At 67.5% G+C, this 57,671-nt stretch carries 48 protein-coding genes and 2 tRNA genes (2 of these 50 cut by a window edge); 9 read left to right on the top strand and 41 right to left on the bottom strand.

Features of this window, described 5'->3' with window-relative positions; all coding sequences use genetic code 11:
- Positions 1-1,123, top strand: the 3' portion of a protein-coding gene (locus QRN63_RS06040; RefSeq protein ID WP_285029951.1) for a DUF2306 domain-containing protein. Its footprint begins 41 nt before the window's first position; the window shows 1,123 of its 1,164 coding nt (coding positions 42-1,164); the start codon falls outside the window, past its left edge; its stop codon occupies positions 1,121-1,123.
- Positions 1,124-1,221: 98 nt separating this feature from the next.
- Complete coding sequence (locus QRN63_RS06035) at positions 1,222-2,811, top strand: HNH endonuclease signature motif containing protein (RefSeq protein ID WP_285029950.1); 1,590 nt, start codon at positions 1,222-1,224, stop codon at positions 2,809-2,811.
- A 15-nt stretch (positions 2,812-2,826) separates the two neighbouring features.
- Here the strand turns inward: QRN63_RS06035 and QRN63_RS06030 are convergent, their stop codons facing one another.
- Both QRN63_RS06030 and QRN63_RS06025 read right to left on the bottom strand, forming a co-directional pair.
- Positions 2,827-5,328 (bottom strand): CocE/NonD family hydrolase, encoded by a 2,502-nt coding sequence (locus QRN63_RS06030; protein ID WP_285029949.1) that lies wholly within the window; start codon positions 5,326-5,328, stop codon positions 2,827-2,829.
- Positions 5,329-5,454: 126 nt separating this feature from the next.
- A complete protein-coding gene (locus QRN63_RS06025; protein ID WP_285029948.1) occupies positions 5,455-7,497 on the bottom strand; it encodes an NAD(+) synthase in 2,043 nt (680 codons plus the stop codon).
- A 58-nt stretch (positions 7,498-7,555) separates the two neighbouring features.
- Between QRN63_RS06025 and QRN63_RS06020 the strand changes: the two genes are divergently transcribed.
- Complete coding sequence (locus tag QRN63_RS06020) at positions 7,556-8,395, top strand: NAD-dependent protein deacetylase (protein WP_285029946.1); 840 nt, start codon at positions 7,556-7,558, stop codon at positions 8,393-8,395.
- Here QRN63_RS06020 and QRN63_RS06015 read toward each other — a convergent pair.
- The 24 genes from QRN63_RS06015 to QRN63_RS05900 all read right to left on the bottom strand — a co-directional run bounded on the left by QRN63_RS06015 (position 8,371) and on the right by QRN63_RS05900 (position 36,663).
- On the bottom strand, positions 8,371-9,678 hold the full coding sequence (locus tag QRN63_RS06015; protein ID WP_285029944.1) for a protoporphyrinogen/coproporphyrinogen oxidase: 1,308 nt from the start codon (positions 9,676-9,678) through the stop codon (positions 8,371-8,373). The two genes, QRN63_RS06020 and QRN63_RS06015, sit on opposite strands and share 25 nt — an antisense overlap.
- A gap of 4 nt (positions 9,679-9,682) precedes the next feature.
- Positions 9,683-10,306, bottom strand: coding sequence for a PIG-L deacetylase family protein (locus QRN63_RS06010; protein ID WP_043394250.1), 624 nt, complete (start codon positions 10,304-10,306; stop codon positions 9,683-9,685).
- 131 nt (positions 10,307-10,437) lie between these two features.
- Positions 10,438-11,559: a glutamate 5-kinase gene (proB, locus tag QRN63_RS06005; RefSeq protein WP_267319279.1), complete on the bottom strand. Its 1,122-nt coding sequence runs from the start codon at positions 11,557-11,559 to the stop codon at positions 10,438-10,440.
- Entirely contained in the window at positions 11,556-13,016 is a 1,461-nt protein-coding gene (gene obgE / locus QRN63_RS06000) for a GTPase ObgE (protein ID WP_267319280.1), read from the bottom strand. Before obgE ends, proB begins: the two co-directional genes overlap by 4 nt.
- Before the next feature lie 136 nt (positions 13,017-13,152).
- Positions 13,153-13,410, bottom strand: a complete 258-nt coding sequence (gene rpmA / locus QRN63_RS05995) for a 50S ribosomal protein L27 (protein WP_020102180.1) — start codon at positions 13,408-13,410, stop codon at positions 13,153-13,155.
- Between the two features lie 18 nt (positions 13,411-13,428).
- On the bottom strand, positions 13,429-13,752 hold the full coding sequence (rplU, locus tag QRN63_RS05990; RefSeq protein ID WP_267319281.1) for a 50S ribosomal protein L21: 324 nt from the start codon (positions 13,750-13,752) through the stop codon (positions 13,429-13,431).
- 184 nt (positions 13,753-13,936) lie between these two features.
- Positions 13,937-16,993: a ribonuclease E gene (gene rne / locus QRN63_RS05985; protein WP_285029941.1), complete on the bottom strand. Its 3,057-nt coding sequence runs from the start codon at positions 16,991-16,993 to the stop codon at positions 13,937-13,939.
- A gap of 314 nt (positions 16,994-17,307) precedes the next feature.
- Positions 17,308-17,718 (bottom strand): nucleoside-diphosphate kinase, encoded by a 411-nt coding sequence (ndk, locus tag QRN63_RS05980; protein WP_285029940.1) that lies wholly within the window; start codon positions 17,716-17,718, stop codon positions 17,308-17,310.
- Between the two features lie 49 nt (positions 17,719-17,767).
- Positions 17,768-18,094: a DUF4233 domain-containing protein gene (locus QRN63_RS05975; RefSeq protein ID WP_285030022.1), complete on the bottom strand. Its 327-nt coding sequence runs from the start codon at positions 18,092-18,094 to the stop codon at positions 17,768-17,770.
- A 44-nt stretch (positions 18,095-18,138) separates the two neighbouring features.
- Positions 18,139-19,587 (bottom strand): bifunctional tetrahydrofolate synthase/dihydrofolate synthase, encoded by a 1,449-nt coding sequence (gene folC, locus QRN63_RS05970; RefSeq protein ID WP_267319283.1) that lies wholly within the window; start codon positions 19,585-19,587, stop codon positions 18,139-18,141.
- Positions 19,584-22,265 (bottom strand): valine--tRNA ligase, encoded by a 2,682-nt coding sequence (locus QRN63_RS05965; RefSeq protein WP_502888091.1) that lies wholly within the window; start codon positions 22,263-22,265, stop codon positions 19,584-19,586. The genes folC and QRN63_RS05965 overlap by 4 nt, the downstream gene beginning before the upstream one ends.
- 100 nt (positions 22,266-22,365) lie before the next feature.
- Entirely contained in the window at positions 22,366-22,995 is a 630-nt protein-coding gene (locus QRN63_RS05960; protein WP_285029938.1) for a DUF937 domain-containing protein, read from the bottom strand.
- A 99-nt stretch (positions 22,996-23,094) separates the two neighbouring features.
- Positions 23,095-24,354: a saccharopine dehydrogenase family protein gene (locus tag QRN63_RS05955; protein WP_285029937.1), complete on the bottom strand. Its 1,260-nt coding sequence runs from the start codon at positions 24,352-24,354 to the stop codon at positions 23,095-23,097.
- Between the two features lie 9 nt (positions 24,355-24,363).
- Positions 24,364-26,343 (bottom strand): S9 family peptidase, encoded by a 1,980-nt coding sequence (locus QRN63_RS05950; protein ID WP_285029936.1) that lies wholly within the window; start codon positions 26,341-26,343, stop codon positions 24,364-24,366.
- A gap of 40 nt (positions 26,344-26,383) precedes the next feature.
- Positions 26,384-27,196, bottom strand: coding sequence for an alpha/beta fold hydrolase (locus QRN63_RS05945; protein WP_285029935.1), 813 nt, complete (start codon positions 27,194-27,196; stop codon positions 26,384-26,386).
- Positions 27,197-27,399: 203 nt separating this feature from the next.
- Entirely contained in the window at positions 27,400-27,726 is a 327-nt protein-coding gene (locus tag QRN63_RS05940; RefSeq protein ID WP_267319288.1) for a transglycosylase family protein, read from the bottom strand.
- An 862-nt stretch (positions 27,727-28,588) separates the two neighbouring features.
- Positions 28,589-29,167 carry a molybdenum cofactor guanylyltransferase gene (mobA, locus tag QRN63_RS05935; RefSeq protein WP_285029934.1) on the bottom strand — a complete coding sequence of 193 codons (579 nt, stop codon included), beginning with the start codon at positions 29,165-29,167 and terminating at the stop codon, positions 28,589-28,591.
- 19 nt (positions 29,168-29,186) lie between these two features.
- Positions 29,187-30,266, bottom strand: coding sequence for a 2-oxoacid:ferredoxin oxidoreductase subunit beta (locus QRN63_RS05930; protein WP_267319290.1), 1,080 nt, complete (start codon positions 30,264-30,266; stop codon positions 29,187-29,189).
- Entirely contained in the window at positions 30,263-32,218 is a 1,956-nt protein-coding gene (locus QRN63_RS05925; RefSeq protein ID WP_285029931.1) for a 2-oxoacid:acceptor oxidoreductase subunit alpha, read from the bottom strand. The genes QRN63_RS05930 and QRN63_RS05925 overlap by 4 nt, the downstream gene beginning before the upstream one ends.
- A gap of 349 nt (positions 32,219-32,567) precedes the next feature.
- A complete protein-coding gene (locus QRN63_RS05920; RefSeq protein WP_020102196.1) occupies positions 32,568-32,720 on the bottom strand; it encodes a hypothetical protein in 153 nt (50 codons plus the stop codon).
- A 95-nt stretch (positions 32,721-32,815) separates the two neighbouring features.
- Positions 32,816-33,595: a sulfite exporter TauE/SafE family protein gene (locus QRN63_RS05915; protein WP_285029929.1), complete on the bottom strand. Its 780-nt coding sequence runs from the start codon at positions 33,593-33,595 to the stop codon at positions 32,816-32,818.
- 68 nt (positions 33,596-33,663) lie between these two features.
- Positions 33,664-34,026: a thioredoxin gene (gene trxA / locus QRN63_RS05910; RefSeq protein ID WP_285029927.1), complete on the bottom strand. Its 363-nt coding sequence runs from the start codon at positions 34,024-34,026 to the stop codon at positions 33,664-33,666.
- A 34-nt stretch (positions 34,027-34,060) separates the two neighbouring features.
- Complete coding sequence (locus tag QRN63_RS05905; protein ID WP_285029925.1) at positions 34,061-35,263, bottom strand: NAD(P)/FAD-dependent oxidoreductase; 1,203 nt, start codon at positions 35,261-35,263, stop codon at positions 34,061-34,063.
- Between the two features lie 20 nt (positions 35,264-35,283).
- Complete coding sequence (locus QRN63_RS05900; RefSeq protein ID WP_285029923.1) at positions 35,284-36,663, bottom strand: MBL fold metallo-hydrolase; 1,380 nt, start codon at positions 36,661-36,663, stop codon at positions 35,284-35,286.
- A 310-nt stretch (positions 36,664-36,973) separates the two neighbouring features.
- Here QRN63_RS05900 and QRN63_RS05895 point away from each other — a divergent pair, with 310 nt between their 5' ends.
- Complete coding sequence (locus QRN63_RS05895) at positions 36,974-39,316, top strand: FdhF/YdeP family oxidoreductase (protein WP_285029922.1); 2,343 nt, start codon at positions 36,974-36,976, stop codon at positions 39,314-39,316.
- Entirely contained in the window at positions 39,304-40,128 is an 825-nt protein-coding gene (fdhD, locus tag QRN63_RS05890; protein WP_285029921.1) for a formate dehydrogenase accessory sulfurtransferase FdhD, read from the top strand. The genes QRN63_RS05895 and fdhD overlap by 13 nt, the downstream gene beginning before the upstream one ends.
- A 52-nt stretch (positions 40,129-40,180) precedes the next feature.
- On the opposite strand, the gene clpX is transcribed toward fdhD, so the two are convergent.
- The 5 genes from clpX to QRN63_RS05865 all read right to left on the bottom strand — a co-directional run bounded on the left by clpX (position 40,181) and on the right by QRN63_RS05865 (position 45,361).
- Entirely contained in the window at positions 40,181-41,461 is a 1,281-nt protein-coding gene (gene clpX / locus QRN63_RS05885) for an ATP-dependent Clp protease ATP-binding subunit ClpX (protein ID WP_061002829.1), read from the bottom strand.
- A 354-nt stretch (positions 41,462-41,815) separates the two neighbouring features.
- The gene (locus QRN63_RS05880; RefSeq protein ID WP_285029920.1) at positions 41,816-42,469 is read right to left on the bottom strand and encodes an RsiV family protein; all 654 of its coding nucleotides are present in this window, start codon (positions 42,467-42,469) and stop codon (positions 41,816-41,818) included.
- A 45-nt stretch (positions 42,470-42,514) separates the two neighbouring features.
- Positions 42,515-43,636, bottom strand: coding sequence for a BTAD domain-containing putative transcriptional regulator (locus tag QRN63_RS05875; RefSeq protein ID WP_285029919.1), 1,122 nt, complete (start codon positions 43,634-43,636; stop codon positions 42,515-42,517).
- A gap of 19 nt (positions 43,637-43,655) precedes the next feature.
- Positions 43,656-44,150 carry a hypothetical protein gene (locus QRN63_RS05870; RefSeq protein ID WP_285029917.1) on the bottom strand — a complete coding sequence of 165 codons (495 nt, stop codon included), beginning with the start codon at positions 44,148-44,150 and terminating at the stop codon, positions 43,656-43,658.
- The gene (locus tag QRN63_RS05865; protein WP_285029915.1) at positions 44,147-45,361 is read right to left on the bottom strand and encodes a hypothetical protein; all 1,215 of its coding nucleotides are present in this window, start codon (positions 45,359-45,361) and stop codon (positions 44,147-44,149) included. The genes QRN63_RS05870 and QRN63_RS05865 overlap by 4 nt, the downstream gene beginning before the upstream one ends.
- Before the next feature lie 197 nt (positions 45,362-45,558).
- Between QRN63_RS05865 and QRN63_RS05860 the strand changes: the two genes are divergently transcribed.
- Positions 45,559-46,920, top strand: coding sequence for a hypothetical protein (locus QRN63_RS05860; protein ID WP_285029914.1), 1,362 nt, complete (start codon positions 45,559-45,561; stop codon positions 46,918-46,920).
- Positions 46,921-46,976: 56 nt separating this feature from the next.
- Here QRN63_RS05860 and QRN63_RS05855 read toward each other — a convergent pair whose 3' ends face one another.
- From QRN63_RS05855 to QRN63_RS05840, 4 genes are all read right to left on the bottom strand, one after another.
- Positions 46,977-47,612, bottom strand: coding sequence for an ATP-dependent Clp protease proteolytic subunit (locus QRN63_RS05855; protein WP_267319475.1), 636 nt, complete (start codon positions 47,610-47,612; stop codon positions 46,977-46,979).
- Positions 47,613-47,623: 11 nt separating this feature from the next.
- Entirely contained in the window at positions 47,624-48,217 is a 594-nt protein-coding gene (locus tag QRN63_RS05850) for an ATP-dependent Clp protease proteolytic subunit (RefSeq protein ID WP_020102210.1), read from the bottom strand.
- Positions 48,218-48,402: 185 nt separating this feature from the next.
- The gene (gene tig, locus QRN63_RS05845) at positions 48,403-49,908 is read right to left on the bottom strand and encodes a trigger factor (RefSeq protein ID WP_267319300.1); all 1,506 of its coding nucleotides are present in this window, start codon (positions 49,906-49,908) and stop codon (positions 48,403-48,405) included.
- Positions 49,909-49,947: 39 nt separating this feature from the next.
- Positions 49,948-50,024: transfer RNA gene (locus tag QRN63_RS05840), tRNA-Pro, on the bottom strand.
- A 122-nt stretch (positions 50,025-50,146) separates the two neighbouring features.
- Between QRN63_RS05840 and QRN63_RS05835 the strand changes: the two genes are divergently transcribed.
- Both QRN63_RS05835 and QRN63_RS05830 read left to right on the top strand, forming a co-directional pair.
- Positions 50,147-50,220, top strand: a tRNA-Gly gene (locus QRN63_RS05835).
- 371 nt (positions 50,221-50,591) lie between these two features.
- Complete coding sequence (locus QRN63_RS05830; protein ID WP_285029912.1) at positions 50,592-51,803, top strand: alkane 1-monooxygenase; 1,212 nt, start codon at positions 50,592-50,594, stop codon at positions 51,801-51,803.
- Here QRN63_RS05830 and QRN63_RS05825 read toward each other — a convergent pair.
- The 5 genes from QRN63_RS05825 to QRN63_RS05805 form a co-directional block, all read right to left on the bottom strand.
- The gene (locus QRN63_RS05825; RefSeq protein WP_285029911.1) at positions 51,800-52,207 is read right to left on the bottom strand and encodes a DUF2628 domain-containing protein; all 408 of its coding nucleotides are present in this window, start codon (positions 52,205-52,207) and stop codon (positions 51,800-51,802) included. The two genes, QRN63_RS05830 and QRN63_RS05825, sit on opposite strands and share 4 nt — an antisense overlap.
- A 57-nt stretch (positions 52,208-52,264) precedes the next feature.
- On the bottom strand, positions 52,265-52,822 hold the full coding sequence (locus QRN63_RS05820) for a hypothetical protein (RefSeq protein WP_267319303.1): 558 nt from the start codon (positions 52,820-52,822) through the stop codon (positions 52,265-52,267).
- A gap of 177 nt (positions 52,823-52,999) precedes the next feature.
- Complete coding sequence (locus QRN63_RS05815; RefSeq protein ID WP_267319304.1) at positions 53,000-53,635, bottom strand: NUDIX hydrolase; 636 nt, start codon at positions 53,633-53,635, stop codon at positions 53,000-53,002.
- On the bottom strand, positions 53,628-55,166 hold the full coding sequence (locus QRN63_RS05810) for a nicotinate phosphoribosyltransferase (RefSeq protein ID WP_285029909.1): 1,539 nt from the start codon (positions 55,164-55,166) through the stop codon (positions 53,628-53,630). Before QRN63_RS05810 ends, QRN63_RS05815 begins: the two co-directional genes overlap by 8 nt.
- Before the next feature lie 12 nt (positions 55,167-55,178).
- Complete coding sequence (locus tag QRN63_RS05805; RefSeq protein ID WP_285029908.1) at positions 55,179-56,030, bottom strand: phosphoribosyltransferase family protein; 852 nt, start codon at positions 56,028-56,030, stop codon at positions 55,179-55,181.
- Positions 56,031-56,104: 74 nt separating this feature from the next.
- Here QRN63_RS05805 and QRN63_RS05800 point away from each other — a divergent pair, with 74 nt between their 5' ends.
- Positions 56,105-56,959 (top strand): DUF1542 domain-containing protein, encoded by an 855-nt coding sequence (locus tag QRN63_RS05800; RefSeq protein WP_267319307.1) that lies wholly within the window; start codon positions 56,105-56,107, stop codon positions 56,957-56,959.
- A gap of 12 nt (positions 56,960-56,971) precedes the next feature.
- Here QRN63_RS05800 and QRN63_RS05795 read toward each other — a convergent pair whose 3' ends face one another.
- Positions 56,972-57,671, bottom strand: the 3' portion of a protein-coding gene (locus QRN63_RS05795) for an Fpg/Nei family DNA glycosylase (RefSeq protein WP_285029906.1). 95 nt of this gene lie beyond the right edge of the window; 700 of the gene's 795 nt are visible here — the last part of the coding sequence; its start codon lies beyond the right edge, outside the window — the gene reads right to left on this strand; the stop codon is at positions 56,972-56,974.

The raw sequence follows: 57,671 nt of genomic DNA, 5'->3' as shown, positions 1-57,671 counted from the left end.
CGTGCTCACGGTCGCCATCGCCGCCTTCTACGTGCCGCTCGCGCTCAACTACACCTGGCCACTTTTCGCGCCCGGCTTGTCGCGCTGGCAGGACGCCGTCAACACCGCAATCAACGGCGACGGCTACGCCCTCGGTGACGGGTCGGTCGAATCGGTGCGCCACGGCGCCTACGCCGAGCATCGAATGGTTCTCATTGTGCACACCACCCTGGCCGGAATTGCTTTGGCGCTCGGGCTGTTTCAGTTTTCGGCACGGGTGCGCGCGCGATGGCCGGCCGCCCACCGGTGGATCGGCCGCAGCTATCTCGCGCTGATGTCTGTCAGCATGCTGACCGCGTTGGTATTCCTGTACCTCACGCCGCCTGCCCAGCATTTCATCGGGCCGGCGTTCGAAACGCAGTTGCGCGCCTTGGCAATCGGCACGCTCGGCAGCGGTTGGTATGCGGTCTACGCGATCCGCCGCCGCGACGTGGTCACGCACCAGGCCTGGATGATCTACGGCATCGCCCTCATGATGACAGCGCCGTTGCTTCGGGTGATCTGGATCGGGATACAGCCGCTGATCCCCCAGCACGATCTGCTGACCAACATCGGCGTGGGTTCCGTCATCCTCGGCGTCGCCGCGCCCGGCAGTGCGGTGTTCGCGTTCATGCTGACCCAGCAGCCGACGCCGGCTGCCGGCGTTCGTTGCGCCCCGAGGTGGACGTACGGCGCTGCACTGCTTTTGGCGATCGCCGGCTCACTGACCTACACCGCCCTGGTGCTCGGGCTACCCGCGCCGATCCCCCACAGCCTCGCACTTTTTCACCTGGTACCCGCCTGGCTCACCCTCGCGGTCGCCGTGCGTGGCATGGTCCGTGCGCGCGCTGCCGGCGACACCGCACGCGAACGGCAGTGGCGCTGGCTCATGTGGGGTTTCGCCGCCGCGCCGACCGCCGCGAGCCTGTACGCGCAGATCGTGCCGCCCGCCTTCACCACGGCCGACGCCGTCCTCGCCGGCGGCATGGACGGCCCGGTCATCCCGATCACCGTCGCCTTCGCGTTGGTGGTGCATGCGGCCGCGCGGTCGCAGCGCCACACCGACGACGATCTCGACGAACCGAACGTGCTGGCCGTCGCCTGAGCGACTCTGCGCCGGCAAGTTATCCACAGAACGCAATTCATCCACAATCTGTGTCTGCCAGAAAGCTTGAAGCAGTAGAGATCGCTAAAATCGAACATATGTACGAATCGCTGATCATCGAAACCAAGGGAGCCGACGACGGCGCCCTGGTCGACATGATGACCAGCGCTACCCGCACCGAAGCCCAGCACGCGGCCCGCCGCCTGGCCGCCATCGCCGAACTGACTCACCGCCGCTGCACCGACCACGAGGACCGCGACCTGTGGGCGTGCGACGGCTGGGATGCCGCTGCCGCCGAGATCGGCGCCGCGCTGACCATCAACCGCTGGCAAGCCGCCAGCCAGATGCAGCTCGCTTTGGCCCTGCGCGACCGCCTCCCCGAAGTCGGCGCCCTCCTGGCCGCCGGAGATTTGCCCCTACAGCTGGTAACCCAGATCTGCTGGCACACCGAACACGTCCAGGACCCGGCCACGCTCACCCTCATCGACATCGCCATGGCCGGAAGCGCGCGCGAATGGGGTCCATTGTCGAAAGCTGACACGATCCGGCAGATCGACAGCTGGATCGAGAAGTTCGACCCGGCCGCGGTGCGTCGTACCCGTAACGCCGTCCGCGGTCGCGATGTCGAGTTCGGCAAGCCGGGTGACCCCGCAGGCGTCACGTCTGTCTGGGGTCTGTTACTGGCCACCGACGCCGAACTGCTCAAGCGCACCCTCACCGCCATGGCCTACGAGGTCTGCGACGACGATCCCCGCAGCCTCGCCCAGCGCCGCGCCGACGCGTTGGGCATCCTGGCCGTCCGAGGCGATCGACTGCCCTGCCACTGCGGCAATCCCGACTGCCCCGCGGCCGGTACCGATCCGCGCGCCGCAGCAGTCGTCATTCATGCCCTGACTGGCGCTGCGCCACAACCGGTCAGCGATCCACTGCTCGACGCGCCGGAGTCCAAACCGCCGGTGACGGCAGACACCCCGGTCGCCGAGGCACTCGCGCCTCTGCCTGAGCCCGAGCCTGTCTCCGACCAGACGGCGGTCGGATTCCTGCTCGGTGGACCCGTAATCCGCGCCGTCCTCCTATCCGACCTCGCGGCCCGCGGCGCCACCGTGAAAACAGTGACCACACCCCAGGTTCCGGCCGCCGGGCAACCGCAGTACCGGCCGTCGATCGCGCTCGACCACTACGTACGGATGCGCGACATCACCTGCATGCACCCCGGATGCGACCAGCCCGCCGTCGACGCCGACCTCGACCACACCGTTGCATGGCCGGCCGGCGCGACCCACCCGGGCAACCTCACTCCGAAATGCCGCAAACACCACCTGATCAAGACGTTCTACAGCGGCGCGACCGGATGGCACACCCGCCAACACCCCGACGGCACCATCGTCTGGACCGCACCCACCGGACACACCTACACCACCGTGCCCGGTAGCCGAATCCTGTTCCCCGACAAACACTTCCCTTCAGTACCGCCACCGCCACCGGCCACGGCGACCCCCAGCGACCAACCCGGCCGCGACCTCATGATGCCCACCCGCCGCCGCACCCGAGCAGCAGACCGCACCCGACGCATCCGGCACGAACGCACACTCAACTGGGCCGAGCTGATGGAGTCCGCACCGACCGCCGAAGCCAAACTCCAACTCGCCCAACGCCTCATCGACGGTGACAGCTCGCCACCGTTCTGAGGCCGGGAAATGCGACTACGCGGCCACCGGCGGCGCGCTGTTGACTGCCACCACGCTGGTGCCGACCGTCGGCAGCGACACCGCAACCGAGGACACGTTGATGACGCCGGCCGACGTGAAGCTCTGGTACGGCGTGGTCGAGGCGACGAGCTGCAGGGTCAGCGAGTCCCCCGGTCCTGCGGTGTAGGCGATGTCCTCCAGGTCGACGGTCACGTGGCGCGACTGCCCATCCAGCGTCACCGGTATGAGTGTCACCACATTGCCGACGACACGGCCGGTGCTGTTGTCGACGATCTGGGCGTAGACGAACCGACTGGTTCCGAGCCCGGAGTAGTTGACCGTCACTGTCGGTGCCCCGACCAGCTGCGTGGTCCCCGTGGGGAGGGTGAGCGGGATGTTGATGGCGTTCTGTGCCTTGGTCGGGATCGGCAGTGAATTCTCCAGTCCCAGTGGGTTTCCGAGCGGGCCCGACCCGCCGGCGATCGGCAGGATCGGCATGAAGCCGCCGGCACTGGTCGAGTTGATCGGGGTGCCGTGGAAACTGGGATCGGTCGGCATCACGTCGGACGCGTAGAACTGCCCATCCTGGTCGACCCACTGGAACGTCGGCCCGGTGTCGGTCGCGGTGTTGCCCTTGACATAGCGGTCCAGCCAATTGAGCGTCTCACTCGTCAGCAGCTGGTTCTGGATGGGGCTCACCGGATCGAGGCAGACGCCGTGCCCGCCGCAGAACCAGATCATCTTCACCGGCACGGGGTTACCGTTCGCGTCGACGTTGTCGGTGAGCATCTCGACGTTGGTGTTCGCCTGGTCGAGCGTGATGAGGTCGTCGACCGTGCCCTGGATGATCAGGGTCGGGACGGTGATGTCGTCGACCAGAGCGCCGGGACCACTGCTGGTCAACACATCCCGCTGACTCTGGGTGAGGATGCCCAGCAGGTCACCGAGAATGATGCCGCCGTAGATCTGCGGATTGATCCGTGCGCCGGTCTGCACGAGACCGAGCATCAGCAGCGACGCCCAGGCGGTCTTGAACGCGCCGTGCGGGTACAGGGCATCGTTCAGCGAGTTCCAGGCGAGTCCGGGCACGATCGCGTCGATGCGCTTGTCACCGGCGGCCGCCACGAGCTGAATCCCGCCGCCGTAGGACACCCCGACCATGCCCAGCCGCGGGTCGAGGGTCGCGGCGTCATCGAGTTGCACGCCGGGCTGATCAGCCATCCAGCTGATGATGGACGACACGTCCTTGCCCTCGAAGTGCGGATTGTCCAGCTGCAGCAGCCCACCCGAGGCGTACTCACCGCGCGGGTCCCAGGTGACGACGTTGTAATCGGCGGACCGGAACGTGCCGATGCCCACGAAACCGGTTGCGTACGGGTTCGTTTCGCCGGCACGCGTCATGCCGGGGCCGTACAGCACGGTCGGGGCGACTTCACCTTTGCCCAATCCCATTGCCGGGAAGAAGTTGACGCTGATGGGCGTGCCGTCGAACGACGCGATCTTGTAGGTGTACGCGACCGGCGTTCCCGCCGGCACCAGCTGGGCGAGGTTGATATCGACGGGGACCACGACCGACGCCCCGATGAGCGGCGCCAAAAGTCCACTGACACCGGGAATCTGGCGCAGGTTCACCAGCACGTTCGGCACCATCGAACCGATCAGCGGAATCTGCTTGAGCGCGGTGACGAACGGCGTCTGCTGGGTCACCCGCACCTTGAACTGCTCGGGGGTGCCCGAGGTGACGTCGGCGTAGTTCGGCAGATAGGTGAAATCGCCGGTCGTGAGCATCCGCACCTTGCCGGGCGAGCCGCCGAGGACGCTGTAGCTGACGGGACCGCTCAGCGGCGTGCCGATCGAGCCGTGGATGATGCCGTCGTCGAATTCGACGACGGGGCCGGGGACGGCGAGCGTCGAGGCCGGAGCCGTGGCGGTCAGGCCGACCGGAGCCGACGGACCGACCGGGGTTGACGGCTTGACCGCCGACGTCGAGGTGACGCCCAGGGTCCGGTCGATACCCAGCTCACGACGAGCCGCCGCCAGCAGCACCCACACCCCCGGCGCCTGCACCGGGCCGGTGGGTGTCGAGCCGACGCTCGGCTTGGTTGCCGTCGGCACGGCCTGAACCAGAGACGAAGCGACACCCGCCGCCTGGACGGTGGGCGCAGAGACTCCCTCGGCCGGCGCGGAGACTTCGGCTTTCGGCTTCGGCGCGACGGCCGTCAGCGCCGCGGCGGGGTGCTGGGATCCGCCGTTCGCGTCAGCGGTCTTGGGCGGTTTCGCCTTGGGCGCCTTCGGATTCTTGGCGGCCTTGGGGACTTTGGGCACCTTGGGCTTCTCGGCCCGCGCCGCCTTGTCCTGACGGGCCGGCGGCGCGCTGCTCGACGTGCCGTGGGAGACGCCCGTCGTACCCGAAGTGCCCGTGTCGGCGTAGGCCACGCCCCCACCGACGATGACCGACCCCACTCCGAGGGCGACGGCCAATCCTCCAACGCGACCGACATGGCGTGCTGCAGACATCACTACCTCCCCGACAGTTGGCAACAACTATCTGGAAGTTAGCTCAGGAGCGCTCGGATAATTGACGCTTTTGCAGGAAAACATACCGATAGTAGGTTTTCTGCAGGGTCGCCCACTCCGGCCGGCTCAGGCCTCCGGCACGTTGCGGTCGATCTCGTCGAGCCAGATGCGCGCCGACATGTCCGACGGTGCCCGCCAGTCCCCGCGCGGCGACAACGCGCCGCCGGCCGACACCTTCGGGCCGTTCGGCAGCGCCGACCGCTTGAACTGGCTGAACGAGTAGAACCGCTGAACGAAGACTTTCAGCCAGTGCCGGATGTCGGCCAGCGAATAGGCCACGTGCTCGTCGTCCGGGAAGCCGGCCGGCCAGTCACCGGCGTCGGCGTCGCGCCAGGCATGCCAGGACAGGAACGCGATCTTCGACGGCCGGAAGCCGTACCGCAGCACCTGGAAGAGCGAAAAGTCCTGCAGCGCATACGGTCCCACCTTGGCCTGACTGCTCTGCACGGCCTCACCGTCGGCCGCGGGAACAAGTTCCGGGGTGATCTCGGTGTCCAGCACCGACTGCAACACGTCGTTGACGTCGGCATTGAACTGGCCCGAGGAGATCACCCACCGGATCAGGTGCTGGATCAGGGTTTTCGGCACCCCGCCGTTGACGTTGTAGTGCGACATCTGGTCCCCGACACCATAGGTGGACCAGCCCAGGCCGAGCTCGGACAGGTCGCCGGTGCCGAGCACGATGCCGCCGCGCTGGTTGGCCAGCCGGAACAGGAAGTCGGTCCGCAGGCCGGCCTGCACGTTCTCGAACGTCACGTCGTACACGGCCTCACCCCGGGCGAACGGGTGCCCCATCTCGGCCAGCATCAGTCGGGCGGTGTCCCGAATGTCCAACTCGGAGAACGTAACTCCGAGTGCCTTCGCGAGTGCGGTCGCGTTGTTCTTGGTGTGGTCGCCGGTCGCGAAACCCGGCATGGTGAAGGCCAGGATATCGCTGCGCGGCCGGCCCTCGCGGTCCATCGCCTTGGCCGCGACGATCAGCGCATGCGTGGAATCGAGCCCACCGGACACCCCGATCACCACGGTCGGGAAGTTCAGCGCCCGCAGGCGCTGCTCCAGGCCGGACACCTGGATGTTGTACGCCTCGTAGCAATCCTGTTGCAGCCGAGCTGGATCCGCCGGCACGAACGGAAACCGCTCGATCTCGCGGCGCAGGCCGATGTCACCCGACGGCGGCGAAAGCGTGAACCCGATGCGCCGGAAGCCCGAGGTCCGGTCGGCGAAGGCGCGCCGGTTGTCGTCGAACGTGCCCATCCGCAGTCGCTCGGCGGCCAGCAGCTCGGTATCGACGTCGGCGACCGAGCGTCGCTCTCCGCGCGGGAAGCGCTCGGATTCGGCCAGCAGCACACCGTTTTCGTAGATCATGGTCTGGCCGTCCCAGGCCAGGTCGGTCGTCGACTCGCCCTCCCCCGCAGCCGCGTAGACGTATGCCGCCAGGCATCGCGACGACGCCGACCGGGCCAGCAGCTTGCGGTCGTCGGCCCGGCCGATGGTGATCGGACTGCCCGACAGATTCGCCAGCACCGTCGCACCGGCCAGCGCGGCCGTCGCACTCGGCGGCACCGGCACCCACATGTCCTCGCAGATCTCCACGTGCAGCACGAAGTTCGGTAGATCGCCGGCGGCGAACAACAGGTCGGGGCCGAACGGCACGTCGACGCCACCCAGGCGCATGGTGCCCGCCACATCATCACCGGCCGCGACCTGACGCGATTCATAGAACTCGCGGTAGGTCGGCAGATACGACTTGGGCACGACGCCGAGGATCGAGCCGCGGTGGATGACGACGGCGGTGTTGTAGATGCGGTGCCGGTACCGCAGCGGCGCACCCACCACCAGAACCGGCAGCAAGTCGGCGGACGCCGCGACGATCGAGGCCAGCGCCTCGGTCACCGACTCCAGCAGCGTGTCCGACAGCAGGATGTCCTCGATCGAGTACCCGGACAGGGTCAGTTCGGGGAACACCGCCAGGGCGACGGCGTCGTCGTGACACTCCCGGGCCAGGCGCAGCACCGACGCGGCGTTGGTCGCCGGGTCCGCGAGCGCGGTGTGGTGCGTGCACGCGGCCACGCGGACGAATCCGTGCCGGTAGGCGGAATAGAAGTCCACGTCTCGATTGTCGCATCGTCCCGTCGCGTCACACCGCAGACGGCCTACCCTCGATGACGTGCAGGCTCCTGAACTGGTCAATCTGCTGACCGACCGACGTCTCGCCGTGCTGACCGGCGCCGGTATCTCCACCGACTCGGGCATCCCGGACTATCGCGGGCCGGATTCGCCGCCGAGCAATCCGATGACCATCCAGCAGTTCCTGTCGGGGCCGGCGTTCCGGCAGCGGTACTGGGCCCGCAACCACATCGGCTGGCGGCACATGGCCGTCCGCCGGCCCAATGCCGGCCACCGTGCCGTGGCCGCCATGGAACGAGCGGGGCTGGTGACGGGCGTCATCACCCAGAACGTCGACCTGCTGCACACCAAGGCCGGCTCTCGGACCGTGGTGAACCTGCACGGCACCTACGCACAGGTCGTGTGCCTGAGCTGCGGGCACACCATGACGCGCGCCGCGCTGGCCGTCGAGCTGGAGCGGCTCAATCCCGGGTTCGCCGAACGCGCCGAGGTCGGCAGTATCGGTGTCGCACCCGACGCCGACGCGACGGTCGAGGACACCGCGACATTCCGGTATCTGGACTGCCCGCGCTGCGGCGGCATTCTCAAACCCGACATCGTGTACTTCGGTGACAGCGTGCCCAAGGACCGGGTGAAACAGGCGTACGCCCTGGTCGACGACGCCGACGCGCTGGTGGTCGCGGGCTCGTCACTGACGGTGTACTCGGGCTACCGGTTCGTCCGGCACGCGGCCGCCGCCGGAAAGCCCGTCGCGATCATCAACCGCGGGCCCACCCGCGGCGACGACCTGGCCACGGTCAAGATCGACAGTGGCTGTTCGGAAATTCTCGCGCTGCTGGCCGGCGAGCTATCGGCTCAGAACCTGTCGGGATGCCAATAGACGTCCTCGGGCGTACCGGACAACGCGTTGTCCACGGCTTCCCGGCCCTGCATGTAGCCGTAGTCCTGGTTCGACGACTCGTAGCGCCACCCACCGAACCGCCCACGGCTGTAGAAGCCGTGCGCGCGCAGCCGTTCGTCGACCGTCCGCACGATGTCGTCACGGCCCAGGGTCGGCACCGGATAGCCCATCGGCACCTCCTGCACGAACCGGCTCACCACGTACTCCGATTCGGCCCCCAGTGCCCGCAGTGATTCCTCGGTGCGCCGCACCGCGTCGTCGGCGGTCAGTGTTTGCCCGGGTAGCAGCGGCACCTCGCACAGCACGTTCCAGCGGCCGTCGCCGGCGTTGGCGGGGTCGTAGTTGTTGAGCATCGTGGCCCGGTACCACGGCACGCCCAGGTCGGGACAGTAGAGCCAGGTCTTGTCGGCCAGCGCTTCCGGCGCCGGACCGCGGTAGCCCAAACCGACCGCGTAGATACGACTGGCGCACAAGGTGTTTCGCTCGGCCGTCCCGGCTGCGCCGGCGCCGCCGAGCCAGCCCCAGGCCGTGGTCAGCGGCGCCGAGCTGACGCAGTGGTCGTACGTGACGGTCGATCCGTCGTCCAGCGTGGCGGTCCGACGGGCCACATCGACGTCGACTACGCGGGTGCCCAACCGCACCGTCCCCGGCACCAGCATCTGGTCGTGCACGCCCTGCCACAGCGCACCGGTGCCGCCGATCGGATACGGAAAACTGCCCGCGGGCACCGGCGCCGAACCGGCCAAACCGAGGCGCGGCACGTTCGGCGCGGCGCTGCCGCTGCGCAACGACGTCCATTCGTGGTCGATGTGCTCGAGTGGGGCCGTCCACATCTTGTAGTTGTAGGGCCCGAAAAACTCGTCAAAAAGTTTGCCACCGAAATTGTTCCGGTAATAGTCGGCGAGGTTGTGCAGCGGGGCGTCCGGGTACAGGTCGGTGGGCATCTCGGCGAGTTGCTGCTGGATGGGCGTCGGCACCAGGCTCTGCGGCCCACTGCCGTCGAGCCACACCCAGCCGTTGCGGGCGACGTCGTTCATCTTGACGCCCGAGGCATCGACCGCGCGGTCGAATTCCGGGAAGTGGCTGTGCAGCACGTGGCCGCCAAGATCCCAGGTGAAACCGTATGCGTCACGGACCGATGTGGCCATGCCGCCGACCTGATCGCCGGCATCGATCACCAGGTGATCGATGCCGAGTTCGGTCAGCCGGACGGCAGCGCCCAGCCCCGTCGGACCGGCCCCGACTATGAGAAAGGTCGACACAGGGTCAGAAATCGACGACCAGTCGGGCCGGCTCGAATCCTTCGGCGAACGTGCGGCGGCACAGGAAGCCATAGTGCTCAGCGGAACTGCGCACCCAGGAGGCACTGACCTTCTCGCTGGCCTCGGCCTGCGACACGTGCGACATCAGGGCTTCGATCTTCTTGTCCAGAGAGTCGGAGATGTCGACAAACGCCGTCGGATTGAAGCCGATGGCCGACGGCCCGCCGTACGTCATGATCGACGACACCCACCGGGCGGCACCGAGGGTACAGCGGGAAACCACCCGGTGGTCCTGGTGACTGTCATTGGCCGTGTGTGTGTAAACGATTGTGGCAGCAGATTTTTCGATGGCGTCTTCGATCAGGTGGACCAGCTCGAACTCCTGCAGCGAAACACGGCAGTCGCCGAAACCCTGGCCCCACAGCAGTTCGTGGACGCCGAGCACCTCGACCGCGCGGAGTTGCTCGCGCACGCGCTCCTGCGAGTCGCCCGGCCCCTCCTCGCCGCGGGTCACCACCAACATGGTGACCCGGTCTCCGGCCGCTACATGCTTTGCCAGCGCACCGCCGCAGCCCAGTTCGATGTCATCGGGATGCGCGCCGACCGCCAGCACGGACTGTCTCGCCATCGCCCCCTCAATTCTGTTTGCTGCGTGGGTTGTAGAAGGCAGCATAACCCTAAATTATTGGGTGGGCCTTCTCCAGCAGGGAAAACATCGAACGAGGCGTCGATTCTAGCCAAATACACACAAAGTCGACGTCAAATTGCTACGAGGTCGTCCGCATGTACCGCGGGCCGGCGCAGTTCGACGGGTAGTTCGGGGGTGGACCGGCCGATTATGCCCGCGAGCTCGGAATCGTCGTACGCGACGACGCCCCGTGCCACGGCGTTGCCGTCCGGGCCGTGCAGCTCGACGACGTCGCCGCCGTGGAAGCGGCCCGAGACCGCGGTGATACCGGCGGGCAACAACGATTTTCTCTGCCCGACGACAGCCCGCACCGCGCCGGCGTCCAGGGTCAGGGTCCCCGTCGTCTCCGCCGCGTAGCGCACCCAGAACCGGCGCGCCGACATGCGCTCTGGGCGGGCGGCGAACACCGTTCCCACCGTGGCGTCGGTCAGCGCGGCCGCCGCGTCGCTGGCGGCCGCCAGCAGGACGGGTACACCGGCGTCAGCGGCCAGCAGCGCGGACGACAGCTTCGACGCCATGCCGCCCGTGCCCAGGTGACTGCCCCCGGTGGCGGACACGCCGTCGAGGTCGCCCGACGCGGCGACCTCGGGGATGAAGCGCGCGTTGCCCTTGCGAGGGTCGGAGTCATACAGCCCGTCGATGTCGCTCAGCAGGATCAGCGCATCGGCCCCCACCAGCTGGGCCACCAGCGCCGACAGCCGGTCGTTGTCGCCGAACCGAATCTCGTTGGTGGCCACGGTGTCGTTCTCGTTCACGATCGCCACCGCGTGCAACGCGCGCAGCCGGTCCAGTGTGCGCTGCGCGTTGTTGTGCTGCGCGCGCTGGGCGATGTCGTGGGCGGTGAGCAGCACCTGCCCGACGGTACGGTCGTACCGGCCGAACGCCGCGCTCCACGCGTTGACCAGGGCCACCTGGCCGACGCTGGCCGCGGCCTGCTTGGTGGCAAGGTCCGTCGGGCGCCGGTTCAGGCCGAGCGGCTCGATGCCCGCGGCGATGGCGCCCGACGACACGATCACGACGTCCGAACCGGCCTTCATCCGCTTCTCGATGGCATCGGCCAGCGTGGCCAGCCGGCCGGCGTCGAACATGCCGTTGGGTGCGGTGAGCGCCGTGGTCCCGATCTTGACGACGACGCTGCGCGCGGTACGCACGGCTTCGCGATGCGCCGAGACCGTGGCGGAACTGTGCGTCACAGCTCGTCCTCGGCATCCTCCGCTGACCGACGGCGTTCCTTGCGGGCCGCCTTGCGTTCCGCGGCCCCGATGCGGTCGGTCTGCTCCAGCCGAATGTCGGTGCCGCGCCCGGACATCTGCATGTCGACACCAGCGGGCGTCTGCGGCTCCCAGTCGAAGGTGACGTCGCCGATGGTCACCGCGCAGCCTGCGCGGGCACCCTTCTTGAGCAGTTCGTCCTCGACGCCCAGGCGGGCCAGGCGGTCACCGAGATAACCGACCGCCTCGTCGTTGTCGAAGGCCGTCTGGGCGATCCAGCGTTCCGGCCGGGTACCGCGCACGATGAAGCCGCCGGAGCCGTCCGATTCGACGGTGAAGCCGGTTTCGTTGACGGCGACGGGCCGGATGATCGGCCGGCGCGGTGCCACCACAGGTTGTGCGGCACGGTACGCCGCGACCATGTCCCACAGCGCGAAGGTCAACGGGCGCAGACCATCTCGGCTGACGGTCGAGATTTCGTAGACCGGCCAGCCGTACTTGGCGGCGACTTCTTCCTTCACGAAATCGGCGAGTTCGCGGGCGTCGGGCACGTCGATCTTGTTGAGCAGCACCGCGCGGGGACGCTCGGCCAGGTCGCCGAGGGTCGAATCCCCTTGCAGCGTGGGCGTATACGCAGCCAGCTCGGCCTCGAGTGCCTCGATGTCGGAGATCGGATCCCGGCCCGGCTCGAGGGTCGCGCAGTCCACCACATGCACCAGCACGGCGCAGCGTTCGATGTGCCGCAGGAAGTCCAGGCCCAGGCCGCGGCCCTCCGAAGCGCCGGGGATCAGGCCCGGGACGTCGGCGACGGTAAAAGTGTTGTCGCCCGCCGAGACCACACCCAGGTTGGGCACCAGCGTGGTGAACGGGTAGTCCGCGATCTTCGGCTTGGCAGCCGAAATGGCCGACACCAGAGAGGATTTACCGGCCGACGGGAAACCGACCAGGCCCACATCGGCGACGGTCTTGAGTTCGAGGGTGAGATCCCGGATCTCACCCTTCTCCCCCAACAGCGCGAAACCGGGCGCCTTGCGTGCCCGCGAGGCCAGTGCGGCGTTGCCCAGCCCGCCGCGGCCACCGGCGGCGGCCTCGAAGCGGGTACCGGCACCCACGAGGTCGGCCAGCATGCGGCCCTGGTCGTCGAGCACGACCGTGCCGTCGGGCACGTGCACCTCGAGATCGGCGCCCGCGGCACCGTCGCGGTTGCTACCCGCGCCGGGCTTGCCGGAGGGGGCATCGACGTGCGGGCGGAAGTGGAAGTCCAGCAAGGTGTGCACCTGCGGGTCGACGACCAGCACGATGCTGCCGCCCTTACCGCCGTTGCCGCCGTCCGGCCCACCTAGCGGCTTGAACTTCTCCCGATGTACCGATGCACAGCCATTGCCGCCGTTACCGGCGCGCGCGTGGATCACCACACGGTCAACGAACCGGGGTGCCATCTGACGTCCTCTCCCTCACAAAAACCAAGTCCCCGTCGCTTCGCTCGCCCCGGGAACCGCTTCCCTGTCGCCAGGGAAAAAGAAAAGCTGCCACGAGGCGAAACCTCGTGGCAGCTTCACACCTCGTGGGAAAAGGTTAAGCCTCGACCGGGACGATGTTGACCGTCTTGCGACCACGCTTGGAGCCGAAGAGCACCGAGCCGGCGGCCGTGGCGAACAGGGTGTCGTCGCCACCGCGACCGACGTTCACGCCCGGGTGGAAGTGCGTGCCGCGCTGACGGACGAGGATCTCGCCGGCCTTGACGACCTGGCCGCCGAAGCGCTTGACGCCCAGTCGCTGGGCGGCGGAATCGCGACCGTTACGAGAGCTGGACGCGCCCTTTTTATGTGCCATGTCTGTTCGCTCCCTTACTTACTTGATGCCGGTGACCTTGACGACCGTCAGCTGCTGACGGTGGCCCTGGCGCTTGTGGTAGCCGGTCTTGTTCTTGAACTTGTGGATACGGATCTTCGGGCCCTTGGTGTGCTCGAGCACCTCACCGGTGACGGCGACCTTGGCCAGCGCGTCAGCGCTGGTGGTGACCTTCGCACCCTCGACCACGAGAGCGACGGGCAGCGACACCGAGGCGCCCTGCTCAGCGTCGAGCTTCTCGACCTTGACCACGTCACCGACGGCAACCTTGTACTGCTTGCCACCAGTCTTGACGATTGCGTACGTGGCGTTATCGGCTGCCATCGTTGGTGTTCCTCTGTTCTTCGTTTCGTCTACTGCGGGGCGCGCGCCACCCGAAGGCTGCGAGCGCGGGTCTGTGATGCGGGGCCGTCAAGGCGCCCACTGTCGCCGGTGTCGGCCAGGCGACAACTGGTCAAGGGTACGTGACCAGGTAATCGAGGGTCAAACCGCGTGGACCCTCACGGCATCAACCATCGACACCTCCGACCGGCGGACCGGCGGGACGGGCCGCGGCGCGGCGGCGCTGCCGGACGACGGGAGCCTGCGCGACGACCGGTTCGGCGGGCTGATCAGCCTCTTCGTCGTCGTCCTCGTCCTCGTCGTCGTCTTCGTCGTCCTCGTCCGAGTCGTCATCGTCCGAGTCGTCGTCGTCCTCGTCGTCCTCATCCGAGTCGTCTTCGTCTTCGTCGGTGTCGTCGTCGAGGTCCAGCTCGTCGTTGTCGTCGTCGCTGTCCTCGAAGTCCTCGTCGAGTTCGACTTCGAGTTCGTCGTCTTCCGAGTCCTCGTCCTCGGCCTCGTCGTCTTCGGCGTCCTCGTCGGCGTCCAGCTCGGTGAGCGCCTCGGCGGACTCGACGGCATCGCTGTCTGCCGCGTCGTCGGCAAGTCCTTCGGCGTCCTCGGTGACGTCTTCGTCGTCGAGTTCGTCCTCGTGCTTACCGTTCGCCGCCGCCATGGCCTTGAACATCGGGTGCTCGCCCTGCGGGTGCGGCGGCACCTTCGCCACCGGCGTCTCCTCGGCACGCGGAGCGGCCTTCTTGGCGCGCTTGCTGCGCCGGCCGCCGCCACCAGCGCTGCCGCCGGCCGCCTCGGTCTTGCGGCCGTTCGCCGACGCGGTGTCCACCGGATCGCCGTGCAGCATGATGCCGCGGCCCGCGCAATGCGGGCAGGTCGTGGAGAACGCCTCGACCAGGCCGGTGCCCAGGCGCTTGCGCGTCAGCTGCACCAGTCCGAGAGAAGTGACCTCGGACACCTGGTGGCGGGTCCGGTCCCGGGCCAGCGCCTCGGTCAGGCGGCGCAGCACCAGGTCGCGGTTGGATTCGAGCACCATGTCGATGAAGTCGATGACGATGATGCCGCCGATGTCGCGCAGCCGCAGCTGACGGACGATCTCCTCGGCCGCTTCGAGGTTGTTGCGGGTGACCGTCTGCTCCAGGTTGCCGCCCGAGCCGGTGAACTTCCCGGTGTTGACGTCGACGACGGTCATGGCCTCGGTGCGGTCGATCACCAGGGTGCCGCCCGAGGGCAGCCAGACCTTGCGGTCCATCGCCTTGGCCAGCTGCTCGTCGATGCGGTACACCGAGAACACGTCCGGACCTGTGGGCCCGCCGGCCGGCTCGTACTGCGACATGCGCGAAAGCAGTTCCGGCGCAACGGAGTTCACGTACCCGTTGATGGTGTTCCAGGCTTCGTCACCCGACACCACGAGCTTGGAGAAGTCCTCGTTGAACAGGTCACGGATGACCTTGACCAGGACGTCGGGCTCCTCGTAGAGCGCTACCGCAGCACCGGCGGCCTTGGCCTTGGTTTCGGCCGCGGTCGTCTCGATCTCGGTCCAGCGTTCCTGCAACCGGTTGACGTCCGCGCGGATGTCCTCTTCCTTCACGCCCTCGGACGCGGTGCGGATGATCACACCGGCGTCCGCAGGCACGACCTCCTTGAGGATTTCCTTCAGGCGCTGGCGCTCGGTGTCGGGCAGCTTGCGGCTGATCCCGGTCGACGACGCCCCCGGCACGTACACCAGGTAGCGCCCGGCCAGCGAAATCTGCGTGGTGAGGCGAGCGCCCTTGTGCCCGACCGGGTCCTTGCTGACCTGGACGACGACGTAGTCGCCGGGCTTGAGCGCCTGCTCGATCTTGCGGTTGTTGCCACCGAGACCGGCGGCCTCCCAGTTGACCTCACCGGCGTACAGCACGCCGTTGCGGCCACGGCCGATGTCGACGAACGCCGCCTCCATCGACGGCAGCACGTTCTGCACGATGCCGAGGTAGATGTTGCCCACCAGGCTGGCCGATGCCGCGGAGGTGACGAAGTGTTCGACCACGACGCCGTCTTCCAGCACCGCGATCTGGGTGTACCGGGCGCCTTCGTGCGGCGGTTCGGTGCGGATCTTGTCGCGCACCACCATCACACGCTCGACAGCTTCGCGCCGGGCCAGGAACTCGGCCTCGCTCAGGATCGGCGGACGGCGGCGACCGGCATCACGGCCGTCGCGACGGCGCTGGCGCTTGGCCTCGAGCCGGGTGGACCCGGTGATGCCCTGGATTTCGTTGTTGTCCGACTTCGCCCGTGGGGCGCGCTCGTGGACGACGGTGTTGGGCGGATCGTCCGGCGAACCGGCCTCGCCATCGGCATCGTCACCACCGGCACCGCCGGACTTGCGGCGGCGACGGCGACGGCGACGGCGGCTGGCGCCGTCGGACGCGTTCGCGTCGTCGTCGCCGGAATCCTCGTCGGCCTCGCCGTCGGCGTCCTCGTCGCCCTCGGCCGACGCGTCCTGCGTCTCACCTTCGGCGTCGCCCTCGGTCGCGTCGTCGCTGCTCTGTTCTCCCCGACCGCGGCCCCGACCGCGGCGACCACGACGGCGGCGCCGGTTGGCGGGCCGCTCGCCGTCTTCGTCGGTGCCGTCCTCGCCGCCCTCGTCGCCGGCGTCGGCCGCGTCGTCGGTGGTGTCGTCGTCGGCGAAGTCGTCAGGCTCGGCGGGCGGCCGGAACGTCACGGGCTGCGGTGCCACGAACAGCGGCAGGTAGTCGGCCGGCTCGGCGGCGGGCGCCGGGACTGGTTCGAGCAGCAGGCGGGACTCGGGCTCGTCTTCGTCGGGCTCCGCGTCGCCGGCGTCGGCTGCCTCGCGGGCGATCTCGACGGCAGCTTCGGCGACGTCGACGGCTTCGACGGCGACCTCTGCGGACACCCCTGCGGTTTCGGTGGCGGCCTCGGTGGTGACCTCGACCAGCACCTCGGCAACCGGCTCACCGGCCTCCGCCGGCGCGGCGGGTGCCGGGCTCTGCGTGGCGTCGCCGCCGAGACCCAGCAGGTCGCGGACGCGCTCGGCCTCGACGCGGGTCACCGTGGAGGCCGGGTTGCGGGGCCGACCGTCGACCCCGGCGAGGGTCTCGGTGATGTTCTTGCTGGTGGTCCCGAGGATCCGGGCCAGCGAGAAAATCCGCAGGCGCTCGGGGAGCTCTATCGGCTCCGCTGCGCTGCCGGCGTCTTCGGATCGGTCTTCAAGTTGGGCATCGTCGGCCACGTATTCTCCTCAAGCCCCCGGGCGCGTCGTGCGACGCGGCCACGCGAGGGCTTCTTGTATTGGCTCGGGGAACTTCTCCCGAGATTGTTGTGGTCTCGCACCTAGCGGCCCATGGGAGCCCTCGGTGCCTGGCTGAATGATGGCTGGACGGTCGGCGCCGCACCTGGATTTCTCCGGGTGGTCGCGTCGTCTAAGTCTTCATCCGGGCGTCCGCTCCTGGTATGAAGCAGGTCACCCGTACGCCAGTATCCCACATCGTCGGCCAATCTCCGACGAGGTGCCGCCGGTAGCTGCGTTACCGGCGGCCCACAGTGTCAGTTACCGGGGAACCAGAGGGCGATTTCGCGGGCCGCGGACTCCGGGGAATCCGAGCCGTGCACCAGGTTGTCCTGGGTGATCAGGGCCAGGTCACCACGGATGGTGCCGGTCGCGGCCTTCTCCACCGGGTCGGTGCCGCCGGCGATCTGGCGGAAGGCGGCGACAGCGCGCGGGCCTTCGACGATCGCTGCCACAACCGGGCCGGAGGTGATGAATTCCAGCAGGTCACCGAAGAAGGGCTTGCCCTCGTGCTCGGCGTAGTGCTTGGTCGCCAGCTCCACGCTGACGATCTTCAGCTCAAGAGCAGCGAAGGTCAGGCCCTTGCGCTCGATCCGGCTGATGATTTCGCCGATCAGGTTGCGCTTGACGCCGTCGGGCTTGATCAAAACAAGGGTCTGCTCAGTCACGGCGGACAGCGTACTAGTCAGTAACCGAATCGAGCGATTCGGGCGGAGCTCACTGCTGGCCGGGCAGCAGGCCGCGGTCCTGGCGGCGCTTGACCTCGGACCGCAGATACGCGATGAGGACCCAGACGAGCAGGAAGATGATGCCGACGATGCCGATGGTGACGTCGATGAACACGCCGAGGATCAGGACGAACTGCATCCCGATGTTGGCCCACAGCGCCCACGAGCGGCCCTGCAGCCCCGACAGCAGGGCCAGGACGATCGCCATGCCGATCAGATAACCGCTGCTGAGCGGAGTCAGCCCGCCGTGGAACACCGACACCACCGGCAGCGCCAGGAGCACCACGATCACTTCCAGGATCAGAGTGCCGGCCATCACGCCGCGGAAGCTCTTCCAGGGGTCAGGCTGATTCGGGGCGGTCACGCCGGTTCCTTTCCGAAGAGAGTGCGGGCCGCGCCGGCCGTCACGACCGAACCGGTGATCACCATGCCCGAGCCGGAGAAACCGTCGGACGAGCCGTAGTCGTTGCCCGACTCCTCCACCAGCGCCGTCGCCGCCTCGATGGCGTCGGCCAGGTTGGGCGCGGTGACGACGCGTTCGGGGCCGAAGGTCTCCTCTGCCAGGGACGCCAGCGTCTCGGTGTCCATGGCGCGCGGCGACCCGTTGTGGGTCACGACCACCAGATCGAACGCCGGCTCGAGCGCGGTCAGGATGCCGGCGACGTCCTTGTCGGCCATGACCGAGATGACGCCGACCAGGAACCGGAACTCGAACTCCGTCTGCAGCGCGTCGGCGAGGGCGGCGGCACCGGCCGGGTTGTGCGCGGCGTCGATGAACACCGTCGGCGCACTGCGCATCCGCTCCAGGCGGCCGGGGTTGGTCACCGAGGCGAAGCCCGCGCGCACGGTGTCGACGTCGAGCTGACGGTCGGCTCCGGCTCCGAAGAACGCCTCCACCGCGGCCAGCGCCAGGACGGCATTGTGCGCCTGATGCTCGCCGTGCAGCGGCAGGAAGATGTCGGTGTAGACGCCGCCGAGGCCCTGCAGTTCCAGCACCTGCCCACCGACGGCGACCTGCCGGCTGCGGACCGCGAACTCCGAGTCCTCGCGCGCCACCGCGGCGTCGGCCGTAACCGCCTGCGCCATCAGCACTTCCATTGCCTCGGGAACCTGGCGGGCGATCACCGCGACGGTGCTGAGGTCGGTACCCGCGGGCACCAGGCCGGGCTGCTGGCGCGCGATGATGCCGGCCTTCTCCCCCGCGATCGCGGCAATGGTGTCGCCGAGAAAGTCGGTGTGGTCCATGCCGATCGGGGTGATGACCGCGACCGGGGCGTCGACGACGTTGGTGGCATCCCACCGTCCGCCCAAGCCGGTTTCGACGACGGCGACGTCCACCGGCGCGTCGGCGAAGGCCGCGAACGCCATGGCGGTGAGCACCTCGAACTTGCTCATCTTGGGGCCGGGCTCACCCAGTTCGCCGGCCAGCTCGCCGGCCTGGGACTGCCGGTCGACGATCTCCACGAACGGTTCGATCTCCGTGTACGTGGCGACGTATTGCGCTGGGCTGATGGGTTTTCCGTCGATCGCGATGCGCTCGGTGGCAGCCTGCAGGTGCGGGCTGGTCGTCCGGCCGGTGCGCCGCGAGAACGCCGTCAGCAGCGCGTCGATCATGCGGGTGACCGACGTCTTGCCGTTGGTGCCGGCCACGTGGATGCTCGGGTAGCCGCGCTGCGGCGAGCCGAGCATCTCCAGCAGCGCCTCGATGCGTACGGTGCTGGGCTCGATCTTCGTTTCCGGCCACCGCTGGTCGAGCAGGTACTCGACCTGCAGCAGTTCGGCGATCTCGTCGGGCGTGGGGGCGCTCATGCGGACGGGAGGCCGGCCAGCCGGGTGTTGATCCGGTCGACCTCTTCCTGGGCCAGTTGCTGGCGGGCCCGGATCTTGGCGACCACATCCTCCGGCGCCTTCGCGAGGAACGCCTCGTTGCCCAATTTGCCTGCGGTCTGGGCGAGTTCCTTCTGCGCGGCGGCCAGGTCCTTCTCCAGTCGGCGCCGCTCGGCGGCGACGTCGACAGTGCCCGAGGTGTCCACCTCGACCACGACGGTGCCCTTCGACAACCGGACCTCCACTGCCGCGGAGGGGCTGAAGTCGTCGGCCGGCTCGGTCAGCCACGCCAGGGACGTCACCGCGGCCACCTGGGCATCCAGATCGGCCTCGCTGATGCCCACCAGGCGGGCCGGCACCTTCTGCCGGTCGTTGAGGCCCTGGTCACTGCGGAACCGGCGCACCTCGGTGATCAACTTCTGCATGTCGGTGATGCGCCCGGCGGAAACCTGATCCAGAGCCACACCGGAGGCCTGCGGCCACTCGGCGATGACCACCGACTCGCCACCGGTCAGCGACTTCCACAGCGCCTCGGTGACGAACGGCATCACCGGGTGCAGCAGCTTGAGCAACACATCGAGCACCGCGGCCAGCACGGCCTTGGTGTGTTCGGCACGCGAACCACCTTCGAACAGTTGAGCTTTCGCGAGCTCGAGGTACCAGTCACAGAACTCGTCCCACGCGAAGTGGTACAGCGCCTCGCAGGCCCGGCTGAACTCGTAGCGCTCCAGCGTGTTGTCCACTTCGGCGCGAACCTCTTCGAGCCGGCCCAGGATCCAGCGGTCGGCGTCGGTGAGTTCGGCGGCATCAGGCAGCGCAGCGGGTGCCGCACCGTTCATCATCGCGAACCGCGTTGCGTTGAACAGCTTGGTCGCGAAGTTGCGAGAGGCGCGGGCGTGGTCCTCACCGATTGACAGGTCGCCGCCCGGGCTGGCACCGCGGGCCAGGGTGAAGCGCAGCGCGTCGGCGCCGAACATCTCGACCCAGTCCAGCGGGTCGATGCCGTTGCCCTTGGACTTGCTCATCTTCTGCCCGAACTGATCGCGAATCAGGCCGTGCAGGAAGACGTTCTCGAAGGGCACCTTTGCCCCACCCAGCACCGGATCGTCGGCCACGAACGTGCCGAACATCATCATGCGGGCCACCCAGAAGAACAGGATGTCGTAGCCGGTGACGAGAACCGTTGTGGGATAGAACTTCTCGAGCTCGGGGGTCTTATCCGGCCAGCCCATGGTCGAGAACGGCCACAGCGCCGAGGAGAACCACGTGTCGAGCACGTCGGGGTCCTGCTCCCAGCCGGCCGGCGGCTCCTCGTCCGGGCCGACGCAGACGGTCTCGCCGTCCGGGCCGTGCCAGATCGGGATGCGGTGGCCCCACCAGAGCTGCCGCGAGATGCACCAGTCGTGCATGTCGTCGACCCAGGCGAACCAGCGCGGTTCCAGGCTGGTGGGGTGAATCACCGTGTTGCCGTTACGGACTGCGTCACCGGCGGCCTTGGCCAGCGACTCCACCTTGACCCACCACTGCATGGACAGCCGCGGCTCGATGGCCTCGCCGCTGCGCTCGGAGTGCCCGACGCTGTGCAGGTACGGCCGCTTTTCGGCGACGATCCGGCCCTCGGCGGCCAGCTTCTCGCGCACCTTGACACGGGCCTCGAAGCGGTCCATGCCGTCGAATTCGGTTCCGGTACCGGCGATGTTGCCCTTGGTGTCCATGATGGTCGTCATCGCCAGGTTGTGGCGCATGCCGATCTCGAAGTCGTTCGGATCGTGCGCGGGCGTGACTTTGACTGCGCCGGTGCCGAATTCGGGGTCGACGTGCTCGTCGGCCACGATGATGATGTCGCGGTCCAGGAAAGGGTGCGGCAGGGTGCTGCCGACCAGCGCGCGGTAGCGCTCGTCCTCGGGGTGCACGGCGATGGCGGTATCACCGAGCATCGTCTCGAGTCGCGTCGTCGCGACCACGATGTGGGGCTCCGCGTCGTTCATCGAGCCGTACCGGAACGAGACCAGTTCACCCTCGACGTCGTCGTACTTGACCTCGAGGTCGGAGATGGCGGTCTCCAGCACCGGCGACCAGTTGACCAGCCGCTCGGCGCGGTAGATCAGGCCGGCGTCGAACAGCCGCTTGAAGATGGTGCGGACGGCGCGCGACAGGCCTTCGTCCATGGTGAAGCGGTCCCGGCTCCAGTCGACGCCGTCGCCCAGGCGGCGCATCTGGCCGCCGATGGTCCCGCCGGACTCGCGCTTCCACTCCCAGACCTTCTCCACGAAGCCCTCGCGACCGAAGTCTTCCTTGGTCTTGCCATCCGCGGCGAGCTGCTTCTCGACCAGGGTCTGCGTCGCGATACCGGCGTGGTCCATGCCGGGCAGCCACAGCACCTCGTAGCCCTGCATGCGCTTACGCCGGGTGAGCGCGTCCATCAGGGTGTGGTCGAGCGCATGGCCCATGTGCAGGCTGCCCGTGACGTTCGGCGGCGGCAGCACGATGGAGTACGGCGGCTTGTCGCTGGTCGGGTCGGCGGTGAAGTACCCGGCATCGACCCAGCCCTGGTACATGTCAGCTTCTACCGCGCTCGGATCCCACGTTTTGGGCAGGGCTGTTGCCGCATCGGAGGCCGCAGTCACGGTCGCGGGATCAGGTCTATCGCTGGCAGTCACCGGCCAATTCTAGGTAAACCCCGTGAGTACACGTAAAAGCGCCCCAACGCAGCTAGAAGTGGTGAGTCCCGTGGTCGCCCGCAAGCGGCAGGCCCACGGCCTATTTCTTGTTGCCGAACAGGCCACCCAGGACACTGCCGAGCACGCCACCGGCGCCCTGGTTGCCACCGCCGCCGAGGACGCTGCCCAGGATGTTGCCGAGCGGATTGTCACCGGAGTTCGAGTTGCCGCCCGCGTTGTTACCACCGAGCGCGCCGCCGAGGATGTTGCCCAGCACGTCGCCGAGACCACCGCCGGATGCCGCAGGCGTCGACGCCCCGCCACCACCACCGGTGAGCTGCTTGCCGATGTAGGCCAGCACGATGGGCGCCAGGATCGGCAGCAGCTTCTGGATCAGCTCGCTGTTGCCGGCGCCGCCACCGGCGAGCGCCGACGCGACCTGGCCGCTGTCATTGCCACCGAAGATCTTCGCGACGGCATCGGCGCCCTGGTCCTGGTTGACCTGGTCGACGGTCACGCCACCGTCGAGCAGCCCGCTCGCCGCGTGGCCGGCGGCGTCGTTCTCGATGCCGGCCGCGGTATCAGGGTCCTCCGCGTTGTGCTGCAGGCCGCCCACCAGCAACGGCACCAGTTGTTGTACGGCGCTGTTCACCTCGCCTTCATCAGCGCCGAGCTTGGCCGCAATCTCTTGTGTCGGAATCTGATTGAGCAGTTCGTCAAGACCAGCCATGGCTTTCCACCTCATGTCCCCGGGATGTGTGTGAAACCTCGCCGCCGACACTAGCCGGGTCAGCGGCGAGGCACAGCACTTCGGCGCTTGCTGCGCGAATCAGCGCCCCAGCGCCTCGGTTTCGAACGTGACGCCGGCGGCCGGCAACCGGGTCATCAGCACGTCGCCCATCGCGGCGGCGGGTGTCAGGACGCCCGTCAAATCCGACAGCCGGTCGCGGTCGAGGGCCAGCGCCAGCCCGCTCTCGCCCAACAGCACCGCGGTGGCCTTGTAGCCAGGGTCGCCCTGCTGCGCCATCACCGAGCGGTACCGGGCGCCGCTGGTGGTGCGGGTGTAGGTCTCGACGCGGTAGTGGCCCTTGTCCCGCGCCTGCTCGCTGGGCCCGGTCCCGGGCTTTGGCACGACGCGGTCGATCAGGCCGCGGGGCAGCTTGTTGAAGAAGCGGCTGCCGAGGTTCATGACGGCGGCGTTGGCCGCGGTGCCCAGCGCCGAGGCCACGGGCGCGATGGGCGACGACCCCAGGCTCATGTGCTCCGAGTACCGCAACCGGCGGCCGTACTCCCAGTCCAGCAGCGCATTGCTGCGGCGCACGATGCGGGTGTTGGCCACCGCCATGACGAAGGCACCGGTCCAGGTCCCGGTGAGTTCCGGGGCGATGTCCCGGCCCCGGCGCCACGGGGTGTCGGTCTGGTGGCCGAGGTCGGGCTCGGCGCCGCGATCGGTGGTCAGCGTGTAGGGGTCCAGCATGGTCTGGCGCAGTTCCTCGTCAGCGGACGTCCGTGAGAACAGCTCGAGCATCGAGGCGACGGTGCCGCCGGAGACCCCGCCCGAGAATCCACGGAGCACGTAGTCAGTGTCCGTGAGTTCGCCGGCATCGTCCGCCTGCGCTGCCTTGTACAGCGCGTAGACGGTGAGATCCGAAGGGATGGAATCGAATCCGCACGAGTGCACGATGCGGGCGCCGGTGTCGGCGGCCTGCTTGTGGAACAGGTCGATGCTCTCCCGGATGAACAGGCTCTCACCGGTGAGGTCGGCGTAGTCGGTGCCGGCGGCAGCGCACGCCGCCACCAGCGGCAGGCCGTATTTGAGGTACGGACCCACAGTGGTGACGACCACCTGCGTCCGCTCGGCCATGGCATCGAGGGTGTGCTGTGACGAGGCGTCGGCCTGGATCAGTGCCCAGCCCTGTCCGGCCGCGCCGAGGGAATCCCGGACGGCGGCCAGTTTGTCCATCGACCGGCCCGCCAGCGCGATCCGCGCCTGTCCTCCGTTCTCGGCCAGGTAGAGGGCGGTCAGCTTCCCGACGAAGCCGGTGGCGCCGTAGAGGACGATGTCGAATTCGCGCTGCGGTGCGGTCATGCTGCCAACCTAACCGAGGGTCTCCGGCAGGTCGATGTGTTCGTCGAGCACGTGCTCGGACAGGAACGCCGTCACCACCTGGTACCAGATCTTGGCGTGCTGCGGCCCGGCGATCCAGTGCCCTTCCGACGGGTAGTAGAGGTAGCGGTGCGCGGTGCCGCCGGTGTCGTCGGCCGGCAGTCCCGACCGGGTCAGTAGGTCGTTCCACAACCGCAGGCCTTCACCGATCGGCACGCGGTAGTCCTTGTCGCCGTGGATCACCAACATCGGGGACCTGATGTTCTCCACGTGCAGATGCGGCGAATTGCGTTCGGCCATCTCGGGTGTCATCTCCCGCGCCCACCAGTAGGCGCCGTCGGTCGTCGGCCCGAACTGGTCCAGCGCCCACAGGCTGGCGTGCGTGACGATCGCGGCGAACCGGTCGGTGTGCCCGGCGATCCAGTTGGCCATGTAGCCACCGAACGAGCCGCCCATGGCGGCGATCCGGCCGGCGTCGATCCGCGGGTGCGCGCGCGCCCCGTCGACAGCCGCCATCAGATCGGTGTACGGCGCGAAACCCCAAGCACCCCAGCCACGTTGGATGAAGTCCTGACCGTATCCGGTGGACAGTGCGGGATCCGGCATCAGCACCGCGTAACCGAGCGCGGTGAGCAGCCAGGGATTCCACCGCCAGTGCCAGGTGTTCCAGCTGCCCAGCGGCCCGCCGTGCACCCAGAGCACCAGCGGCGCGGCGGTGTCGCCGGCCGGCAGTGTCAGCCAGGAACGAACGGCCTCACCGTCGTCCGTGGTTGCCGTCACCTCGACCAATTCGCCTGGCAATTCGGGAAATTCGACGCACGGGAGCACGGTGACGGAGCCGTCGGCGTCGATCCGGACCGGGTGCGGCGGGGCTAGGTAGCTGCTGCGCAGGGCATAGAGTGCGCCACCGGCAACGGGCCGCACCTCGCTGTAGGCGAAGTCGTCGTGCGTCACCTGCGTGACCGCGCCACTCGAGGGGTCGACGGCGAAGATGGGCGCCCGGCCGTTGTCGTCCGCGGTGATCAGCAGCGTCGACCCGTCGTGCGACCAGGTCACCGATGCCGGCCAGCGGTCCCAGTGCGCGGTGAGCTCCACCGGCTCGCCACCGAAGTCCTGACGGCACAGGGTGATCCGCGGCGCTTGCTCCGGCGTCGAGTGCGTCTCGCGCAGGTACGCGACGGAGTTGCCGTCAGGCGAGATCGCCGGGCTCCCCAGGTCGGCGGCCGGGTCATCGGCGATCACCGTGCGCTCCCCCGTGGCGATGTCGATGCGGACCAGCACGCTGCGCAGCGCGGCCCCCGGCGCGGGGAGCTCCCAGGAGGCGACTGCGAAGCGCCCATCCGCGCTGACGGCCACAGCGGCCTCGTTCAGCGCCATCCCCGGTTCCGGTGTGATGTCGTGCGCCGCACCGGATTCGACCCGAAGCAGATGCGCGTGATCCGGGCCCAGGTCGTGGTCCCAATGCCGCACCGGGTATCCGGTGTGCAGTATCGCCGACACCTTCTTGTCCTTGCGGAGGGTCCGTAGGCGCTTGTCATCGTCGGGTGTGCCGGCGGACGGCAACAGCGGTGCCGTCACCACCACGACGTCGGCCGAGCGCGCGGTGTGTACTGCACTGACGCCGCCCGCCAGCTCGAGAATCCGTTGTGCTTCACCGCCATTGGCGGGCAATTGCCACAGAGCCGCGGCGGGGTCCTGGTCGGTGTCGGTGGGGCGCGCCGCGACGAACAGCAGGTCGCCCGCCGCGGTGAAAGCGGGCTGCGACTCCCCCTTGGCGCCGTACGTCAGCCTGCGTGCCTCGCGCTGACCGTCGGGATCGAGTTCCCAAGCCGCGGTGATGAATTCGGTGCCCTTGTCGTCCAGTTCGCTGATCATCGTGACGACGCGGCGGCCGTCGGGCGAGACGGCGAGCCCGGACACCCGGGGTAGGGAGAGGTACGCATCCAGGTCATGGAATGGAGTCAGGGCCATGCTCCGTTGTTAGCACATGGCGGCGCGCAGCCCCACGCCATCAATGCCTGCGGTGGCGGTCGAGGAAGTCGTCGATGAGCCCGTTGACGGTGTCGGGCGCCTCGTAGGCGGCCAGGTGCCCGATCTGATCGAGCACCACCAGCTCCGCGCCGGGAATCGCCTCGGCCATCCGGCGCACTTCGGGTACCGGGAAGCTCGCGTCCTCGCGACCGGCGACGACCAGGGTCGGGGTGTTGATGCGGCCGAACAGCGCGTGCTGGTCGGGACGCCTGACCACGATGCTCTCGACCGCGAAGCTGGCGGACCGGGCGTCGTTGCGCTCGATCATCGTCACCAGTCCGTCGACCAGGTCAGGCCGCTGCCGGCGCGTGGTCTTCCCGAGGAAGCGCGGCACGACCGTCGACCGCACGAGGAGCGGGCGCCCGGCGAGTCGAGTCATCCGGGCCGCCAGCGCCAGCTGCAGCCGGTCCCAGCTGGGGCCCTCCGACGCGGTGCCGTTGAGCAGTACCGCGCATCCGGCCCGATCAGGGAACATCGCTGAGATCGTGCCGCCGATCATGGCGCCCCACGAGTTGCCGACCAGGTGGGCCCACGGCAGCCCCAGCGTGTCCAGGACGTCGACGTACGCCCGGGCGCTGTCTTCGAAGGTGAACGCTCTGCGCAGCGGCTCGCTGCGCCCCTGTCCTGGCGGGTCGACCGTGATCGTCGTGTACCGGGCGGACAGGTGCCGCACCTGCGCGGTGTACAGCGTGTGGTCGGTCAGCAGGCTGGGCATCAGGAGAATCGGCTCGCCGGAGCCGTTGACGTGAACCTGCAGGGCGCCGAGCCCGGTCGCGATGTCGTGCGTCGCCATGGCCCCATGGTTTCATCAAGTGACGGATCAGCTCCCCATCGTTGATCCTGCGCGTGGGGCGCAGAAAGCCGAGTAGCGCGCACCTTCAGCGCGGAGCCAACAGCCAGGCGCGCGCTGGACCAAGACAAAGGGTGCCGGACCGCGTGGTCCGACACCCTTTGATTGTCTCGTTCGAGCGTTCGCGGCGCTCTGAGGCTCAGAAACTAGCCCCGACGGCCGCAGACCGGCCAAGCGCCCATGCCCTGATGGGCGGCGACGTTCTCGGCGACTCGGATCTGCTCATCCTTGCTGGCGGTGTGGGGCATGCCCGAACCGCCGTTGGCACGCCAGGTGCCGAGGTTGAACTGCAGCCCACCGTAGTAACCGTTGCCGGTGTTGATCGCCCAGTTACCACCGGACTCACAGGCTGCAACGGCGTCCCAGTTGTGGCCGCCGTCCGCATTCGCGGTACCGGTACCGATGACCATCGGGGCTACAGCAACTGCCCCGGCAACGGCAACCAGTCCAAGCGTTGTGCGGATGTTCTTCACGTTTTTCCTCTCGCCGAGCGCGCGCCAAACATCGCCCGCGCATAGGCGGTGCGAACTGCTGCCTGCCGGGCAGGCGTAGGGGGGCTGAATCGTGTCGTCTCGGTCGGACACGACAGCGGGGGCGGTTTGATCGGTCCGGGCTCGAGGCCGGCGGACGCCACGGGCAACAGGCCATCTGCTCTGTTCCCACCGCGATCCCGCTCACACGCAGGTTCATGGTTTTTTCAGTTGTTTGCTCTCTTGGAGCAGCACGAGGACCGTAGCAAGAATTCAGTCGGCAATGTCGAATCCATCCCAGCCAGATAACAGGCAGATCACGGCCGAACCTGAGAGGAACATAAGCAGGTCACGCGATATATAAAGCACCGCTAACAAATCACAGTTCGGAAACATTTCGTGATAGAGGTCACCATGAAATTGTGGCCTGGCGCACAGAATTCAATTCACTCGAGTCACAGTTGTCGCAGGTCAGCGGCGCATTTCAGCAGTGTTCAAGCTAAACCTCCGGCGTGTCGTCCCGTGAAATCCGATTGCGACAGGGCCTGAGTTCGCCATCGACGGGTGCGTCAAACCCAGCCGGACCGGGTAAGGCCACACGGCACTGTCTCCAATCAGGACTTTTCATGTCCGCGATGGATTCCGTTCGAGCAACGTTAACCGGCACACCGTGGACACCGCCGGCCAAATCCGTTGTGCCGCAGCATGTTAGAAATTCAGGAACAGTGACTGCGTCGAATTTCCCGGAATTACGCCAATACATTTCCCAATTTGTCGCACAAGCTAGAAATAGCGGCAATTCGAATTCCTCGACCAGCGAGAAATTCAAGAACGCCGAGCATGGCCCTCGGCCTTTGCTGAGATGTCAGACGAAGTCGTCCGGGCTGTTGACGTTGACCAGCGCCCGCTGCCGGTCCATCACCACCCGCTGGGTGTCGGCGGTGTCGACCAGAGCCCGCATGCTGCGCCGCCCATGGGCCACCAACTCGTCGGCCCGGGTGGCGAGCGCGGTCCGGTAGATGCCGGCCAGATAGTGGTCCCGCCCGTCCCAGGGCAGCACCACGTCGGCGTCCACCCGGGCCGCGTGTTCAGCGAGCTCGTCGATCAGCTCGGCCGTCAGGTACGGCATGTCCACGGCGCACACGAAGGCACACGGGTATCCGGCGTCGGCTGCGGCGCGCAATCCGCGGGCGGTGGCCAGCAGCGGTCCGACCCCCGGGGTCGCATCCCGCAGCACTTCCGCGTCCAGGTCAGGCAGCGCCTGGCCGCGGGCAGCGATGACGAACACCGCCTTGCAGCGGGACCGCAGGGTCGCCACCGCCTGCTCCACGAACGTGATCTCCCCCGCCGGCCCGCGGAACCGCACGGTGGCCTTGTCGCGCCCCATACGACGAGACGCCCCGCCGGCCAGTACAACTGCGGCCAGCGGGGCGTCTTGCGTCAAGACGGAGTTACTCTCGTGCCTATTCCACGGTCCAGGTGTCCTTGCCACGCAGCAAGGATTGCAGAGCGGCGGTGTCGTGCGCCTTGGATTCCCGCGCAGAGCTGATCTGCTGACGCGCTTCGTCGTCGTACGTCGGGCGGTTCACCTGACGGAAGATGCCCATCACGGTGTGCTCGAGGTTCTGCTCCGACAGGCGCGACAGCGCGAAGGCGTAGGCGGGGTCGTCGAGGTGAGCGTTGTGCACCACGATGTCCGACGGATCGACGTCGGCGGTCTTGCCGATCTCCAATCCGTAGCCGGACTTGGTCACGCAGTACTCGTTCTCCGCGCCGAAGGTGATCGGCTGGCCGTGCTGCAGGTTGATCAGGCGCTCCTCGGCGCCTTCCTTGCGCAGCGCGTCGAAGGAACCGTCGTTGAAGATCGGGCAGTCCTGCAGGATTTCGACGATGGCGGCACCGCGGTGTGCGGCCGCGGCCTTAAGCACCTCGGTCAGACCCTTGCGGTCGGAGTCCAGCGCGCGGCCGACGAACGTCGCCTCGGCACCCAACGCCAGCGACACCGGGTTGAACGGCTGGTCCAGCGAACCCATCGGGGTCGACTTGGTGACCTTGCCGACCTCGGAGGTCGGCGAGTACTGGCCCTTGGTCAGACCGTAGATCCGGTTGTTGAACAGCAGGATCGTGATGTTGATGTTGCGGCGCAGCGCGTGGATCAGGTGGTTGCCACCGATCGACAGCGAGTCACCGTCACCGGTGACGACCCACACCGACAGGTCCGGACGCGCCAGCGCCAGACCGGTGGCGATGGTCGGGGCGCGACCGTGGATCGAGTGGAACCCGTAGGTCTCCAGGTAGTACGGGAACCGGCTCGAGCAGCCGATGCCGCTGATGAACGCGATGTTCTCGCGGCGCAGGCCCAGCTCCGGCAGGAAGTTGCGGATGGTGTTGAGGATGACGTAGTCACCGCAACCGGGGCACCAGCGCACCTCCTGGTCGCTGGTGAAGTCCTTGCCCTTCTGCGGCTGGTCCGTGGTCGGAACCAGGGCAGTCTTGCTGAGGGCTTCGGTCAGGCCCAGATCAGCACCGATCAGATCCGTCATGCGTTTGCTCCCACACCGGTTTCCACGGTGGCGGCTGCCAGCCGTGCGAACTTGGCTTTGTCAGTTTCCTTCTCGCGCAACGATCCGTCCAGCGCCGCGCTGATGATGCCCTCGACTTCGTCGGCCAGGAAGGCCATGCCCTCGACCTTGGTCACCGACTGGACGTCGACCAGGTACTTGCCGCGCAGCAGCAGGGCCAGCTGGCCCAGGTTCATCTCGGGCACGACGACCTTGTCGTACTTGCGCAGGACCTCTTCGAGGTTCGCCGGGAACGGGTTGAGGTGGCGCAGCTGCGCGTGCGCGACCTTGACGCCGTTGCGCCGGGCGCGCCGGCAGGCTTCGCCGATGGGGCCATACGAGCTGCCCCAACCGAGCATCAGCAGCTCGGCCTCGCCGCTCGGGTCGTCGACCTCGAGGTCGGGCACCTTGATGCCGTCGATCTTGAGCTGGCGCAACCGGACCATGAGGTCGTGGTTCTTGGGCTCGTAGGAGATGTTGCCCGAGCCGTTGGCCGCCTCGAGACCACCGATGCGGTGCTCCAGGCCCGCGGTACCCGGGATGGCGAACTGACGTCCCAGCGTCTCGGGGTCACGCGCGTAGGGCTGGAACGGCTCGCCCGACTTGGCGAAGGTGTGCTCGATGGCCGGGTAGCTCGCGATGTCCGGAATCCGCCACGGCTCGGAACCGTTGGCGATCGCGCCGTCGGACAGAATGATCACCGGCGTGTGGTACGCGATGGCGATCCGCACGGCCTCGACCGCGATGTCGAAGCAGTCCGACGGAGAAGCCGGTGCCAGCACCGCGACGGGCGATTCACCGTTGCGGCCATACAGCGCCTGCAGCAGGTCGGCCTGCTCGGTCTTGGTCGGCAGACCGGTGGACGGGCCGCCGCGCTGCACGTCGATGACGATGAGCGGCAGCTCGGTCATCACCGCGAGGCCGATGGCCTCGGACTTCAGCGAGACACCGGGACCCGACGTGCTGGTCACGCCGAGCGCGCCACCGTACGAGGCACCGATGGCCGCGCCGATACCGGCGATCTCGTCCTCCGCCTGGAAGGTCAGGACGTTGAAGTTCTTGTGCTTGGACAGCTCGTGCAGGATGTCCGACGCCGGGGTGATCGGGTAGGTGCCGAGCACCACCTGGATGTCACCCAGCTGACCGGCGGCGACGATGCCGTACGCCATGGCCGTGTTGCCGGAGATCTGACGGTATTCGCCGGACTTGAGCTTGGCCGGGGCCACCTCGTAGGTGGTGCCGAAGGCCTCGGTGGTCTCGCCGTAGTTCCAGCCGGCCTTGAGCGCCAGCACATTGGCCTCGGCGATCTCGGGCTTGCGGGCGAACTTCTCGCGGATGAAGGCCTCGCTGTGCTCCAGCTCGCGGCCGTACATCCAGGACAGCAGGCCGAGCCCGAACATGTTCTTGGCGCGCTGACCGTCCTTCTTGGTCGCGCCGATGGCCTCGACCGCGGCCAGCGTCAGCGTGGTCATCGCCACCGGGATGACGACGAACTCGGACAGCTCGTCGTTCTCGAGCGGGTTCTCGTCGTACCCGACCTTGGCCAGGTTGCGCTTGGTGAACTCGTCGGAGTTGGCGATGATCATGCCGCCGCGCGGCAGGTCGGCCACGTTGGCCTTGAGCGCGGCCGGGTTCATCGCGACCAGCACGTCGGGACGGTCACCGGCGGTGAGGATGTCGTAATCCGCGATCTGGATCTGGAACGACGACACGCCGGGCAAGGTGCCCTGTGGTGCGCGGATCTCGGCGGGGTAATTCGGCTGCGTCGCAAGGTCATTGCCGAAGAGCGCGGCCTCCGAGGTGAACCGGTCACCGGTCAACTGCATACCGTCACCGGAGTCGCCGGCAAAGCGGATGACGACCTTCTCGAGCTTCTGCCGCGGGGCTGCGCCGTTCTCGGCGCCGGTGCCGTTGTCGCCGTCGTTAAGACCCACGACGCCTGCCTTTCACACTCTGTTTCGACCGTCCGTCGCACTGTTTCGGAGACGCCGCAGAACGGTGCTCACGATCGCCAGCTCGGCGCCGCCAAAATTTTGATGTCACTGCTAGTACCGATTATTGCACTTCTCTTAGGGTGCACTCGCCAGGACGCGCCATTGAAGGCCGTGTGGCAACCCCATGAATGTGCACGTCAAATCGATTACCAGAGCTTGACACCTGTCAAAATGTGGCTTTCATCACGTCCTACCAGGTGCAAATCCTAAGAACGCGGTTACCGATCGGTAGCGTCCGCGCTAGCGTTCGGCCGCATCGGAAATGCCCGGCGGCACAAGCGATTAGGCGTCAGTCCGGTTGGCCGTCTGGACGGGTGTCCAGACGGCGGCCATGCCACCGCAACCGGAGCAGCATCAGCTGCCGGTGTGCCTGAAACCCCAATGCCAACGGGTCGGCCCAGGCGCGGCGACCCGGCGTACCACGGCCGGTATCGGTATCCATACGCCCATTGTCCAGACGCTGGGCAACCGCGCACGTCACGAGATGGAGCGCCGACATGTCGGTCTGGTGAAGATTTGCGGTCACCGCTGCTCACGTCACAAGAAGCTCACCGCGATCGTGTCGACGAGCACGTAAGCCGCGACCGCGAAGACGAGGTAGGCGAACCAATGTTGCAGCCGCCGGGTGTCGAGCCGGGTCCCGAGGTGGCCGGCGAGCAACGAACCGACGATCGCCGTGCCGACGAAGGCCGCCGCGATCGTCCAGTCGATGCTGATGCCGCTCAGATGCGCCAGCAGACCCGCGACCGAGTTGACCACGATGATGACCAACGAGGTTCCCACCGCGATCGACATTTCCACGCCGAGCAGCAACACCAGCGCCGGAATGATCAGGAAACCACCACCGACGCCGAAGAGTCCGGTGAGCAGGCCGACGAGGAATCCCGCGGGAATCGACCTGGAGGCACAGCGGCGCCAGTTGATCCCCGCATCCCCCACTCTGCAGGCCGTACCGGTGCCACCGTCGCCCCGCAGCATCCGCATACCGGCCAGCACCATCACCGCCGCAAAACCGACGAGGAGCACAGGCTGCGGCAGCTGCCCACCGACGGCGCTGCCGACGAAGGTCGCCGGAATGCCGGCCGCCGAGAAGACGGCGGCCAAGCGCCACTGGACGTGACCGACGCGGATCTTCGGCAACGCGCCGACCGCCGAGGCGATGCCGACGACCAACAACGACATCGGGATCGCCTGCTCGATGCCGAGCCCCAGCACGTAGACCAGTGCCGGCACCGCGAGGATCGACCCGCCACCGCCGAGCAGGCCCAGCAGGGTGCCGATGACGGCACCAAGGGCAAGGGCGAGAACGATATTCACGGAACTTCACTCTCCTCGAACGGAGCGGCGGGATGCGTCATCGCGCATGGCGCGCGACGACAACTCGGTCAGTGCGTTCTGGCCGCGATCTGGGCCCGCACGTCGGCCATGTCGAGTGCCTTGACCCGGGTGATCAGATCTTCGAGGGCCGGGGCGGGCATCGCACCGGGCTGGCGGTACACGAGGATGCCGTCGCGGAACGCCATGATCGTTGGGATCGCGTGGATTTCGAGCGCCGCGGCAAGCTGCTGTTGCGCTTCGGTGTCGACCTTGGCGTGCACCACATCCGGGTGCGCCTGCGCCGATCGATCGAAAACCGGAGCAAACGCGCGACACGGACCACACCACGACGCCCAGAAATCGATGAGGACAATGGGATTGGCGGTGATGGTCGCGTCGAAGTCGGCGGCGGTCAGGTTTTTGGTGGTCATGGCGAATTCCTTTCGTGGTCGATTAATTGCCCTGCTAGGCAAGGCCTTTCAACATCAGATTCCAATACATGAACGGCAGCCCGTATTTCTTCAGGTACCAGTACGCGCGGTGCGGGATGACCGGATCGAGCAGCGGGAACGAGGGCTTCAGGTTGAGGTCGTAGTCGAATTCGGCGAGCAGCATCGCGTCCGAGGAAGTGACGATCGGGCACGACGAGTAGCCGTCGTACAACGCCCGCAGCGGGCGGCCGGTCAAGAAGGAGTCGATGTTCTCGACCACCACCGGGGCCTGCTTGCGGATCGCGGCGCCGGTCTTCGAGTTCGGTGACGAACCGGCGTCACCGAGGCTGAAGACGTTGGGGTACCGCACATGCTGCATGGTGTGCTTGTCGATGTCGACGTAGCCCATGGCGTCACCCGTCGACAGCGCGCTGCGTTTGATCCAGTCCGGCGCGGACTGCCGCGGCACGGCGTGAAGGACGTCGTAGGACAGCATGGCGTCGGTACCACCCTCCCCGACACTGGTGACGCCGACCTTGTGCGACGCTGCGTCGACCAGGGTCACCTCGGAGTTGGTGTGCAAGGTGATGCCGTAGTCGGCGATCACCTTGTCGAGACTGTCCGCGGTCGCGGGAATCCCGAACGGCCGCGCGCCCGGCATGACCAGGTGGACGTCGATGTCCTTGAGCACGCCCTGCGACCGCCAGTAGTCGGACGCCAGATACGCGATCTTCTGCGGAGCGCCGGCGCACTTGATGGCGCCGGACGGAACGGTGAACACCGCCGTACCCGACCGCAGGTTCCGGATGAAATCCCAGGTCCGGGGCGCAAGGTCGAAGCGATAGTTCGACGAAACGCCGTCACGACCCAGCGTCTCTGCCAGCCCCTCGGTGCGATCCCAATCGAGTTGGATACCCGGGCAGACCACGAGCGCGTCGTATTCGTAGGTGGCGCCGTCCATACAGGTGACGGTGTTGGCGTCGGGATCGAAGGCGCTCGCGGCGTTCCGGATCCACTTTGCCCCCTTGGGCATCACCGCGGACTCGGCGCGTTCGGTCGTGGCGGCCTGCGCCTGTCCGCCGCCGACAAGCGTCCACAGCGGTTGGTAGTAGTGCTTGTCCGAGGGTTCGATGACCGCGACGTCGGTGTAGCCCTTGCGCAGCAGCCGGGCCGCGACCGTGATGCCGGCGGTACCGCCGCCGACGATCGCGATCTGGTGCTTGGCAGTGACGGTCATGTCGGTGATGTCTCCTGTCTTCAGGCGTTCTCGACGGCTTCTGCCCAGGCGCCGTAGCCGCCCAAGATGTCGCTCACGTCGTTGAATCCGTTCCGCCGCAACAGACTTGCCGCGACCGACGAGCGGTACCCACCGGCGCAGTAGACGACGGTCGGTTTGGCAGGGTCGAGCTCGCCGAGCCGAGCGGGCAACTGCCCCACCGGGATGCCGATGGCATGCGGGATGGTCCCCGCCGCGACCTCACCGGGGTTGCGGACGTCGACGATCTGCAGGTTCGGCAGCGCGGCGGCCCGTTCACCAAAAGCCTTGGCGGTCAGGCGCGACGCCACCTGGACGTCACCCTGGTGCGCGACCAACGCCGCGTATGGCTCCGCCACGTAGCCGATCACCCGGTCGAAGCCGATCCGGGCGAGCCGGTTCTTGCCCTCGAGTTCCTGACCCGGCTCGGTGAAGAGCACGACGTCGACATCGGACGGCAGGACGGAACCGGCGAACTCGGCGTAACGACCTTGCAGGCCGATGTTGACGGCGCCCCGCAGGTGACCCAGCGCGAATTCTTCGGGGCCACGGCCGTCCACCAGGACGGCGCCGGCGTCGATCGCCGCGCGCGCCTGCTCATAGGTCAGCGCCGACGGCATCTTCGTCTCGTCGAGCAACTCGCGATCCTTGCGGTTGAGGATCGCGTCGTAGACGAAGTACCCCGGCGCGGGCGGCTGCCCTTCGGTGACGAGGGTCGTGAACGAGGCTTTGTCGGTGGCGCGCAGCGCGTAGTTGGTCGCCTTCTGCTCACCGATCGTCGACCACAGGTCGGTCGACAGGTTCTTGCCGCACGCCGAGCCCGCACCGTGTGCGGGGTACACCCGAGTGGCGTCGGGCAGCGTCAAAAGTTTGTTGTGCAGCGAGTCATAGAGCTTGTCCGCCAGTTCTTCTCGCGTGAAACCGATCGAGGCCAGCAGGTCAGGGCGGCCGACATCGCCGATGAAGAGCGTGTCCCCGGTCAGGACGCCGTAGGGCGTCGGGTCGTCGGCGTGCGCGTAGACCACCACGCTCATCGACTCAGGAGTGTGGCCGGGGGTGTGGCGGAACTCGAGCGTCACATCGCCCAGCGAGTAGCGCTCACCGTCGGCGACGCCCATCGACTCGAACTCGGTCTCGGCGACAGACGAGTAGACGATCTTGGCCCCGGTGGCCTTCGCCAGCTCGAGGTGTCCGGAGAGGAAGTCTGCGTGAAAGTGGGTTTCGATGACCAATTCGATGGTCAGCCCGCGCTCTTCGGCATCGGCGAGGTATCCGGCCACATCGCGCTGCGGGTCCACAACCACTGCGCGCCCGGTGGTTTCGTCACCGATCAGGTAGGACGCGTGCGACAGGCAATCCAGGTAGTACTGCTGCAGGATCATCGTCGATCTTCTTTCTCCTCGTTGGGTAGCACCACTTTGGGCTATACCCTCGTGGGTATTCAATATACCCCTGGGGGTATATTATTCCAACCGCGGAAAATACGGGCGGGGGTATCTGTCGCGCTCTCCCGAAAGCTACCCCGGCCCGTATACCCGACCTAGAGGCTTAGGTCCCGCGCGCGGGGTGGTGCTGGTCACCGGCGCCGTACCGCCCAGTGATAGGCGCCACCTATCAGGGCATCTGAAATACCGATGACCGATGCCGCAAATCCAGACCTGAATCCCAGATTTCCAGCATTAGATTGGAGGGATGACCACCGTCAGAGACGGCCGCGACGTCGACGCCACCTACGACGAACACGACATAGAAGTCACCGGCGCCGAACACGAGGCGGCTGGAGTCAAGGCCGTGATGGTCAGCATGCAGCGCGGACTTCGGCAGATGGGCCCACTGCGTACCGCGGAGACACTGAGCAGGATCAATCAGCGGCACGGCTTCGACTGCCCGGGCTGCGCGTGGCCAGAGGAACACGGCGGCCGCAAACTGGCCGAGTTCTGCGAGAACGGCGCCAAGGCAGTCGCCGAGGAAGCGACGCGGCGCCGGGTCACACCGGAATTCTTCGCCCGGCATTCCGTCGCAGAACTTGCCGAGAAGCCCGAATACTGGCTGTCCCAGCAGGGCCGCCTCACCCATCCGATGGTGCTGGCGCCCGGCGACAGCCATTACCGCCCGATCGACTGGGACGAGGCGTACGCGCTGATCGCCGGCGAACTGAATGCCCTCGACAGTCCCGACGAAGCGCTGTTCTACACCTCCGGCCGCACCAGCAACGAAGCCGCGTTCCTCTACCAGCTGCTCGCGCGCAGTTTCGGCACCAACAACCTGCCGGACTGTTCCAACATGTGCCACGAGTCGTCGGGCACCGCCCTGGTCGAGTCGATCGGCATCGGCAAGGGCTCGGTCACCGTCGAGGATGTCATCCACGCCGACTGCATCGTCATCGCCGGACAGAACCCGGGCACCAACCACCCGCGCATGCTGTCGGTGCTGGAGAAGGCAAAAGCGGGTGGCGCCAAGATCATTGCGATCAACCCGCTGCCCGAGGCCGGGCTGATGCGATTCAAGGATCCGCAGAAAGTGCACGGCGTCGTCGGCCACGGCGTGCCGATCGCCGACGAGTTCGTGCAGATCCGCATCGGCGGCGACATGGCGCTGTTCGCCGGCCTGGGCCGCCTCCTGCTGGAAGCCGAGGACCGGGCGCCGGGGACCGTGTTGGACCGCGACTTCATCGACCGGCACTGTGCCGGCTTCGACGACTACGAACGCCGCACCCGCGCAGTCGAACTGGACACCGTCACCGCGGCCAGCGGCATCGCCCGTGACCAGTTGGAGCGTGTCGCCGACGCGCTGGTCCGCTCCGAGCGCACCATCATCTGCTGGGCGATGGGCCTGACCCAGCAGAAGCACGCGGTGGCCACCATCGCAGAGGCCACCAACCTGCTGCTCATGCGCGGCATGATCGGCAAGCCCGGCGCCGGTGTGTGTCCCGTGCGCGGCCACTCCAACGTGCAGGGCGACCGGACCATGGGCATCTGGGAGAAAATGCCCGAAGAGTTCCTGGCCGCATTGGACGCCCGGTTCGGCATCACGTCCCCGCGCAAGCACGGTCACGACACCGTCGACGGAATCCGGGCCATGCGTGACGGCCGGGCCAAGGTGTTCATCGGAATGGGCGGCAACTTCGTCTCGGCCACCCCCGACACCGACGTCACCGCCGCGGCGATGCGCAATTGCGCTCTGACGGTACAGATTTCAACGAAGCTCAACCGCAGCCACGTCGTTCACGGCCGCACCGCACTGATCCTGCCCACCCTCGGCCGCACCGACAAGGACTTCCAGGCCGGCGGCAAACAGGTGGTGTCGGTGGAGGATTCGATGTCGATGGTGCACCTGTCGCGCGGTGGCCTGACCCCACCCAGCGACCAGGTGCGCAGCGAGGTCGCGATCGTCTGCCAGCTGGCCCGCGCGCTGCTCGGGCCGGCGCACCCGGTGCCGTGGGAATCCTTCAACGCCGACTACGACGGCATCCGCGACGCCATCGCCGACGTGGTCCCCGGATGCGCCGACTACAACACCCGCGTGCGTGAGCCCGACGGCTTCCAGTTGCCCCACCCGCCCCGCGACTCCCGCGAATTTCCCACGCACACAGGCAAAGCCAACTTCTCGAACGAACCCATCGAGTGGGTGCCGGTGCCCGAAGGCCGGCTGGTGCTGCAGACCCTGCGCAGCCACGACCAGTACAACACCACGATTTACGGCCTGGACGACCGCTACCGGGGCGTCAAGGGCGGCCGGCGCGTGGTGTTCGTCAACCCGGCCGACATTGCCGCGCTCGGCCTGACCGACGGCAGCCGCGTCGACCTGGTCTCCGAATTCGACGGCCACGAGCGCCGCGCGAAAGACTTTCTGGTGGTGCCCTATTCGACACCCGCGGGCAATGCCGCGGCCTACTACCCGGAGACCAATCCCTTGATCCCCTTGGACCACACTGCGCGGAAGTCCAATACCCCGGTATCCAAAGCCGTCGTGATCAGGCTTGTCCCGGCGGTCGAGCGCAGCGAGCGGGGAGCTGATCAGCCGTGGGTCGGGTAACCGCACGGCGCCGAGCCGAACATGTCACCGCCGACGGCGCGGTCTCCCGCCCGGAGACCCTGGCCGTCGAGGAACCCCTGGAAATCCGCGTCAACGGCACTCCGCTCAGTGTCACCATGCGGACGCCGGGCTCGGATGTCGAACTGGCCCAGGGCTTTCTGCTCACCGAGGGCGTCATCGCCCGCCGCGACGACATCGCCCGTGTCGCCTACTGCCGCGGCGCCACCGACGACGGCACCAACACCTACAACGTGCTCGACGTGACGCTGGCACCCCATGTCCCGCCGCCGTCGGTCGACGTGACGCGCAACTTCTACACCACCTCATCGTGCGGTGTGTGCGGCAAGGCGTCCATCGACGCCGTCCGCACCGTCAGCCACTACTCCCCCGGCGACGACCCGACCACCGTCACCAACGCCACACTCTCAGCGCTGCCGCAGCAACTGCGCCAGGCCCAGAAGGTTTTCAACAGCACCGGCGGGCTGCACGCCGCCGCGCTGTTCAGCGCCGACGGCGAGATGTTCGTCGCCCGCGAGGACATCGGCCGGCACAACGCGGTGGACAAGGTGATCGGGTGGGCGCTCGAGCAGGGCCGCATCCCGCTGACCGGTACCGTCCTGCTGGTCAGCGGCCGGGCATCGTTCGAACTGACACAGAAGGCCGTCATGGCCGGTATCCCGCTGCTGGCGGCCGTATCGGCACCATCGTCGTTGGCGGTCGACCTGGCCAGCCAGGCGGGACTGACCTTGGTGGCCTTCCTGCGCGGCGAATCGATGAACGTCTACACCCGCCCGGATCGCATCGCCCGATAGCGGTGAAAAAGAAAAGCCCCCGCCGCAGCGGGGGCTTTTCCTTTGGAGAGAACTATGCGCTCTTGTCGCGCCGCTCCGAGCGGGGCGCCTTGCGCGGCACGATGGTCGGCAGCACGTTGTCCTGCACGGTTTCCTTGGTGACGACCACCTTGGCGACGTCGTCGCGGCTCGGGATGTCGAACATCACCGGCTGCAGGACCTCTTCCATGATGGCGCGCAGGCCGCGGGCACCGGTGCCGCGGTGAATGGCCTGGTCGGCGATGGCGTCGAGGGCGTCGTCGGTGAACTCCAGCTCGACCCCGTCCATCTCGAAGAGCCGGACGTACTGCTTGACGAGGGCGTTCTTGGGCTTGGACAGGATCGACACCAGCGATTCCTTGTCCAGGTTGGTCACCGACGCCACGACCGGGAGACGGCCGATGAACTCGGGGATCAGACCGAACTTGATCAGGTCCTCGGGCAGCACCTCGGCGAAGTGGTCCTGGGTGTCGATCTCGGCCTTGGAGTGCACCTCGGCGCCGAAGCCCAGACCGCGCTTGCCGACCCGGTCCGACACGATCTTCTCCAGGCCCGCGAACGCACCGGCCACGATGAACAGCACGTTGGTGGTGTCGATCTGGATGAATTCCTGGTGCGGGTGCTTGCGGCCACCCTGCGGCGGCACCGACGCCTGCGTCCCCTCGAGGATTTTCAGGAGTGCCTGCTGCACGCCCTCGCCCGACACGTCGCGGGTGATCGACGGGTTCTCGCTCTTGCGGGCGATCTTGTCGACCTCGTCGATGTAGATGATGCCCGTCTCGGCGCGCTTGACGTCGTAGTCAGCCGCCTGGATCAGCTTCAGCAGGATGTTCTCGACGTCCTCGCCGACGTACCCCGCCTCGGTCAGCGCGGTCGCGTCGGCGATGGCGAACGGCACGTTGAGCATCTTGGCCAGGGTCTGCGCCAGGTAGGTCTTGCCGCAGCCGGTCGGCCCGAGCATCAGGATGTTCGACTTGGCGAGCTCGACCGGCTCGGACCGGGAGTCGCGCGACTTCTCCTGCGCCTGGATGCGCTTGTAGTGGTTGTAGACGGCCACGGCGAGCGTCTTCTTGGCGTTGTCCTGACCGATGACGTAGCCCTCGAGGAAGTCCCGGATCTCCTGGGGCTTGGGCAGCTCGTCAAGCTTGACGTCGTCAGCGTCGGCCAGCTCCTCCTCGATGATCTCGTTGCAGAGATCGATGCACTCGTCGCAGATGTAGACGCCAGGTCCAGCAATCAGCTTCTTGACCTGCTTCTGGCTCTTTCCACAGAACGAGCACTTCAGCAGGTCACCGCCGTCTCCGATGCGCGCCATGGGGTGAGGCCCTACTTTCTCCGGTCGCCGTCAGTCGTTACACCAGATAGTGGGTTTTTTTCGGGTGTGATCCCGACGCTACCCGTTCGCTCCGTTGCGGTGCGACCGAAAGGGCCGAATCGCTCCGGTGGTATTTATCCGTGTGCAGGAGAACATAGCCCGATCGGTGGCTTGCCACCCCTCGGCGCGCTGACCGTGATTCTGGCGTGTCTTTCCGGCGCCGGTTGGCGTTGGCTCGACAGGCCGGCCAGACATACCCTGATCAGGGCTGTTCACCTATCCGCAACCCTACCGTGTGCACATCGAAGCTGCCGACGCATTTCGCGCCCAGCGCAAGCACGCGGCCCGTCGGCCCTATCCCTGGAGCCGGCCGCCCAGGTCGCCCACCGGCACCGCGACCGTGAGCGGGCCACCGTTGCCCGCAAGCTGGCTCTCGCCGAAAAAGAAGGTCACGGCCTCGTCGGTGAGCGCGAAATTCCGGTACGAGCCGCGGTCGGGCTCGATCAGCGCCGCGTTGCGCGCCTTCAACGCGCGCTGCACCACCGAAGTCAGGATCGCCGCCGGATCGGAACCCGGACCGAACAGCGTGTCGATGGTGATCGGCCCGCCGGCCCCGTAGGTGAAGGTGCGGTACCGGATGTCGGGGTGCCCTTCGTGGGCGAAGCCGGTCGGGTCGACGATCTTGAGCACCAGGCTCTGCGTCCGCGCCGAGCGGTACACCGTCGGCGTCACGGTCTCCTCATACCCGCGGCCGCGGCCGAACCTGTCCACCCAGCCGACGAAACTGTCACGGTCCTGGGCCAGGAAGTCGCCGACCGCCTGCTGGTCGGGATAGTCGACCGGGAAGGCGGCGGTCCGTTCATACCCGGTGCCGACCTCATGGATCCGGCAGATACCGGTGGCGTCGGGCGTCCCGCCGAGGGTGCCGCACGACTGCTGCGCCGAAGCGGCCGGCGCCAGGCTCAGCAGCGTCATCGTCGCGGCCAGGAAAAGAGCCGAAATCCTCATGCCCTCATGGTTCACCGATGCCCTTGGCAGATTCTTGGCGTGCGCCTACCCGAGTTCGAGGGTGAATTCGTGCGCGCCGATGCGGATGCGATCACCGTCGAACAGATTGGTGTTGGCCTCGATCCGTGTGCCCTGCACGTACACGCCGTTGGCCGAGCGCAGATCCACCATCACCGGGCCGCTGCCCGCGTCGACGATGACAGCGTGGTGGCGGCTGACGTCTGCCGCGTCGAGCACGATGTCGTTGTCGGCCAGCCGGCCGATGCGGGTCGCCATGGCGCGCAAGGCGAACCACTGCCCGGACGCGTCGCGCAGGCCCGCCCGGGACGCGCTCGACCTTGTGGAGTCCGACCGGAGCCGGCCGATGGTGTGCACCGCCGTCGCCTGCGCGGCGCCCTGTACGTCGAGCGGTTCCTGACGCAGAATGCGTTGCTGCAGGGCACTTATCGGCGCGCCGGGATCGATACCGAGATCCTCGGCCAGGATCGACTTCACGCGCCGGCACGCGTCGAGCGCGTCCGCCTGCCGTCCACAGCTGTAGTAGGCGGTGATCAGCTGCGCCCACAGCGGTTCGCGGTAGGGGTGTTCGGCGACCAGCGACTCCAGCGGCCCGATCACCAGAGCGGCCTGCCCACAGGCGATTTCGGCCTCGGCACGCGCGGTCTCCACGGCAATACGCTCGTCGGCCAGCGCGGCGGCGACGGCGTCGACGAAAGCGAAGTCGGCCAGATCGCCGAGGGCCGGACCCCGCCACTGCGCCAGGGCCGCCGACAGATGCACCGCCGCGGACGGGAAGTGACCGGCGGCCGCCGCCCGCACGCCGGCGACCTTCTCCTTCTCGAAGCGCCCCAGGTCGGTTGCGTCCTCCGGCACGTCGAGCCGATATCCGGGCGGGGCCGCGGCCAGCGTCTCCCGCGGCATTCCGGACTCCGCCAAGATCTTTCGGAGGTTGGAGATGTAGGAGTGCAGCGCGGTGCGGGCGGCCGCGGCCGGTGACTGCTCCCACACCGCGTCGATCAGGGCGTCCACCGACACCGGGCGGCCGCGATTGAGAAGCAGCATCGCGAACACCGCGCGCTGCTTGGGTGCGCCCAGCGAGACGACTCGTTCGTCGACGGCCATCCGCAGCGTGCCCAGAACACCGAAATCGATTCCGGTCGGCCGCATGGGCCGAGGGTATCCGGTGCTATGGGCCGACGCGAGCTATTGCCAGTTCCGCGAACGACTTCAGCGTTTCACAGCGCCACACGTAGCTACCCGTGACGCGGTAGATCCGCTCCCCCGTCAACAACACGGTCAACGTGGTGGAGGGTGGCGTGACATTGGGCTCGTAGGTGCAGACCGCCTTGAGGCCGACACCGTCGACCTCCGTGGCCCTGGGCCAAGTGGCCACCTGTTGGAAGGTCGTCGCGGCGTCCCAGGGGAACGCGTCGGCGAACCGGACGTCGGACTCCAGGCTGCGCCGACCCTGCGGTGCGTCGAATGCCCGGTAGGCGCAAGATAATTCGGGAAGTTCGGTCCGGATCGGTTCGACCGTCGCCGAGCCTTCGAGAAAGACCGCGGCTTCGTCGGTGTGCACCCAGCTGCAGGCGCCGGTGGTCGCGTGGTCGTCGGCGCGTGCGATGGGCGCCATGGCGGTGGCAACCGCCACGGCGGCGAGGACGGACGCCAGCCGCGTCACGACCGGTACCCCACGCCGAAGGTCAGGGCGTCGACGACATGCCCGTCGTTGACGGTGGGGCCGAGCAACACCTTGGTGGCGTTCGCGGCCGGGTCGTAGGACATCAGTGCCTGCGACGGGCTGCAGCCTGACGTCGACTGCAGCACCAGAGAGCCGCCGGACGCGCCGACAACCTCGATCTTGTCGCCGGCCCCTGGCACCCTGACCCGCTGCGTGTGCCCGTCCGCGGTCACGCGCGACAGGAAGATGACGCCGCACGCCCCGAGTGATTGCACGAAGGTGCCGCTGGGCAACTGCCAGGCGTCCGTGTCGCCATAGTCGCCTTCGAACCCGGGCTCATTCTTCGCGGTGTTGAGGGCGGTGAGCGCGGTCGGCGCCGATCCGTCGATCGGCACCTTCCACAGTTGGCTTGCCGCAGAGTTCTCGATGTTGCATCGGGCGACGAAATCCGTCGGTGTCAGCCAACGGGTCGTCAGGCATACGCCATTCGGCATCGGTACCGGCAGGACCCGCCCAACGGTTCCGTCGTTGCCCATGAGGACGAAGCTGTTGTCCGTTCGCGGGACCGCGTCGTTGCCCCGGTTGGCCGTCGACAGCACGAGTGTCGTGCCGTCCGGGGTTTCCAGATAGTCGCCGCCGAATCGTCCGGCGCCGGCAAGGTTCTCGGTCGGGTAGGTCAGTTGTACGTTGCCCGCGAGGTCGACACGCTGCAAGGTGCTGGGCTGGCCCTTGCTGGTGGTCGACAAGACGATCGCTTCACCGTTGGGGCGGCTGAACCGCGCGGACGCCGACGACGGGAACGACGTCTGCCGGCCGGTGTGCAGGTCGACGACGATGACGGTGTCAGTGCCCATCGAGAACAGCGCCCGGCCGCCGTCGCCGGACCAGTCCAGCAGGTGCGGCTTCCACCCCTTGTCGTTCGGGGCGAAGGTGGTGATGGCGTACCGGCGACCCGCGGGGTCGATCAGGAACAGTGTGTCCGAGGTCTTCGTGGGCGGCGCCTCGTCAGGATCGCGGGGTTCCCCGGGAAGGTGCCCGCGAACCGGGTTCCAGGTGGCCAGGGTCCAGCCGTCGCCGACCTCGTTCCACGGCACCTCATTCGCGGCATCAGGAACGGGATTCGCCTGGGCCACAGGCAATCCGACCGCCACAGACACGGTCAGGACGGCCGCAACCAGAGCGGCGGCGGTGCGGTGTGGGTGACGGCTCATGGCAGCTCCTGTTCAGTGGCCGGAATCGTGGTCACGTCACAGGGTGCGGCGGGCGCCTTGGCGGATTCTTGGCGCGACGCGAGCGGCGCCCTTCGACATTCGACATAATGTTCCAGCCACGTCAATTAACCTTCATGTCGGGGGATCACTCCCCGGCGACAGACGCTCTCAATCGAATACGGGAAGGCACCCGCGTGATGAATCAACCCAGCCCTGCCACGACCTCGACCGCGCGCAGGCGGCTCCAATGCCTGCCCCTGGCGGGCGTTGTCGCGGCGGCCTGCGTCCTGACGCCGAACGGCCAGCTCGCAATCCAGACGCATGCCGCGCCCATCAGCGCCCCGCGACTGGACACTCGCGCAGTCCAGTTCGCCGCGTTCGTCCAGGAGATGGCGACCCGCGAGCAGGACTTGGTCGAGCAGATCAAGGCCACCGCGGCGACGAACACGTTCGCGGGGCCGGTTCCCCTGGCCGCGGCCGACCCGCTCGCCACTGCCGGCGGTGTTGTCGTCGACGCGATCAAAGCCCTCGGGGTGGCCGTGGTCGAGGCAGCCAAGAGCACCGCCGTGTCGGTGATCTCCATACCGCTGGTGATGCTCAATCGCGCGGCCACCGATCCCTTCTACCTCCCGTGGTTACCGATCGGGTTGGTGGCCTATGCGTTCACCCTCCCGTTCCAGGTGGTGGGAACGTTCGCGTACGACTTGGTCGCGAACCTGACGAAGGTGGTGACGTCGCTGGTGCCGGCCGCCGCCGGCCCGGCACCCGCCGCGGCCGACAGCCCGAAAGCCGCGGCAGCCGACCCGGCCCCCGCCACCCCGTCGCCGGCCGCGGCCAACCCCGTCCAACAGGCCATCGACACGGTCAAGACGCGAGTGACCGATGCGACCGACGCCGCAGGCTCGGCCTTGGCCGCCGCGCCGGCCGCGCTGGCATCCGGGCTGCAGCTGCCGTCGGCACTCGCTCCGCTCGCGCCCATCGCCGGCGCGGCGTTCGCGGCCCTGTCACCGGCGATCGCTGTCGCGAACTTCATCTCAGTACTGGTGACGGGCAAGGCGCTGCCGTTCAATGTGGTGAAGCCGCAGCTGTCGCCCATCTTGTCGTCTGCAGCGACCGCCCCGCGCGCGACCGCCGCGACCGATAAGGCGTCGGAGCCAGATTCCCCCGCTGCCGGCGATGCGGGCACGAACAACGCCGCCGACGCCGCGAAGCCGTCCACCCAGACCGAGAAGAAGCCCGCCAAGACCGTGCAGAAGCCGCGGACCAAGCGGACTTCTCCGGCGTCGACCGCAAGCACCTCATCGACGCCGGCCAAGACGACCGACGCGAGCGACGATTCGTCCACCAAGTCCGACAGCGATCCGGCACCGGCCGGCAAGCCGGAAAAGCCCGACACCAAACCGGAGAAGTCCGACAAGTCGGGTACCGACAATTCATCGTCAGCACAACACGATTCGACGAAGGGCAAGAAGGCCACCGACAAGAAGGCCAAGGATAAGAAGGCCGCCAAGGCCGGCGCATCGTCCACCGCCTCGAAGGCCACCTCGGCCAAGGACTGAACAAACGTCAGCGGCCGCCAACCTGAACAGGTTGGCGGCCGCTACGCGTTGTGAGACTAGGACTTCTGGGCAGAGAGCTTCCGGTACTCCAGGACCGTGTCGATGATCCCGTAGTCCTTCGCACCGGCCGCGGTGAGGATCTTGTCGCGGTCGGTGTCCTTGCGGATGGTCTCGGCATCCTTGCCCGTGTGCCGCGCCAAGGTCTCCTCCATGAGGGTGCGCATGCGCTCGATCTCGGCGGCCTGGATTTCCAGGTCGGAGAACTGGCCCTGGATGACACCACCGAGCGACGGCTGGTGGATCAGCACGCGGGCGTTCGGCAGCGCCATGCGCTTGCCCGGCGTACCGGCGGCCAGCAGCACCGCGGCGGCCGAGGCAGCCTGACCGAGGCAGACGGTCTGGATGTCGGCGCGCACGTACTGCATGGTGTCGTAGATCGCCATCAGCGAGGTGAACGAACCACCCGGCGAGTTGATGTACATGGTGATGTCGCGATCGGGGTCCTGGGACTCGAGCACCAGCAGCTGGGCCATCACGTCGTTGGCCGACACGTCGTCGACCTGGGCGCCCAGGAAGATGATGCGCTCGTCGAACAGCTTGGCGTAGGGGTCGACGATGCGCTCACCGAGGTGGGTGCGCTCGCTGAACTGCGGCAGGATGTAGCGCGCCTGCGGAGCCAGCTCCGGGTTCAGATGCTTGGAGATCACTTCGAGGCTCCCTTGCCGCCGTTGAGGTTTGCACGGGTGATGATGTGGTCGACGAAGCCGTATTCCAGCGCTTCCTGCGCGGTGAACCAGCGGTCGCGGTCGGAGTCGGCCTCGATCTGCTCGATGCTCTTGCCCGTGAACTGGGCGTTGAGCCGGAACATCTCCTTCTTGATGACGTGGAACTGCTCAGCCTGGATGGCGATGTCCGCTGCGCTACCGGTGACGCCACCGAGCGGCTGGTGCATCAGGACGCGGGCGTGCGGCAGCGCATGGCGCTTGCCCTTGGTCCCGGCGGCCAGCAGGAACTCACCCATCGACGCGGCCATGCCCATCGCGTAGGTCGCGATGTCGCACTCCGACAACTCCATGGTGTCGAAGATCGCCATGCCGGCGCTGATCGAGCCACCCGGCGAGTTGATGTACATGTGGATGTCTTTGGACGGATCTTCGGCCGTCAGCAGCAGAATCTGCGCGCACAGCCGGTTGGCGATGTCGTCGTCGACCTGCGAGCCCAGGAAGATGATGCGCTCGGCAAGCAAACGCTCATAGACCGAGTCCGTGAGGTTGAGCCCCGGTGCGCTTGAACGCATGTCAGTCACGACTGGATACCTGCTTTCTCGAGTTCGTCCACACGACACTAACCAACGGCCGACGGCCGCGAGTCCCCGACGCGGTCTAGTTCGCTCACAGCGTCACAGTCGCCGGAGAGCGGACGGTGCCGCAGGCATCACTGAAGACACCTGCGGCACCTGTACCACGATCAGATTTTGAGGACTCAGTCCTCGTCCTTCGATTCCTTGGCGGCCTTCTTGGCCTTCTTTTCCTTCGCCGGCTTCTCGTCCTTGGCCTCGTCCTTGGCCTTCTTCGCCTTGGCGGGCTTCTCGTCCTCGGTCGGAGCTTCGTCCGCGGCGGGAGCCTCGGCCTCGGCCTCGTCGGCGACGTCGGCCTCCGCGGCGTCGCCGGCCGGACCGAAGAACTCCGCGGTGTCGACGGTGTTGCCGTCGGTGTCGGTGACGGTCGCACCGGAGACCACAGCGGCGATGGTCATGCCGCGACGGATGTCGGCGAACATGGACGGCAGCTGGTTGTTCTGCTGCAGGATCTGGATCAGCTGCTGCGGCTCGATGCCGTACTGGCGGGCCATCAGGGCGATGCGCTCCATCAGGTCGCCCTGGCCGACCTTGACGTCCAGCTCGTCGGCGATGGCGTCCATCAGCAGCTGGGTCTTGACGGCCTTCTCGGCGTTGGTGCGGGTGTCCGCATCGAACTCCTCGCGGCTGCTGCCCTGCTCCTTGAGCTGCTCCTCGAACTTGGCCTCGTCGTGGTCGAGTCCGTGGATCGCGTTGTGGACGGTCTCGTCGACGGTCGCCTGCACGATGGCCTCGGGCAGCGGCACCTCGATCTGCTCCAGCAGGGTCTCCACGGCCTTGTCGCGGATCTGCTCGGCCTGGCCGATCTGCTTCACCCGGCGAACCTGGGCGACCAGGCTCTCCTTGAGCTCATCGATGGTGTCGAACTCACTGGCCAGCTGGGCGAAGTCGTCGTCCGGCTCCGGCAGCTCGCGCTCCTTGACCGACTTGAGGGTGACGGTGACCTGGGCTTCCTTGCCGGCGTGCTCACCGGCGGCCAGCGTGGTCGGGAATTCCTTGGACTCGCCGGCCTTCAGGCCGATGATGGCCTCGTCGAGGCCCTCGATCAGCTGCCCGGAACCGATCTGGTGCGACAGGCCCTCGGTCTTGGCCTCCGGCACGTCCTCACCGTCGACGGTGGCCGACAGGTCGATCGAGACGAAGTCGCCGTCGGCGGCCGCGCGCTCGACACCGGTCAGCGTGCCGAAGCGGGCGCGCAGGTTCTGCAACTCGGCGTCGACCTCGTCGTCGTTGATGACGATCGGGTCGACGGTGATGTTGATGGCCTTCAGATCCGGCAGGCTGATCTCCGGACGGACGTCGACCTCGGCGGTGAAGACGAGCTCGTCATTGTCCTCGAGCTTGGTGATGTCGATCTCGGGCTGGCCCAGCGGCTTGACGTCCTGCGTGGTGACGGCCTCGCCGTATTTGGCCGGGATGGCGCTGTTGACGACCTGCTCCAGCACCGCGCCGCGGCCGACGCGCGCCTCGAGCAGCTTGGCCGGGGCCTTGCCGGGACGGAAGCCGGGCAGACGGACCTGCTTGGCCAGCTCCTTGTAGGCCTGGTCGAAATCGGGTTGAAGCTCGGTGAAGGGCACCTCCACGTTGATGCGAACCCGGGTGGGGCTCAACTGCTCCACGGTGCTCTTCACAGCGTTACTCCTTGTTTTTTGATACTTGCCATCAGTCGGTGGTCGGGGTGACAGGATTTGAACCTGCGGCCTTCCGCTCCCAAAGCGGATGCGCTACCAAGCTGCGCTACACCCCGTGCCTCGTCGCGGTCGCATAACCGCGGTCGAGATACTACGTCCTAGACACGCGACACCATCAATTGGATTGGCGGCCGCTGTCCCGGTACTGTCTGCCGGTACTGTGATCGCAGCAGTGCACGCGGGCGTAGCTCAATGGTAGAGCCCTAGTCTTCCAAACTAGCTACGCGGGTTCGATTCCCGTCGCCCGCTCCACAGGACCGGCCTGACCAGGCCGGTCCTTTTGTTTTGGGACCCGCTTTCTGCCGCCATGTCCGTCACCCGGGCCGCGATGCGCAACCAAGGCCCAACAGCGCCGCGTCTCCCGGAAAATGAATTTGCTCGAACGGCTCTCGAAATTTATTGACCGAGTGGCCAATAATTGGCGTTCACCGAGCCGGGATTTCGCGCCGGATTCTGGGAGTTTCCTGACAATTCGATGCAAATTGCCGCAATGCGCAAATATATGTGGTGGCCCGCCGATATGTGCAGTTCAAACCATACTTCTGCGTACGATTCCGGGAACACTGGCAAACGATTTTGCCAACCGAGTCGAGACTCGGCGAAGACGGCGGTATAAATGCCCGATGACCGCGTCGCTCATCCCTTCGTACCGCCGCACCAGGCGGCCCGTCGACGTGGGCTCAGAGGTTGCTGAGGGCACGTGGCGCGACCCCAAGCGATACCTGTGGCTGCTGGTTCCGTCCGCCCCCGGAGCCGTGACGCTGTCGTGGCTCCTGGTGTGGACCACCGGTCTCCACTTCTTCTGGTGGACCGCCCTCTTCGTGATCCTGGTGGCAGGGCCCGCCGCCGATCACCTGCTGGGGCGGGAGAAGGGCGATCGGGCGCCGGACCGCATCCTGGCGGAGCTGCAGCAGGACAAGTACTACCGGTTCGCCACCCACATGTTCCTGCCGACGCAGTACCTCGCGCTGGCTTTCGGCTGTTGGGTGTGGGCCGGCGGCGGCTGGGTCACGTTGACGCTCACCGACAAGCTGGGGCTGATGGTCGCGGTCGGACTGTCCGGCGGCATCGCCAACAACGCGGCCCACGAACTGGGGCACCGGCGCGACCGCGCCGAACGGTGGCTCAGCAAGCTGGCGCTCGCCCAGAGTTGGTACGGCCAGTTCTACGTCGAACACAACCGCGGGCACCACGTCCGCGTCGCGACACCGGAGGACCCGGCAAGCGCCCGGTTCGGCGAGAGCGTGTACGGCTTCGTCGTGCGCTCGGTCGTCGGCAGCACCCGCTCGGCCTGGCGAATCGAGGCCAAACGCCTTGACCGCCAAGGCCATTCACGCTGGAGCGTGCGCAACGATGTCCTCAACGCGTGGTTGTTGAGCCTCATCCTGTTCACCGGGCTCGCACTGTGGTTCCGGCCCGTGGTCCTGCCGTGGCTGTTCGGCCAGGCGCTCATCGGCATCTTCCTGCTGGAGGCCATGAACTACCTGTCGCACTACGGGCTGCGCCGGCAGAAACTGCCGTCGGGCCGCTACGAGCGACTGCGCGCCACGCACAGCTGGAACAGCAACACCGTCATCATGAACGTGTTCCTGCTGCATCTGCAGCGGCACTCGGACCACCACATGGACCCGTCCCATCGCTACCAGGTGATCCGGCCCGCAGAGGACGCGCCACAGCTGCCGAGCAACTACACCGCGATGCTGGTGCTCAGCCTCGTTCCGGCGTTGTGGCGCCGCGTGATGGATCCGCGCGTCCTCGCCATCTACGACGGCGACGTCAGCCTCACCGCGCTGAGCCCGCGACAGCTGAAGCGCTTGGAGCTCGACGGCAGCTAGCGCTGCCTGCCGTGCCCCTCGAACAGGTTCCAGGACCGGCTGCCCCGCACCACGTGCAGGTAGTACGCGTAATTCGCGGTCGACATGGCGATGGCGGCCAGACCGAACCCGATGGCACGGGCGAGGGAGTCCGACACGTTGAGGACGACGAGTACCAGCTCGACCGCGACGAAGATCCCGAGCAGGGTCAATCCCTTGCGCCACATCCCCTTGACGAAGAAGTAGATGGGCCCGAACAGGAAAGCCAGGATGTTCGAGGTGAGCTTCACCCGCTCCAGGAACGTCAGGGCCTTGTAGGCGGCCTTCGACTCCGGCGTCGAGTTCGGCAGACCGTAGGCGTTGAAGAAGCCGAACCGCTTCTGCCACGACGGGGAGACCGTGATGCTGGGAAGTTGCTGTGACACTTCACCAACATTAACGGCCGTGCAGTTTTGTCTGTCCTCTCGGGTCTCCCCGGTCGCCTAGCCGCTACCCGGAATCGGCCGCGCCACGCCGTTGGTCGTGCGAATGACGTTGAACTGCGGCGGATTCGCCGGGGCGGGGGCTTCCGAACTCGCCGGTGCGGTCGCGGTCGCGGTCGGTGACGCGGCGGGCGGGGACGCGGGTGCCGGTGCGCTGGCCGGCGGCGTGTACTGCCTGGCGGGCGGCGGCGTGTAGGTCGTCGGAGCCTGAGTCGCAGCCGTCGAGGGACGGGTCGGCGGAGCCGGAGCCGGGCTGGTGGGCGCGGTCGCCGTGGGTGTGGGGACCGGCGCAGGCGCGGGAGTGGGCGTGGCGGCCGTCGAGGCCGGCGAAGTGGCGGCGGGAGCCGATGTGGTGGAGCTGGTGGGTGCGGCTGGTTGCTCCGGCGCGGGTGGCGGGATTTCAAATCCGGCAAGCGATCCGAGCCCGAGCAGGATCAACAAAATGACGACAGCACCGACCACGACTATCAGCACTTTGCCGGCGTCGGTGCTGAACCATCGCGTCGGTGCCGATGCGGTGTGGGTGTTTGCCACCGGTTCGGTCTCTGCGTCTGCCATAAGTTGCTCTCCTCCCAGCAGGGTGCCGGGAGCGTATCCCGTAAACCAGCAGGTCGCGACTTGTACTGAAACTATTTTTCCAGGTCGCGGCCATGTTCACAGGAACGTAACGCGCGCGCCTCGCGCTGCGCCCACACGTATGCGCCAGCAATTTGCCAGCGTTTACGCAGTCGCCGTTTACCTCGCGACCCGGAACACCGTCACCGGCCGGGTGTGCGCGGGCCGGCTGCCGTCCGCCGCGAACAGTGCCGCCCGCTCCAGCCGGCGCCGCATCGCAGCCAGCGGAATCGGCTCGGCGCCCGCGCCGCCGGACAGGTGGAACAGCAGCTTCGTCAGCTCGCAGACCTCGCCGGCAGTGCACCCGCCGCCGAACATCGCCGCGACGGTCGCAGGATCGGACAACAGTCGCTGCGACACCGTCGCCGCGGTGTCCCTGATCATCGCGTTGTGGCCGAAAGGCAGCGGCGGCACGCCGTCACCCTCGCGCACCACGAGGGCGTCGGCGCCGGGTTGTGCCCGCATCACATTCACGAGCGACACGGTGTGCCCGCGTTCGTCGCGCTGCGGGTCGGACACGACGAGGGCCACCGTCGGCGGTCCGTCGACCGGCTCGGCGCCGGCCCGGTCGCGCAGCGCGCGGTGTGCCGCCGCGGCGACCGTCTCCCCGTTCGCCGCATCGAGCACCACGCCGGGGAGGGCCCAGTCGCCCCGGTGCGGTTCGCGCTGCCGGCGCGCGAGGATGAGCCCCGGGTCCTCGCCGGGGCTCACCGCGAAAACGTCGACGCTCAGCCACGTGGCCAGCGACTCAGCCATGACGGGCGTCCTCCTCGCCGGCGGCATACGCCGCCCAATCACGTCGCACGGTAGCGCGCACCTCCGCGAAGGTCACCGGGTTGACGATGGCGCCGTCGTCGAACACCGTCCGCATGGCGTCCGTTGTCTCGACGACGCCGGCCGCGCCCTGCACCAGTGCCAGGCGCCCGCGCCCGTCGCGGATCACGGCCAGCCGGCCCCGCGCGCTGCGCTTGCCCGGATCGGTGACCGGCGCCTTGGCGATGTCCCGGCCGCGACCGTCGACCTGAACCCAGGTGGCCTTCATCGCGATGGAGAAGGTGTCCCGCGTGACGTACTGGTAGGTGTACGAACCGAATCCCAGTACCGGCGTGGTGGACACATAACCCTGGGCCATCAGGTTGGCGGTGATGGCGTCGGCACGGTCGTGGGTGATCGAGTCGCCGTAGATGACGCCGATGTGCCGATCCAGTTCCCGGTAGCCGGCCGCGTTGACCGTGCCGCCGAACACCTCCCACAGCAGGTTCACCACACCCTTGTGTGCGGGGCTGCCCGCCGGGGCCTGCGGGTCGCCGCACAGGATGCGCTCGGGGTCACCGCTGTCCGGGCGGATCACCACCTTGCCCTCGCGCGCGGTGATGGTGTCTTTCAGCGTGGGCAGGATGCCGGTGCAGACGTGCCACAGGTCCCACGTGTCGCTGACGATCGACACGATGCCGGTCGGATACAGGTCCAGCAAGCGGGCGAAGGTGGCGACTTCGTCGTCCTGGGTGCCGGCGCACATGACGCTGTGCTCGGTGGCGGGCACGCTGCCACCGATGATCGTGCCCTCCGGTGAGCCCGGGTAGTTCCGGTCGATCCAGCCCAGTGCGGGCAGGCAGTCGGTGCCCGTGAACGCCAGCAGGTGCGCAGCCCCTGACGCGGCGGCGGCCGCGCTGCCGGCCATGCCCCGGAAGGAGAAGTCGTGTCCCTGCCAGTCGACCGCGGCCGGGTCGGCACCGGTGTCCCGCGCGCGGGCGTCCAGCAGCGTGCGGTTGCGCCAGGCGGTGGTCGCCGACGTGATGGGCTGCCACAGCGCGGCCGACATCTCGGTCTCGATGTAGTTGGTCAGCCAGAAGAATTCGGGCGCGGTGTTCTCGACGGTCAGGTACGGGACGCCGACCGGGACGATGGTGCCTTCCGGCAGCGCCCGGACCCGCAGCGGCAGTCTGCCGTACGCGTGCAGCTGCCGAATGTGTTCGGCACCAACGTCGTTGGGGCCCAAGACCTGGACGACGCGGTCCACGTAGGCCCGGCACACCTCGTCGACGTCAGCGGCGAAGAAGGTGCTCCACCGCTGGTTCAGGTCCCGCAGGTAGGCCTGCAGGCCGAAGAACGCCGTCCAGCCGACGCCGGGGACACGGCTGCCGCGCGCGGTCAGGTTGGAGTAGACGTACTCGGTGCCGGTGGGGTACTGGCGGCGGTGGTCCAGCTTGTAGGCATCGGTGTCCATCAGGACATCCAGGGCCGCAATGGTTTCCGGCCGATACGTGGTGGTTGCTTCGATGGTCATGACAAAAGTCCTTCAGATCAGATCGGCCAGGGCGCGGACGATGAACGGTTCCAGCGGGTGGACGTGCACGCCGTCGGGCGTGGCACGGGAATCGGTACTGGTGACGGAGGCGTAGGCGGCGAGGTTCTCCCGCCAACGGCCGGTGAAGCACCCGTGACTGACCCACAGATGCAGCGCCAGTTGGGGTTTGCTTGTGCCGATGGCGTCGGCCAGCCCGGCGAAGGTGCCGCCGCCGTCGCAGATGTCGTCGATCACCAGCAGGCGACCACGGTCCGGCAGACCCTCGGGGGCGACGAACCCCGACAGCTTGCCGTCGGCCGGATTGCGTTGCTTCCCAGCGACATACAGTGGCACTCCCAATCGGGACGCCACCTGGCCGGCACGGTGGCGGGCCCCCTTGTCGGGGGCGACGACCCCCACCCAACCCGGGTGGTGCGCAGCGCCGCACGCGACCAGGTCGACGGCCTCGATGACGGTGACGGCCGCTCCCCCGCGCCGGGCCTCGTCGGCCCAGACCGGTGAGTGCGGGTCCACCGTCACGATGTGCGCGACGCCTGTGGCGGCGGCGAGCCGGGCGGCGACGCGGGCGTCGTCGGTCGGATCGTGATCACCGCGGGCCGATGGCAGGTACGGAGCCACCAGCACCGGAGCGCCGGTCGAGCGATTGCGGTGGAAGGCCGCCCACTGCCCCACCGCGGCGTAATCGATTGCGCCACAATGGCTCCAGGCGACCGGGCGCAATCCCGCGCCGAGCGGTTCCAGTTCCCGGACCGCGGTGTCGCCACCGGGATAACTGGTGACGATTCCGGGTGCGGTCGACAGCACACCGCGGCCGGTGTCGAAGACGTGGAATGTCAGGTTCATGACGACGACTGTAATAGATACGGACATGTATGTCCATATCTAGGTCCGCGGCCGGTCATCGGTAAGCTGCCCCCATGGAGTTCGTGCTCATCCTGGTCGTCATCGCGGCCATCGGGTTCTTCCTGTTCAGCAGGCAGAACAAGGCCAACAAGGCTGCCGCGCTCGCCAACGCGAAAGCCGATGCCCGTCGCGTCATCGAGATGCTCGGCGGGCAGGTGTTCAACCTGACCGGCACCGACGACGCCTCGCGCCAGGCCCTGGCCGACGCGTCCGAGCGCTACAACGCCGCGGCGTCACAGATCGAACAGGCCACCACCGCCCAGCAGGCGGCCTTCGCGAAGCAGAGCGCCATGGAAGGGCTGTACTACGTGCGGGCCGCGCGGACCGCCATGGGCATCGACCCCGGCCCTCCGCTGCAGGAGCTGGCCGGCCAGCGCGGCGCCGGCGAGGTCACCGAAGACCGCCGAATCCAGTTCGACGGCAGGCAGATTCAGGCCTCACCGGGTCCTACGGCCGCCACCCCGAACTACTACCCCGGTGGGCGGGTCGCCGGTCGCCCGGTGCCCGCGGGCTGGTACTCCGAGCCGTGGTGGAAGCCGGCACTGGTGGCCGGCGCGTGGGGCGTCGGCTCGGTGCTGTTGTTCGACGCACTGTTCGACGGCATGCACGGAGTCAATTACGGCGCATCGGGTTTCGAGTCCGGATACGGTTCGGGATTCGACCAGGGCTACCAGCAGGGCCTCGATCAGAGCCAGTTCGCCGACTCCGGCCAGGGCCAGGATGTCAGCTGGAACGACAACAACGGTTGGGACGCCGGCAGCGGCGGTTGGGATTCCGGGAGCAGCGACTCGGGTAGCAGCTGCGGTGGCGGCAGCAGCAGCTGTGGCGGCGGTGGTTGCGGTGGCGGATGTGGCGGTGGCGGCGACTAGCCCGTCAGCCCGTCACACCTGACAATCGGGGCACCAGAACAGGTTTCGTCCCTCCATGACCTCGGTGCGGACGGCGGCGCCGCACACGCGGCACGCCTCCCCCGCCCGCCGGTACACATAGGTGCGCGGCCTGTCGGTGGCGTAGGACGGCGCACCGTGGTCGTCTTCGGGACGCACCACGACGATCTTGCCGCGACGCATCCCGACTTTCATGAGTGCGACGAGATCGGTCCACAACTCGGCGAATTCGGCCTCGGTCAGCTGTGTGCCGGGACGGTGCGGATCGATCCGGTGCCGGTACAGCACCTCGCTGCGGTACACGTTGCCGACACCGGCGATCACCGTCTGGTCCATCAGCATCGATCCGATTGACCTGCGGGACTTGCTGATTCGCGCCCAGGCCGATCCGGGGTCGGCGTCGCGGCGCAGCGGGTCGGCACCCAGCCGGGCCACCACATCGTCGACGCCGCCCTCATCGATCAATTCGCACACTGTCGGCCCGCGCAGGTCGGTACCGAATTCCGCCCCGAGCATGCGCATGCGCACCTGCCCGACCGGCGCCGTCATCGGCAGTGGCTGTTCGGTGAATGTGCCGTACAGCCCGAGGTGCACGTGCACCACCGCCCCACCTTCGTAGTGGTGGAACAGGTGCTTGCCCCAGGCGTCGGCCTTACGCAGCACGCGGCCGCTGACGGCGGCCGCGGCGTCGGCG

The organism is Mycolicibacterium sp. lyk4-40-TYG-92, assembly GCF_030209435.1.
Taxonomy (GTDB): Bacteria; Actinomycetota; Actinomycetes; order Mycobacteriales; family Mycobacteriaceae; genus Mycobacterium.
The sequence above is the reverse complement of the archived record's forward strand: the minus strand, read 5'-3'. Positions and strand labels throughout refer to the sequence as shown.

What these genes read in the sequence shown, in the direction of transcription:
- QRN63_RS06035 (WP_285029950.1), top strand. Translation starts at nt 1,222, where the DNA reads ATGTACGAATCGCTGATCATCGAAACCAAGGGAGCCGACGACGGCGCC.
- QRN63_RS06030 (WP_285029949.1), bottom strand. Translation starts at nt 5,328, where the DNA reads ATGTCTGCAGCACGCCATGTCGGTCGCGTTGGAGGATTGGCCGTCGCC.
- QRN63_RS06010 (WP_043394250.1), bottom strand. Translation starts at nt 10,306, where the DNA reads ATGGCGAGACAGTCCGTGCTGGCGGTCGGCGCGCATCCCGATGACATC.
- obgE (WP_267319280.1), bottom strand. Translation starts at nt 13,016, where the DNA reads ATGGCACCCCGGTTCGTTGACCGTGTGGTGATCCACGCGCGCGCCGGT.
- rpmA (WP_020102180.1), bottom strand. Translation starts at nt 13,410, where the DNA reads ATGGCACATAAAAAGGGCGCGTCCAGCTCTCGTAACGGTCGCGATTCC.
- rplU (WP_267319281.1), bottom strand. Translation starts at nt 13,752, where the DNA reads ATGGCAGCCGATAACGCCACGTACGCAATCGTCAAGACTGGTGGCAAG.
- QRN63_RS05975 (WP_285030022.1), bottom strand. Translation starts at nt 18,094, where the DNA reads ATGGCCGGCACTCTGATCCTGGAAGTGATCGTGGTGCTCCTGGCGCTG.
- folC (WP_267319283.1), bottom strand. Translation starts at nt 19,587, where the DNA reads ATGAGCGCCCCCACGCCCGACGAGATCGCCGAACTGCTGCAGGTCGAG.
- QRN63_RS05960 (WP_285029938.1), bottom strand. Translation starts at nt 22,995, where the DNA reads ATGGCTGGTCTTGACGAACTGCTCAATCAGATTCCGACACAAGAGATT.
- QRN63_RS05955 (WP_285029937.1), bottom strand. Translation starts at nt 24,354, where the DNA reads ATGACCGCACCGCAGCGCGAATTCGACATCGTCCTCTACGGCGCCACC.
- QRN63_RS05950 (WP_285029936.1), bottom strand. Translation starts at nt 26,343, where the DNA reads ATGGCCCTGACTCCATTCCATGACCTGGATGCGTACCTCTCCCTACCC.
- QRN63_RS05945 (WP_285029935.1), bottom strand. Translation starts at nt 27,196, where the DNA reads ATGGCGACGCACGACATCGCGACCGGGCTCGGCGCCCTGCAGGTTCAC.
- QRN63_RS05930 (WP_267319290.1), bottom strand. Translation starts at nt 30,266, where the DNA reads ATGACGGATCTGATCGGTGCTGATCTGGGCCTGACCGAAGCCCTCAGC.
- QRN63_RS05920 (WP_020102196.1), bottom strand. Translation starts at nt 32,720, where the DNA reads ATGGATACCGATACCGGCCGTGGTACGCCGGGTCGCCGCGCCTGGGCC.
- trxA (WP_285029927.1), bottom strand. Translation starts at nt 34,026, where the DNA reads ATGACCACCAAAAACCTGACCGCCGCCGACTTCGACGCGACCATCACC.
- QRN63_RS05905 (WP_285029925.1), bottom strand. Translation starts at nt 35,263, where the DNA reads ATGACCGTCACTGCCAAGCACCAGATCGCGATCGTCGGCGGCGGTACC.
- QRN63_RS05900 (WP_285029923.1), bottom strand. Translation starts at nt 36,663, where the DNA reads ATGATCCTGCAGCAGTACTACCTGGATTGCCTGTCGCACGCGTCCTAC.
- QRN63_RS05895 (WP_285029922.1), top strand. Translation starts at nt 36,974, where the DNA reads ATGACCACCGTCAGAGACGGCCGCGACGTCGACGCCACCTACGACGAA.
- clpX (WP_061002829.1), bottom strand. Translation starts at nt 41,461, where the DNA reads ATGGCGCGCATCGGAGACGGCGGTGACCTGCTGAAGTGCTCGTTCTGT.
- QRN63_RS05880 (WP_285029920.1), bottom strand. Translation starts at nt 42,469, where the DNA reads ATGAGGATTTCGGCTCTTTTCCTGGCCGCGACGATGACGCTGCTGAGC.
- QRN63_RS05875 (WP_285029919.1), bottom strand. Translation starts at nt 43,636, where the DNA reads ATGCGGCCGACCGGAATCGATTTCGGTGTTCTGGGCACGCTGCGGATG.
- QRN63_RS05865 (WP_285029915.1), bottom strand. Translation starts at nt 45,361, where the DNA reads ATGAGCCGTCACCCACACCGCACCGCCGCCGCTCTGGTTGCGGCCGTC.
- QRN63_RS05860 (WP_285029914.1), top strand. Translation starts at nt 45,559, where the DNA reads ATGAATCAACCCAGCCCTGCCACGACCTCGACCGCGCGCAGGCGGCTC.
- QRN63_RS05850 (WP_020102210.1), bottom strand. Translation starts at nt 48,217, where the DNA reads ATGCGTTCAAGCGCACCGGGGCTCAACCTCACGGACTCGGTCTATGAG.
- QRN63_RS05830 (WP_285029912.1), top strand. Translation starts at nt 50,592, where the DNA reads ATGACCGCGTCGCTCATCCCTTCGTACCGCCGCACCAGGCGGCCCGTC.
- QRN63_RS05820 (WP_267319303.1), bottom strand. Translation starts at nt 52,822, where the DNA reads ATGGCAGACGCAGAGACCGAACCGGTGGCAAACACCCACACCGCATCG.
- QRN63_RS05815 (WP_267319304.1), bottom strand. Translation starts at nt 53,635, where the DNA reads ATGGCTGAGTCGCTGGCCACGTGGCTGAGCGTCGACGTTTTCGCGGTG.
- QRN63_RS05810 (WP_285029909.1), bottom strand. Translation starts at nt 55,166, where the DNA reads ATGACCATCGAAGCAACCACCACGTATCGGCCGGAAACCATTGCGGCC.
- QRN63_RS05805 (WP_285029908.1), bottom strand. Translation starts at nt 56,030, where the DNA reads ATGAACCTGACATTCCACGTCTTCGACACCGGCCGCGGTGTGCTGTCG.
- QRN63_RS05800 (WP_267319307.1), top strand. Translation starts at nt 56,105, where the DNA reads ATGGAGTTCGTGCTCATCCTGGTCGTCATCGCGGCCATCGGGTTCTTC.